General features: G+C 64.8%; 59 protein-coding genes and 1 tRNA gene (1 of these 60 cut by a window edge). 34 read left to right on the top strand and 26 right to left on the bottom strand.

Annotated elements, in window-relative coordinates; genetic code table 11:
* Together E4K64_RS22660 and E4K64_RS22655 are read right to left on the bottom strand one after the other, a co-directional pair.
* Positions 1-363 carry the beginning of a twin-arginine translocation signal domain-containing protein gene (locus tag E4K64_RS22660; protein WP_209311981.1) on the bottom strand. The gene continues 1,020 nt to the left of window position 1, outside the view, so the window shows 363 of its 1,383 coding nt (coding positions 1-363); the start codon lies at positions 361-363; its stop codon lies off the left edge, out of view.
* A 204-nt stretch (positions 364-567) separates the two neighbouring features.
* Complete coding sequence (locus tag E4K64_RS22655) at positions 568-1,683, bottom strand: ATP-dependent DNA helicase (protein ID WP_126258858.1); 1,116 nt, start codon at positions 1,681-1,683, stop codon at positions 568-570.
* 399 nt (positions 1,684-2,082) lie between these two features.
* On the opposite strand from E4K64_RS22655, the gene E4K64_RS22650 reads away from it, so the two are divergent.
* The 9 genes from E4K64_RS22650 to E4K64_RS22610 all read left to right on the top strand — a co-directional run bounded on the left by E4K64_RS22650 (position 2,083) and on the right by E4K64_RS22610 (position 10,061).
* The gene (locus E4K64_RS22650) at positions 2,083-2,430 is read left to right on the top strand and encodes a 4Fe-4S dicluster domain-containing protein (RefSeq protein WP_167772197.1); all 348 of its coding nucleotides are present in this window, start codon (positions 2,083-2,085) and stop codon (positions 2,428-2,430) included.
* Positions 2,423-2,758: a chaperone NapD gene (locus E4K64_RS22645; RefSeq protein WP_167772196.1), complete on the top strand. Its 336-nt coding sequence runs from the start codon at positions 2,423-2,425 to the stop codon at positions 2,756-2,758. Before E4K64_RS22650 ends, E4K64_RS22645 begins: the two co-directional genes overlap by 8 nt.
* Before the next feature lie 26 nt (positions 2,759-2,784).
* Positions 2,785-5,334 (top strand): nitrate reductase catalytic subunit NapA, encoded by a 2,550-nt coding sequence (gene napA, locus E4K64_RS22640; RefSeq protein WP_135165501.1) that lies wholly within the window; start codon positions 2,785-2,787, stop codon positions 5,332-5,334.
* Between the two features lie 19 nt (positions 5,335-5,353).
* Positions 5,354-6,118, top strand: a complete 765-nt coding sequence (gene napG, locus E4K64_RS22635) for a ferredoxin-type protein NapG (RefSeq protein WP_135165500.1) — start codon at positions 5,354-5,356, stop codon at positions 6,116-6,118.
* Positions 6,115-7,059, top strand: a complete 945-nt coding sequence (napH, locus tag E4K64_RS22630) for a quinol dehydrogenase ferredoxin subunit NapH (RefSeq protein WP_135165499.1) — start codon at positions 6,115-6,117, stop codon at positions 7,057-7,059. Before napG ends, napH begins: the two co-directional genes overlap by 4 nt.
* Positions 7,056-7,523: a nitrate reductase cytochrome c-type subunit gene (locus E4K64_RS22625; RefSeq protein WP_135165498.1), complete on the top strand. Its 468-nt coding sequence runs from the start codon at positions 7,056-7,058 to the stop codon at positions 7,521-7,523. The genes napH and E4K64_RS22625 overlap by 4 nt, the downstream gene beginning before the upstream one ends.
* A 7-nt stretch (positions 7,524-7,530) precedes the next feature.
* Positions 7,531-8,247 (top strand): NapC/NirT family cytochrome c, encoded by a 717-nt coding sequence (locus E4K64_RS22620; RefSeq protein ID WP_135165497.1) that lies wholly within the window; start codon positions 7,531-7,533, stop codon positions 8,245-8,247.
* A 5-nt stretch (positions 8,248-8,252) separates the two neighbouring features.
* Positions 8,253-8,849 carry a DUF2478 domain-containing protein gene (locus E4K64_RS22615; protein ID WP_167772195.1) on the top strand — a complete coding sequence of 199 codons (597 nt, stop codon included), beginning with the start codon at positions 8,253-8,255 and terminating at the stop codon, positions 8,847-8,849.
* Positions 8,850-9,287: 438 nt separating this feature from the next.
* Positions 9,288-10,061, top strand: coding sequence for a helix-turn-helix transcriptional regulator (locus E4K64_RS22610; protein ID WP_135165495.1), 774 nt, complete (start codon positions 9,288-9,290; stop codon positions 10,059-10,061).
* A 97-nt stretch (positions 10,062-10,158) separates the two neighbouring features.
* Here the strand turns inward: E4K64_RS22610 and E4K64_RS22605 are convergent, their stop codons facing one another.
* Both E4K64_RS22605 and E4K64_RS22600 read right to left on the bottom strand, forming a co-directional pair.
* Positions 10,159-11,520, bottom strand: coding sequence for an amidase (locus E4K64_RS22605; RefSeq protein WP_167772194.1), 1,362 nt, complete (start codon positions 11,518-11,520; stop codon positions 10,159-10,161).
* Entirely contained in the window at positions 11,507-12,703 is a 1,197-nt protein-coding gene (locus E4K64_RS22600) for an MFS transporter (protein WP_135165493.1), read from the bottom strand. The genes E4K64_RS22605 and E4K64_RS22600 overlap by 14 nt, the downstream gene beginning before the upstream one ends.
* 26 nt (positions 12,704-12,729) lie before the next feature.
* Between E4K64_RS22600 and E4K64_RS22595 the strand changes: the two genes are divergently transcribed.
* The gene (locus E4K64_RS22595) at positions 12,730-13,065 is read left to right on the top strand and encodes a hydroxyisourate hydrolase (protein WP_167772193.1); all 336 of its coding nucleotides are present in this window, start codon (positions 12,730-12,732) and stop codon (positions 13,063-13,065) included.
* On the opposite strand, the gene E4K64_RS22590 is transcribed toward E4K64_RS22595, so the two are convergent.
* The 4 genes from E4K64_RS22590 to E4K64_RS22575 are packed head-to-tail and all read right to left on the bottom strand — an operon-like array spanning position 13,066 to position 16,929.
* Positions 13,066-13,881 (bottom strand): ABC transporter permease, encoded by an 816-nt coding sequence (locus E4K64_RS22590; protein WP_164718759.1) that lies wholly within the window; start codon positions 13,879-13,881, stop codon positions 13,066-13,068.
* Positions 13,881-14,744: an ABC transporter permease gene (locus E4K64_RS22585; protein ID WP_135165492.1), complete on the bottom strand. Its 864-nt coding sequence runs from the start codon at positions 14,742-14,744 to the stop codon at positions 13,881-13,883. Before E4K64_RS22585 ends, E4K64_RS22590 begins: the two co-directional genes overlap by 1 nt.
* 19 nt (positions 14,745-14,763) lie before the next feature.
* On the bottom strand, positions 14,764-15,810 hold the full coding sequence (locus tag E4K64_RS22580; protein ID WP_135165491.1) for an ABC transporter substrate-binding protein: 1,047 nt from the start codon (positions 15,808-15,810) through the stop codon (positions 14,764-14,766).
* A gap of 24 nt (positions 15,811-15,834) precedes the next feature.
* Entirely contained in the window at positions 15,835-16,929 is a 1,095-nt protein-coding gene (locus E4K64_RS22575) for an ABC transporter ATP-binding protein (protein WP_126258874.1), read from the bottom strand.
* Positions 16,930-17,017: 88 nt separating this feature from the next.
* On the opposite strand from E4K64_RS22575, the gene E4K64_RS22570 reads away from it, so the two are divergent.
* Complete coding sequence (locus E4K64_RS22570; RefSeq protein WP_135165490.1) at positions 17,018-18,409, top strand: amidase; 1,392 nt, start codon at positions 17,018-17,020, stop codon at positions 18,407-18,409.
* Here the strand turns inward: E4K64_RS22570 and E4K64_RS22565 are convergent.
* Together E4K64_RS22565 and E4K64_RS22560 are read right to left on the bottom strand one after the other, a co-directional pair.
* A complete protein-coding gene (locus E4K64_RS22565) occupies positions 18,406-19,155 on the bottom strand; it encodes an aspartate/glutamate racemase family protein (protein ID WP_167772209.1) in 750 nt (249 codons plus the stop codon). The genes E4K64_RS22570 and E4K64_RS22565 overlap by 4 nt on opposite strands.
* Positions 19,156-19,157: 2 nt before the next feature.
* Positions 19,158-19,868: a GntR family transcriptional regulator gene (locus E4K64_RS22560; protein ID WP_135165488.1), complete on the bottom strand. Its 711-nt coding sequence runs from the start codon at positions 19,866-19,868 to the stop codon at positions 19,158-19,160.
* 199 nt (positions 19,869-20,067) lie between these two features.
* Between E4K64_RS22560 and E4K64_RS22555 the strand changes: the two genes are divergently transcribed.
* Genes E4K64_RS22555 through hydA form a run of 5 tightly spaced genes read left to right on the top strand, consistent with a single transcriptional unit; the run spans position 20,068 to position 24,845 of the window.
* Positions 20,068-21,072: an ABC transporter substrate-binding protein gene (locus E4K64_RS22555; protein ID WP_135165487.1), complete on the top strand. Its 1,005-nt coding sequence runs from the start codon at positions 20,068-20,070 to the stop codon at positions 21,070-21,072.
* Positions 21,056-21,907, top strand: coding sequence for an ABC transporter permease (locus E4K64_RS22550; protein WP_135165486.1), 852 nt, complete (start codon positions 21,056-21,058; stop codon positions 21,905-21,907). The genes E4K64_RS22555 and E4K64_RS22550 overlap by 17 nt, the downstream gene beginning before the upstream one ends.
* Complete coding sequence (locus E4K64_RS22545) at positions 21,907-22,683, top strand: ABC transporter ATP-binding protein (RefSeq protein WP_135165485.1); 777 nt, start codon at positions 21,907-21,909, stop codon at positions 22,681-22,683. The genes E4K64_RS22550 and E4K64_RS22545 overlap by 1 nt, the downstream gene beginning before the upstream one ends.
* 9 nt (positions 22,684-22,692) lie before the next feature.
* Entirely contained in the window at positions 22,693-23,424 is a 732-nt protein-coding gene (locus E4K64_RS22540; RefSeq protein ID WP_135165484.1) for a maleate cis-trans isomerase family protein, read from the top strand.
* Positions 23,424-24,845, top strand: a complete 1,422-nt coding sequence (hydA, locus tag E4K64_RS22535; RefSeq protein ID WP_209311984.1) for a dihydropyrimidinase — start codon at positions 23,424-23,426, stop codon at positions 24,843-24,845. The genes E4K64_RS22540 and hydA overlap by 1 nt, the downstream gene beginning before the upstream one ends.
* Positions 24,846-25,244: 399 nt before the next feature.
* Here hydA and E4K64_RS22530 read toward each other — a convergent pair whose 3' ends face one another.
* Positions 25,245-25,475 (bottom strand): hypothetical protein, encoded by a 231-nt coding sequence (locus tag E4K64_RS22530; RefSeq protein WP_126258883.1) that lies wholly within the window; start codon positions 25,473-25,475, stop codon positions 25,245-25,247.
* Between the two features lie 33 nt (positions 25,476-25,508).
* Positions 25,509-25,790: a hypothetical protein gene (locus E4K64_RS22525; RefSeq protein WP_135165482.1), complete on the bottom strand. Its 282-nt coding sequence runs from the start codon at positions 25,788-25,790 to the stop codon at positions 25,509-25,511.
* 709 nt (positions 25,791-26,499) lie between these two features.
* Between E4K64_RS22525 and E4K64_RS22520 the strand changes: the two genes are divergently transcribed.
* Together E4K64_RS22520 and E4K64_RS22515 are read left to right on the top strand one after the other, a co-directional pair.
* Positions 26,500-26,919, top strand: a complete 420-nt coding sequence (locus E4K64_RS22520; RefSeq protein ID WP_135165481.1) for a CopG family transcriptional regulator — start codon at positions 26,500-26,502, stop codon at positions 26,917-26,919.
* A 3-nt stretch (positions 26,920-26,922) separates the two neighbouring features.
* Complete coding sequence (locus E4K64_RS22515; protein WP_135165480.1) at positions 26,923-28,104, top strand: extracellular catalytic domain type 1 short-chain-length polyhydroxyalkanoate depolymerase; 1,182 nt, start codon at positions 26,923-26,925, stop codon at positions 28,102-28,104.
* A gap of 7 nt (positions 28,105-28,111) precedes the next feature.
* Here E4K64_RS22515 and E4K64_RS22510 read toward each other — a convergent pair whose 3' ends face one another.
* Positions 28,112-28,303, bottom strand: coding sequence for a response regulator (locus E4K64_RS22510; protein WP_135165479.1), 192 nt, complete (start codon positions 28,301-28,303; stop codon positions 28,112-28,114).
* Positions 28,304-28,634: 331 nt separating this feature from the next.
* Between E4K64_RS22510 and E4K64_RS22505 the strand changes: the two genes are divergently transcribed.
* Positions 28,635-29,147 (top strand): Phasin protein, encoded by a 513-nt coding sequence (locus E4K64_RS22505; protein ID WP_167772191.1) that lies wholly within the window; start codon positions 28,635-28,637, stop codon positions 29,145-29,147.
* Between the two features lie 641 nt (positions 29,148-29,788).
* Here E4K64_RS22505 and E4K64_RS22500 read toward each other — a convergent pair.
* Together E4K64_RS22500 and E4K64_RS22495 are read right to left on the bottom strand one after the other, a co-directional pair.
* Complete coding sequence (locus E4K64_RS22500; protein WP_135165477.1) at positions 29,789-30,400, bottom strand: cadherin-like domain-containing protein; 612 nt, start codon at positions 30,398-30,400, stop codon at positions 29,789-29,791.
* Positions 30,401-30,701: 301 nt separating this feature from the next.
* On the bottom strand, positions 30,702-30,944 hold the full coding sequence (locus tag E4K64_RS22495) for a PilZ domain-containing protein (RefSeq protein ID WP_126259021.1): 243 nt from the start codon (positions 30,942-30,944) through the stop codon (positions 30,702-30,704).
* A gap of 209 nt (positions 30,945-31,153) precedes the next feature.
* Between E4K64_RS22495 and E4K64_RS22485 the strand changes: the two genes are divergently transcribed.
* Complete coding sequence (locus tag E4K64_RS22485; RefSeq protein WP_167772189.1) at positions 31,154-31,774, top strand: hypothetical protein; 621 nt, start codon at positions 31,154-31,156, stop codon at positions 31,772-31,774.
* Between the two features lie 41 nt (positions 31,775-31,815).
* Here the strand turns inward: E4K64_RS22485 and E4K64_RS40495 are convergent, their stop codons facing one another.
* Complete coding sequence (locus E4K64_RS40495; protein WP_167772190.1) at positions 31,816-32,163, bottom strand: site-specific integrase; 348 nt, start codon at positions 32,161-32,163, stop codon at positions 31,816-31,818.
* 414 nt (positions 32,164-32,577) lie between these two features.
* On the opposite strand from E4K64_RS40495, the gene dusA reads away from it, so the two are divergent.
* From dusA to E4K64_RS40490, 9 genes are all read left to right on the top strand, one after another.
* Positions 32,578-33,561, top strand: coding sequence for a tRNA dihydrouridine(20/20a) synthase DusA (gene dusA / locus E4K64_RS22475; protein WP_135165474.1), 984 nt, complete (start codon positions 32,578-32,580; stop codon positions 33,559-33,561).
* 134 nt (positions 33,562-33,695) lie between these two features.
* Entirely contained in the window at positions 33,696-34,862 is a 1,167-nt protein-coding gene (locus tag E4K64_RS22470) for a cytochrome P450 (RefSeq protein WP_135165473.1), read from the top strand.
* A gap of 415 nt (positions 34,863-35,277) precedes the next feature.
* The gene (locus tag E4K64_RS22465; protein WP_135165472.1) at positions 35,278-36,228 is read left to right on the top strand and encodes a sulfonate ABC transporter substrate-binding protein; all 951 of its coding nucleotides are present in this window, start codon (positions 35,278-35,280) and stop codon (positions 36,226-36,228) included.
* Positions 36,229-36,266: 38 nt separating this feature from the next.
* Positions 36,267-37,220 carry a sulfonate ABC transporter substrate-binding protein gene (locus E4K64_RS22460; protein ID WP_135165471.1) on the top strand — a complete coding sequence of 318 codons (954 nt, stop codon included), beginning with the start codon at positions 36,267-36,269 and terminating at the stop codon, positions 37,218-37,220.
* A gap of 8 nt (positions 37,221-37,228) precedes the next feature.
* On the top strand, positions 37,229-38,395 hold the full coding sequence (ssuD, locus tag E4K64_RS22455) for an FMNH2-dependent alkanesulfonate monooxygenase (protein WP_135165470.1): 1,167 nt from the start codon (positions 37,229-37,231) through the stop codon (positions 38,393-38,395).
* Positions 38,392-39,198 (top strand): aliphatic sulfonate ABC transporter permease SsuC, encoded by an 807-nt coding sequence (ssuC, locus tag E4K64_RS22450; protein WP_135165469.1) that lies wholly within the window; start codon positions 38,392-38,394, stop codon positions 39,196-39,198. Before ssuD ends, ssuC begins: the two co-directional genes overlap by 4 nt.
* Positions 39,199-39,218: 20 nt before the next feature.
* Complete coding sequence (locus E4K64_RS22445; RefSeq protein ID WP_135165468.1) at positions 39,219-40,070, top strand: ATP-binding cassette domain-containing protein; 852 nt, start codon at positions 39,219-39,221, stop codon at positions 40,068-40,070.
* A 32-nt stretch (positions 40,071-40,102) separates the two neighbouring features.
* The gene (locus E4K64_RS22440; RefSeq protein WP_135165467.1) at positions 40,103-40,684 is read left to right on the top strand and encodes a flavin reductase family protein; all 582 of its coding nucleotides are present in this window, start codon (positions 40,103-40,105) and stop codon (positions 40,682-40,684) included.
* A 94-nt stretch (positions 40,685-40,778) separates the two neighbouring features.
* Positions 40,779-40,937 carry a hypothetical protein gene (locus E4K64_RS40490; RefSeq protein ID WP_164718287.1) on the top strand — a complete coding sequence of 53 codons (159 nt, stop codon included), beginning with the start codon at positions 40,779-40,781 and terminating at the stop codon, positions 40,935-40,937.
* Positions 40,938-41,137: 200 nt separating this feature from the next.
* Here E4K64_RS40490 and E4K64_RS22435 read toward each other — a convergent pair whose 3' ends face one another.
* The 9 genes from E4K64_RS22435 to E4K64_RS22395 all read right to left on the bottom strand — a co-directional run bounded on the left by E4K64_RS22435 (position 41,138) and on the right by E4K64_RS22395 (position 50,889).
* Positions 41,138-42,286, bottom strand: coding sequence for a M20 family metallopeptidase (locus E4K64_RS22435; RefSeq protein ID WP_135165466.1), 1,149 nt, complete (start codon positions 42,284-42,286; stop codon positions 41,138-41,140).
* 286 nt (positions 42,287-42,572) lie between these two features.
* Positions 42,573-43,958, bottom strand: a complete 1,386-nt coding sequence (flbD, locus tag E4K64_RS22430; RefSeq protein ID WP_135165465.1) for a sigma-54-dependent transcriptional regulator FlbD — start codon at positions 43,956-43,958, stop codon at positions 42,573-42,575.
* 50 nt (positions 43,959-44,008) lie between these two features.
* Entirely contained in the window at positions 44,009-44,359 is a 351-nt protein-coding gene (gene fliN, locus E4K64_RS22425; protein ID WP_018318401.1) for a flagellar motor switch protein FliN, read from the bottom strand.
* 3 nt (positions 44,360-44,362) lie between these two features.
* The gene (locus E4K64_RS22420) at positions 44,363-44,986 is read right to left on the bottom strand and encodes a FliH/SctL family protein (protein ID WP_063201378.1); all 624 of its coding nucleotides are present in this window, start codon (positions 44,984-44,986) and stop codon (positions 44,363-44,365) included.
* A complete protein-coding gene (fliG, locus tag E4K64_RS22415) occupies positions 44,986-46,083 on the bottom strand; it encodes a flagellar motor switch protein FliG (protein WP_135165464.1) in 1,098 nt (365 codons plus the stop codon). The genes E4K64_RS22420 and fliG overlap by 1 nt, the downstream gene beginning before the upstream one ends.
* A gap of 18 nt (positions 46,084-46,101) precedes the next feature.
* Positions 46,102-47,709 (bottom strand): flagellar basal-body MS-ring/collar protein FliF, encoded by a 1,608-nt coding sequence (fliF, locus tag E4K64_RS22410; RefSeq protein ID WP_135165463.1) that lies wholly within the window; start codon positions 47,707-47,709, stop codon positions 46,102-46,104.
* Between the two features lie 193 nt (positions 47,710-47,902).
* On the bottom strand, positions 47,903-48,178 hold the full coding sequence (gene sciP / locus E4K64_RS22405; protein WP_002714638.1) for a CtrA inhibitor SciP: 276 nt from the start codon (positions 48,176-48,178) through the stop codon (positions 47,903-47,905).
* 383 nt (positions 48,179-48,561) lie between these two features.
* Positions 48,562-49,266 carry a flagellar hook assembly protein FlgD gene (locus E4K64_RS22400; protein ID WP_135165462.1) on the bottom strand — a complete coding sequence of 235 codons (705 nt, stop codon included), beginning with the start codon at positions 49,264-49,266 and terminating at the stop codon, positions 48,562-48,564.
* Positions 49,267-49,278: 12 nt separating this feature from the next.
* Positions 49,279-50,889, bottom strand: coding sequence for a flagellar hook-length control protein FliK (locus E4K64_RS22395; RefSeq protein WP_135165627.1), 1,611 nt, complete (start codon positions 50,887-50,889; stop codon positions 49,279-49,281).
* 350 nt (positions 50,890-51,239) lie between these two features.
* On the opposite strand from E4K64_RS22395, the gene mnmA reads away from it, so the two are divergent.
* The 4 genes from mnmA to E4K64_RS22375 all read left to right on the top strand — a co-directional run bounded on the left by mnmA (position 51,240) and on the right by E4K64_RS22375 (position 54,012).
* A complete protein-coding gene (gene mnmA / locus E4K64_RS22390; RefSeq protein WP_135165461.1) occupies positions 51,240-52,421 on the top strand; it encodes a tRNA 2-thiouridine(34) synthase MnmA in 1,182 nt (393 codons plus the stop codon).
* Positions 52,422-52,661: 240 nt separating this feature from the next.
* Positions 52,662-53,300 (top strand): class I SAM-dependent methyltransferase, encoded by a 639-nt coding sequence (locus E4K64_RS22385; protein ID WP_135165460.1) that lies wholly within the window; start codon positions 52,662-52,664, stop codon positions 53,298-53,300.
* A 46-nt stretch (positions 53,301-53,346) separates the two neighbouring features.
* Positions 53,347-53,703, top strand: coding sequence for a hypothetical protein (locus E4K64_RS22380; protein WP_135165459.1), 357 nt, complete (start codon positions 53,347-53,349; stop codon positions 53,701-53,703).
* Positions 53,704-53,935: 232 nt separating this feature from the next.
* Positions 53,936-54,012: transfer RNA gene (locus E4K64_RS22375), tRNA-Met, on the top strand.
* A 134-nt stretch (positions 54,013-54,146) separates the two neighbouring features.
* Here the strand turns inward: E4K64_RS22375 and E4K64_RS22370 are convergent.
* Positions 54,147-54,722 carry a hypothetical protein gene (locus E4K64_RS22370; protein ID WP_135165458.1) on the bottom strand — a complete coding sequence of 192 codons (576 nt, stop codon included), beginning with the start codon at positions 54,720-54,722 and terminating at the stop codon, positions 54,147-54,149.
* 276 nt (positions 54,723-54,998) lie between these two features.
* Here E4K64_RS22370 and E4K64_RS22365 point away from each other — a divergent pair.
* On the top strand, positions 54,999-55,207 hold a 209-nt coding region (locus E4K64_RS22365; RefSeq protein ID WP_135162981.1), incomplete at its 3' end, for a transposase.

Genomic DNA, 55,207 nt, shown 5'->3' with positions numbered 1-55,207 from the left:
GCTGACCTTCACGCGCTCTCCCGTCTCGGGCACGCGCGTCATGGTGGTGATACGCCGCAGCTCGACGTCGTAGCGCGCTTCATGCTTCCCGGAGAAGTCTTTGGGCAGGACGTCGTGCTCGTTGAACACGGCATAGAACTGCGCCGCCAGCGCGTTGAGGCGTTGCTTCGAGACCCGCACCGGCTTGTCCGGCCGCGCATGCGCGGCACGCAGCGGAGCGGAGTGCGCAAGTCTCGGCGCAGCGATCGATGCGGCGAGCGTGCCGGCCGCGATGCCTGCCGACTTCAGAAACCCGCGACGGCTCGCGCCGAAGGTATCATCGCGCGGATCGAGGTAATCGGGTCTTCCCAAACGTTCAGCCATGCGTGTCCTCCTGCCGACAGCGTGGTGATACATCTCAAAGCCTAGCGCTTGGTGAATGCATCCGGGCAGTGCGGACTAAAGCCTCACACCACGATGCTCAGTGCCGTAGGGTGGGCAAAGCGAAGCGTGCCCACGATCTTTGCTTGCAGAGAGACAGCGCGGGCACGGCGCGTTGCGCCTTTGCCCGCGCTACGGGAGCGAACTCTAAACAACGATACTCAGCCGCTTCGCCGCGCGCGTGATCCCGGTGTACAGCCACCTGGCGCGGCTCTCCTGAAACGCAAAGCTCTCGTCGAACAGCACGACGTCGTCCCATTGCGAGCCCTGCGACTTGTGCACGGTGAGCACATAGCCGTAGTCGAACTCGTCGTAGGGCTTGCGCTGCTCCCAGGCGATCTGCTCGACGCCGCCCTCGAAGCAATCGGCGCGCACCGAGACCTTCGTCACCTTGTGGCCGAAATCCTCGTCCGGCGACAGCCGCATCGAGAGAATGCGCGACTTCGAGCGCGAGGTGTTGCGCGACTTCACCCGCCACAGGCCGCCGTTGAACAGGCCCTTCTTGCGGTTGTTGCGCAGGCACACCAGCTTGTCGCCGGCGACCGGAAAGACGTCCTCGATGTTCTGGCGCTGCCGCACCCGCATGTTGTAGGCGCGGCGGGTGTTGTTGCGGCCGACCAGGACCTGGTCGGCGCCCATGACCCTGTCGGGGTCGAGCTCCTTGCGCGAGACCACCTCGCTCTCGCCATAGCGGCCGATGTCGAGCTCGCGGCCTTCGCGCACGTCCATCGACATCCGCACGATGGGATCGTCCTGCGCCTGGCGGTGCACCTCGGTCAGCATTGCATCCGGTGAGGTGTTGGTGAAGAAGCCGCCGCCCTGGATCGGCGGCAGCTGCGCGGGATCGCCCAGCACCAGCAGCGGGCAGTCGAACGACATCAGGTCGCGCCCCAATTCGGCGTCGACCATCGAGCATTCGTCGATCACGATCAGCTTCGCCTTCGAGGCGGGCGCGTCGTCCCACAATTCGAAGCTCGGCTGCTCCTCGCCGGACTCGCGGGCGCGGTAGATCAGCGAGTGGATGGTGGAAGCGTCGTCGCAACCCTTGTTGCGCATGACGAGGGCGGCCTTGCCGGTGAAGGCGGCGAACTTCACATCGCCGTCGACGCCGTCGGCGATGTGCCGGGCCAGCGTCGTCTTGCCGGTCCCGGCGAAGCCGAACAGGCGGAATACCTGCGGGGTGCCGCTACGGCCGGGTTTTGCTTTGAGCCAGTCGCCGACGGCTTTGAGCGCGGCGTCCTGATGCGGAGTGAAAGTTGGCATTGCTGTCTTGAGAAAGGGCGACGCGCGGCGATTCGCCGCCCTCCAAAGTAACCATTCGACCCGTCCATTCAAGGCGGATGCGGCACCGGAGATCGAGGCCGCCAACCCCTCTCGGCTGATTTCTCACCCGCGTGAGCCGGCTTCGTCGGCTCAAACATGAAGGCCGGGTAGACGCCTTGGTCGATTGGCGCAATTTCACGCCACGACGGCCGCGGGTTAATCGTCGCTTGCGGGTGACCACCTGGCTGCTTGATCTAGCGCAATGCGATCTGGACCGCCGGAACCTATGGTCCGCAGCGGTGACAACGGCGTCGACCGAGATGTGCCCGATGGGGCGCATTCTCCTGGACAATTCCTGAACACGGGTCTGCCCGCGGGGATTCGGATATGCCGAGGCCAATGTCACGACGCTCACTATTTTCCGCCGTTCTGCCTTTCGCATCCGGCCGCGACGCGCATGCGCCGCGTCTGGAAGAGACGCGTCCCGAACAGGTGGCGACCGTCTCCAGCGCCACCGCCTGCGTCGAACGGCATGGCGTCGTCTGTCGCCGTTGCGTCGAAGCCTGTGAGCATTCCGCCATCCGCATTCTCGCGCGCGAGAAGCTAGGCGCCGTGATCGATGCCGCGGCCTGCACCGGCTGCGGCGATTGCATCCCGGTCTGCCCGGTCGAAGCCATCGCACTCGCGCCGCGGGACCGCATCGCGCTCGTATCCGAACTTGCAAACCTGGTCGTGCACAATGGCTGAAGCCACCAACATCTGCGGCGTTGCCGTCTATCTCGCACCCGGTGCGGAGCGCGATCTCATCGACCGGATTCTGGCGCTGCCCGGCGTCGAGCTGGAGGCCGCCTCCGGCGACAACAGGCTTGCGCTGACCGTCATCGATACGCAGGCCTCGCTGGCGATCGACCAGATCGCCGCCATGCATCGCCTGCCCGGCGTCGTCAGCGCCTCGCTGATCTTTCATGCATTCGATACGCACGACGACGAGAGCGCCGTCGAGGCCGAGCCGGCCGCGTGCTGCGGCGGCGTCTGCCAGAATTCCGGCGCGCATGCGCGCGCCTCCGCAATCTGAGATTCGTTGAGCCGGAGAGACCGACGATGGTGACGAAACTGACGAACGGGAATGAAGCCACGGCGACGCGCCGCGATGCGCTGAAGGCGGCTGCAGCGGTTGCTGCCGCCTCGACCATCGGCGTGACGCTGCCGGAAGCGGCGAGCGCGCAGGCGGGCAAGACCGACGGCATCCGCTGGGACAAGGGCGTGTGCCGCTTCTGCGGCACCGGCTGCGGCGTGATCGTCGGCACCAAGAACGGCAAGGTCGTGGCGACGCAGGGCGACCCCGATGCGCCGGTCAATCGCGGTCTCAATTGCATCAAGGGCTACTTCCTGTCCAAGATCATGTACGGCGAGGACCGGCTGACCCAGCCGATGCTGCGCATGAAGAACGGCAAGTTCGACAAGAACGGCGAGTTCGCGCCGATCTCCTGGGACGATGCCTTCAAGCTCATGGCCGAGAAATGGAAGGCGGCGCTGAAGGCGGGCGGACCGTCGACCGTCGGCATGTTCGGCTCGGGCCAGTGGACCATCTGGGAAGGCTACGCCGCCGCCAAGCTCTACAAGGCGGGTTTCCGTTCCAACAACCTCGACCCGAACGCGCGCCACTGCATGGCCTCGGCCGTCACCGGTTTCATGCGGACCTTCGGGATCGACGAGCCGATGGGCTGCTACGACGACATCGAGCAAGCCGATGCGTTCGTGCTGTGGGGCTCCAACATGGCGGAGATGCACCCGATTCTCTGGTCGCGCCTCACCGATCGCCGGCTGACGCATGAAGGCTGCGAGGTCCACGTGCTCTCCACCTTCGAGCATCGTTCGTTCGAGCTCGCCGACAATCCGATGGTGTTCACGCCGCAGAGCGACATGGCGATCCTCAACTACATCCAGAACCACATCGTCAATTCCGGCGCGATGAACAAGGACTTCGTCGAGAAGCACGTCGAGTTCGCATCGACCGTCACCGACATCGGCTACGGACTGCGCCCGACCCACGCCCTTGAAATCAAGGCGGTCAACGCCTCGCACAAGGCTGGCAAGGACGGCGCGCTCGATCCGGCCGGCTTCAAGGACAAGATCGGCTTCGATGAGTACAAGAAGCTGCTGGAGCCCTATACGCTCGACTACGCCCACAAGATGTCGGGCGTGCCGAAGGAGAATCTCGAGCGGCTCGCAAAACTCTATGCGGATCCCAAGAAGAAGGTCGTCTCCTACTGGACGATGGGCTTCAACCAGCACGCACGCGGCACGTGGGTCAACAACATGATCTACAACGTGCACCTCTTGACGGGTAAGATCTCGGAGCCGGGCAACGGCCCGTTCTCGCTGACCGGCCAGCCCTCGGCCTGCGGCACCGCCCGCGAGGTCGGCACCTTCGCGCACCGCCTGCCGGCCGACCTGCTCGTCACCAATCCGAAGCATCGCGAGACGGCCGAGAAAGTGTGGCAGCTGCCCGAAGGCACCATCCCGGGCAACATCGGCTACCACGCCGTGCTGCAGAACCGCATGCTGAAGGACGGCAAGCTGAACGCCTATTGGGTCCAGTGCAACAACAACATGCAGACGGCCCCGAACATGAACGAGGAGGGCTATCCCGGTTATCGCAATCCGGCTGCCTTCGTCGTCGTCTCCGATCCCTATCCGACCGTGACGACGCTGGCCGCGGACCTCATCCTGCCGACGGCGATGTGGATGGAGAAGGAGGGCGCCTATGGCAATGCCGAGCGGCGTACCCAGTTCTGGCGCCAGCAGGTCAAGGCGCCTGGCGAGGCGCGCTCGGACCTCTGGCAGCTGATGGAGTTCGCCAAGCACTTCAAGATCGAGGAGGTCTGGCCGGAGGAGTTGATTGCCAAGAAGCCGGAGCTGCGCGGCAAGACCCTGTTCGACGTGCTCTATGCCAACGGCGAGGTGAACAAGTTTGCGATCACCGAATGCCAGAAGGGCTTCGACAATTCCGAGAGCGCGGCGTTCGGCTTCTACGTGCAGAAGGGCCTGTTCGAGGAGTATGCGAAGTTCGGCCGCGGCCACGGCCACGATTTGGCGGACTTCGAGCAATATCACCAGGCGCGCGGCCTGCGCTGGCCGGTCGTCAACAACAAGGAGACGCTCTGGCGCTTCCGCGAGGGCTATGATCCCTACGTCAAGCCGGGCGAAGGCGTGTCGTTCTACGGCAAGCCGGACAAGAAGGCGCGCATCATCTTCTGTCCGTTCGAGCCGGCGGCCGAAACGCCCGACAAGGAGTTCGATCTGTGGCTGTGCACCGGCCGCGTGCTGGAGCACTGGCATTCCGGCTCGATGACGCGCCGCGTGCCCGAACTGCACCGCGCCGTGCCGGCCGCGACGCTGTTCATGCATCCGGATGACGCCGCCGAGCGCAAGCTGCTGCGCGGACAGCCGGTGAAGATCCAGACCCGCCGCGGCGAGGTGGTGACGCGGGTCGAGACCAAGGGCCGCAACAAGCCGCCGCGCGGCCTCGTCTACTTCCCGTTCTTCGACGAAAGCCAGCTCGCCAACCAGCTCACGCTCGATGCGACCTGTCCGATCTCGAAGGAGACCGACTTCAAGAAGTGCGCCTGCCGCGTGACGTCGGCCTAAACCCCTCGATGGACGAGCCATGTCGGATTCCAGTTCAGGCATCCCGCGCGATCCGCGCCGCCGCAAGGCGCTGCAGGATATGACGCGTTTCGGCGGCGGCGCAGCCGTCGCCGCAACAATGCTGACTGCGTTCGGCGTGTCCTCGCGGGCCAAGCCCGCGCAGGCGCTGCGGCCTCCGGGCGCGCTGCCCGAGAAGGATTTCCTGGCGGCCTGCGTCCGTTGCGGCCTTTGCGTCCGCGACTGCCCCTACGACACATTGAAGCTTGCGGACTGGGCCGACGGCCCCGCTCTGGGCACGCCGTTCTTTCAGGCGCGCAATGTTCCCTGCGAGATGTGCGACACCATTCCCTGCGTCAAGGCCTGCCCGACCGGCGCCCTCCAGCATGCGCTGACCGACATCGCCAAGGCCAAGATGGGCGTCGCGGTGATCACCAGCCGCGAGACCTGCCTCAATCTGCAGGGGCTGCGCTGCGACGTCTGCTATCGGGTCTGTCCGGCCATCGACAAGGCGATCACGCTCGAGGTCTCGCACAATGCGCGCACGACCAAGCATGCGATCTTCGAGCCCGTCGTTCACGCCGAGTACTGCACCGGCTGCGGCAAGTGCGAGAAATCCTGCGTGCTCACCGAGTCCGCGATCAAAGTGCTGCCGATCGAGGTCGCCGCGCTGAAGCAGGACGATCATTACAAGCGCGGCTGGGAAGAGAAGAGCAAGGCCGGCGGAGCCCTGGTCGATGCACCGCTCAAGCTGCCGGTGCGCAGACCCGAGGGAGGCTCGCCATGACGGCGAACGCCAGGCCCTATGTCGAAGCGCGGGCGCAGAAGGGGCTTTGGGCCGCCTCGCGGTTTCTGGTGCTGCGCCGGACCAGCCAACTGCTCTTCCTCGCGCTGTTCCTGTCAGGGCCGCTTCTGGGCGTCTGGATCGCCAAGGGCACGCTGGCTTCGTCCATGACCCTCGGCACGCTGCCGCTGACCGATCCTTTCGTCCTGCTGCAGTCGCTCGCGGCGCGTCATTGGCCCGAGGGTCTGTCGGTGATCGGCGCGTCCATCGTGCTCGCCGCCTATCTCCTGTTCGGCGGCCGGACCTATTGCTCGTGGGTCTGCCCCCTCAATCCGGCGGCCGATCTCGCCGCCTGGCTGCGGCGCCGGCTTAACATCACCTTCACCGCCAAGATCCGCCCGGAGCTCAGGCTCTATTTCGTCGGGGCGGTGCTCGCGGCATCAGTGCTGTCAGGGTCGATCGCCTGGGAGCTGATCAACCCGGTGACGGCGCTGCATCGTGCGCTGGTGTTCGGCCTCTGGTTCGGCGCCGGCGGCACCGCGGCGATCTTCGTGTTCGACCTCCTGGTCGCCAGGCACGGCTGGTGCGGTCATCTCTGTCCGGTCGGCGCGTTCTATGGCCAGATCGGCAAGGTCGCACTGCTTCGCGTCACCGCCGACAACCGGGCCGCCTGCAACGACTGCATGGATTGCTTCGCCGTCTGTCCGGAGCCGCACGTCATCAGCCCCGCGCTGAGGGGGGAGCGGAGCGGCGCCACGCCTGTGATCACCGCGGGCGACTGCACGGTTTGCGGCGCCTGTATCGACGTCTGCTCCAAGCAGGTCTTCCATCTCGGTCTGCGCGGCCGCAATGCGGTGCGTCCTGCCCCCTCCATGACCGCGCCATCGCCAGTGGCACGTGTCGTCTCTTCCCAGCCGACCGTCCTTGAAAGGGACCTCTCATGACGTTTGTTCGACTGATTCCGTTGATTGCGGCGGCGGCCGTGACCGTCGCGCTTGTCATTCCGTTCGCGGCGTCCGGGCCGCTCGCGCAGGAGGCCAGGCAGCCCAAGGCGCTGCGCGAAGCTCCGTTGACCGAGATGTCGCCGCCGCCCGAGGTGACCAAGCAGTCGGTGCCGGCGAGCGGCTTCGAGCGCGCCTATCGCCAGCAGCCGCCGCTGATCCCTCACAAGGTCGACGGCTACCAGATCACCACGGAGAACAATGCGTGCATGGGCTGCCACGACTGGCCCGGCAACACCCGCGTGAACGCGCCGAAGATCTCCGAGACGCACTACGTCGACCGCCAGGGCGTGCGGCTCGATAAGGTCGCCGGCACGCGCTATTTCTGCCAGCAATGCCACGTACCGCAGGCCGATGCGAAGCCGCTGGTCGGCAACATCTTCAAGAACGCGACGCAGGCGAAGTGAGGCTGACATGCAGGACACCAGCACTTCTGCCGCCGTCGCAGCCGCGCGGCCGGGCCTCCTGAAACGATTGTGGCGGTGGTTCTTCTCGCCGACCGCGCGCTATGCCTGGGGGCTGATCGTCATCGTCGCATTCGCCGCCGGCGTCCTGTTCTGGGGCGGCTTCAACTGGGCGATGGAGATGACGAACAACGAGCAGTTCTGCATCTCCTGCCACGAGATGAAGGAGAACGTGTATCTCGAATACCGCAACACCGTACACTATTCGAACCGCACCGGCGTCCGCGCCAGCTGTCCGGATTGCCACGTGCCGAAGGAATGGGGACACAAGGTGGTCCGCAAGATCCAGGCCTCGAACGAGGTGCTGCACAAGATCCTCGGCACCATCGACACGCCCGAGAAGTTCAACGCGCATCGCATTGACCTTGCCAAGAGCGTGTGGCGCGGCATGAAGACGACGGATTCGCGCGAATGCCGCAACTGCCACAAGTTCGACCACATGGAATATGCGGTGCAGGAGCCGCGCGCCTCCAAGCTGCACCAGACCGCGTTCGCGCAAGGCAAGACCTGCATCGATTGCCACCAGGGCATCGCGCATAAGCTGCCGCCCAAGGCCCAGGAGGGATATCGCGACATGCTCGACCATATCGACGAGGTCGGCCCCATGCAGCGGATGATCGACTTCCTGCAGGATGCCGATGTTGCCAAGGCAAAGGCGGCGAGGTGATGGACATGCTTCAGCAATCCCGCGACACCGCGGACGGCGCGGCAAGGCCTTCCGCCGCGCTCAGCGTTGCCCTGGTCTATGACTCGGGCCCTGCCGTGAACCGTTGGTTCACAGGTCTCGTCGCCGAGCTTCGCCGCTCGGGCAAGAGCCTGGCCGGCCTGATCCAGGAGGACGTGCCCCAGCCGGGACGCACACGCTGCGACATGGTTCTGCACGAGCTCGCCACCGACCGGTCGATCTCGATCTCGGAGGATCTCGGCGCGGGCGCGACCTCCTGCCGTCTCTCCATGCCGCGCCTGCTCGAAGCGGCGCAATTGGTCGAAGCCCAGCTCGCCGACGCCGAGATCGTCTTTCTCAACAAGTTCGGCAAGGCCGAGGCGGAAGGCGGCGGCTTGCGCGACCTGATTGCCCATTGCATCGAGTCCGGCAAGAGCCTCGTGATCGGCGTTCCCGGCAGCAATATCGAGGCCTGGACCGATTTCTGCGGCGAATACTTCAGGACGGTCGAGGCAACGCCGGAGCCAAACCAGGATGCGATCGCGACGCTTGCGGCTCTGCTCGGTCAGCCCAAGATCGGCAGCGAGCATCTGCACGTGATCTGAGGTCGCGCTCCGGCGCGCGATCCCTGTTCTTCCACGCCGTGGAATTGACGGCGTGGTGGACAGGATCGCCTCGCCCTACACCGTCAACATGTGGGACGAGTACAACAGGTGGAAGCGCGACAATCCCGAGGCGCAGGATCGACACCCAAGCCTTCACCGACCGCTACGGCAAGCTCGCCATCAATGTGGCCCCGGTGAAGGCCGCGGCGGGATAGGCGGTCTGGATCCGGCATGGGCCCCGGCTCAGCAGCGCATCACTAAAGTGCTGCGCTGCGTCCGGGGCACGATCCATAGTGAGCCACGTGTCCCGGACGCCCTGCAACGCGTAGCGTTGCTGTAGAGCCGGGATCCATGGCGCGGCATACGCCAATCTCGCCGACTTTCCGCCAACTCACCTTGCTGATATCCTCCGCTAAAAGAGACTTGCGGAGGATACCCATGCGGCCCCACGCGGCATCAACTCCAGTGGCGGGCGATGTTACGGCCGCAGTGCTCGCCATCGGTCGCCCCGACTTCCCGGACATCCTGATCGACACGCTGCGCCGCCACGCCGGTGTCGGCCATTGCATGGTGTTCGCGCTGAATCGCGCCGGTGCCGCACACTGCCTGCTCGACGCCGGCAACATCCCGATCGGCGGCGATCTCGGCGCCGCCTATGCCGGCCAGTTCCACGAATCCGACCCCAATCGCGATGCGCTGTTCGAAGGCGAGGGCGGTGGGCCGATCATGTTGCCCGCGTTCGCGCCGCGCATGTACGGGACGCGCTACCGAAAGATCTTCTTCCACGATTCCGGCATCGTCGACAAATGCGCCACCGCGATCTGGGCTGGCGACAGCTGCTACTACGTCAACTTCTATCGCATCGCAGCCCAGGGCCGCTTCGCTGCTGCGCAGCGCGAACGCCTTCAGGCGATCGCACCGGCGATCGGCGCGAGCGTCGCCCGCCATTTTCAGGAGAAGGCGGCGCCCGAGCAGTTGCTTGCCGCATTGTTTGCGACCCGCGCGCCGCTCGCCGGCCTCACGCCGCGCGAGCAGGAGGTCTGCCGGCGCATCCTCGCCGGCTTCAGCTCGGAAGCGATCTCGCAGGCCCTCGGCATCAGCCTGCATTCGACGCTGACCTATCGCAAGCGCGCCTATCAGCGGCTCGGCATCTCCTCGCAGAGCGAACTGTTTGCGATCGTGCTGCAGCTGCTGACGCGCAGCCTGAACTGAGGCCAATGCGTGTCGCGGGACGAGCTATTGAAATTGACGATACGCGGATAACCGCTAATCTGAGCAGACTTGCTGCAGAAGCATCCGGCCACAGGATCTATGTTCGCAGCAGGGCCTCAATCTGTTGCGCTGCTCCAAGCAGGGTGCGGTCCTGTCCGCGCGCGGCAATGATCTGGAGGCCGAACGGACATCCGTTCCGATCCGACCCGCACGGAATCGCAATCGCCGGCAGGCGAGCGTGATTGACGAAGGGCGTGAACACCGCGTGCGACCGCGGGCTCGCTGGCTTCCCGCCAATCATGTCCGGGCCGAGCCGTGTCAGTGGCCACGCGACGCATGGAACGGTTGGCGCCAGCAACAGATCGACCTCGCCGAAGAATGCCGCAAACGCGCTGGCGATCGCGGCGCTCGCGCCGAGCGCGATGGCGATTTCGGCGCCCGACCAGGACAGGCCGCGCTCGATCTGCTTGGCGATATCAGGATCGAAGACAGTTGGGTCCCTGCGGAAGGCGTCGCCATAAAGGGCGGCAAGGCCCGCATGCTGGAGCGGCATGATGGTCTCTTCCGTCGCACCCGCCGGCCAGGCCGGGTCGCGTTGCATGATCTGCGAGCCTCCGGCGGAGATGCGTTCGACAGCGGAAACCAGTCCGTTCGCGACGACAGCGTCGACCGCGACATCGAGTCCGAGGCGCGGCGAGAACGCGATGCGCAAGCCGGCGATATCATCGGCATCCTGCGCGATGTGCGCGGAGTCCGGATCGCGCGGATCGGCCCCGGCCATGGCCTCGAATGCCAGCGCGATATCGGCAACGTCAGTGGCGATCGGCGCGATCACGGAGAGGCCGAAGAACGGTTCGGCGAAGCCGGGCCCATAGGGGATCGCGCCATAAGACGGCTTGAAGCCGGCGACGCCGACATGGGCGGGCGGCCTGCGGCTGGAGCCGCCCGCATCGGTGCCGATCGCGAGCGGTACGAGCCCGGCTGCGACGGCGACGGCCGGACCGCCGGATGAGCCGCCGGGCGTCAGCGTTGGATCGCGCGGATGGCGTGTGGGCCCGTAAAGCTGCGAGGTCGTGACGCCTTTGCAGGCGAACTCGGATGTTGCGCCGATGCCGACGACGACCGCTCCGGCCTTGCGCAGGCGCTCGATTGCGATGGCGTCGCGCGGTGCGATGAAATCGGCGAACAGGCGCGAGCCCTGGGTCACGCGCCAGCCGCCGACCCAGATGTTGTCCTTGACGACGATGGGCACGCCGGCCAGCGGCATCGTCTCGCCGGCGTGCAGGCGCGCGTCGACCGCCGCCGCGTCGGCCAATGTGCGCGGGGGATCGATCGTGACCACTGCGTTCAACGCCTTGGCTGCCTCGATGCGGGCGACCGCGGCCTGTGCGGCTTCGACGGCGCTGGTCCGCCCGGCTGCGACATCGGCCGCGATCTCGCGGGCATTATACGCCGGCATTGTCACGGCCTCCCCAGAACAGCGCCACCGTGCCGCAGAGGGCAAGGCACGCCAAGGCAAAGAAGGCCGCGCCGAGGCCGGCCACACCATCAAGGATCGACACCAGCGCCGGCGCGGCCAATAGGCCGGCATACGACGCCGTCAGCACCGCGCCGGTGGTTTCGCCGATCCGGTCTTGCGGAGCGAGGCGGGCGATCTCGGCAATGAAGACTCCGTTCCAGCCCGAGGCGGTCAAGCCGAACAGTGCCGCAATCGCGAACTGCCAGGTGCGACTGAACGATCCGCCGTCGAGGCCGAGCAGCGCGGCGCAGAAGGCCATGCCGAGACCGATGACGATGAGCACCATCCGCGAGGCATCGAGCCGCATCGCCACAAATCCCCAGCCGAGCCGGCCGACGAGGCCGCCGGCTTGCGCGCAGGCGAGCGCCATCCCGGCCTCGATATGGCTGAGGCCGAGCTCACGGGTGCCAAGCGTGACGAACACCGTGTTGAGCGACACCTGCATCGCGCTGAACGGCATCGAAGCCAGCGCCAGCATCGCGATGCGCCGGTCCGCCGTCATCAGCGCCAGCCGCGCGCGGAGATCGAGCTTCGGGGGCGGGACGAGCTTGACGGCGTAGGCTGGCCGCAACCATTCAAACAGAACGATCGCCAGCAGCGCGCAGAGGCCCACCACCGCATAGCACCAGGCCGGCCCGAACGCGATGGCGATCGCGGGCAGAGCCAGCGAGCCGCAGACTGCGCCAATCTGGTTGCCGGTCTGGCGCACCGAGAACACAAAGGTGCGCCGCTCGGCGGTCACGAGCCGCGCCAGCAGCGCCGCGCTCGCCGGTGTCTCGGGCCCCATCGCAAGGCCGAGGCAGATGCCCGCGGCCAGCAGAGCGGCGGTCGATCCGAGCGCGGCCAGCGCCATGCCGACGACGATGGCCGCCGCGCACAGGCTCGCGATCCGCAGCGAGCCGGCCCGCGCGATGAAGCCGCCGCCCCAGAACGAGGCCGGGATGCCGACGGCGAACACAGCGCAGGAGAACATCGAGAGCTGCCAGACTTCGATATGGGCGCGCGGCGCGACCACGCCAGGCGCGAACAAGGCAAGCGCAACGAGGGCCTGCAGCAAGGTCATCGCGCCAAGGGCCGGCAGCAATGCGGGTGCTGGCCGAACGGCCGCGTTTCCGTCTACCATGGCGGCTTGCTCATGGGAGGAACAACGTGGCAGGCGGCATTTCCATTCACGCGGTCGATGTGGCGAGCGGGCGCCCGGCAAAGGGGCTGCGCGTCGAGATCTGGCGGATCGATCCGGACTCCGCGCGCATCGCCGACGGGAGACTCGGCGCCAACGGTGTGCTCGATCATGCCATCGCGCAAGGCGCGGGCGTGACGGCAGGCGAGTTCGAGGTGAGGTTTCATCTCGGCGAGTTCTTTGGCGACAGCGACGGCTTCCTGACCGTGACGCCGTTCCGCTTTCGCATCGAGAACGTTGACGAGCATTTTCATCTGCCGCTGAAATTCACGCGCTGGGGTTATTCGCTGTTCCGCGGCGCCTGATCAATTGGTCAGCCGCCGCGACAGGCCCGTGACGCGTTCCATGACCGCAACCAGCGCGACCGTCGCGATGATCAGCACGCCTGACAACGCTGCGATTGTGACGTCGAGCTTGCCTTCGAGGTCCTGCCACATCCGGATCGGCAGCATGTCGGTCGCGGCATCGCGCAGAAACAGCGAGACCGGCACATTGTCGAAGGACGACATGAAGGCGATGAAGGCGCCGGCGATGATGCCTGGCCGGATCAGCGGCAGCACGATGCGCCGGAAGGTGTAGAGGCGGCTGGCGCCAAGCACCGCCGAGCTCTCCAGCAGGGTCGGCTCCAACTGGGCGAGCGCGGCGACCGTGTTGCGCACGACATAGGGCACGCAGACCACCGTGTGGCCGATCACGAGCGTCAGCGGCGAGACCGGCAGGCCGACCAGCGAGAACAGCATCAGCGCGGCCAAACCAAAAGCCAGCGCCGGCAGCACCAGCGGCGACATGAACAAGGAATCGAGCAGCCGCGCCGACAGCGTCGGCGAGCGCGAGATCGCCAGCGCGGCGGCCACGCCGAGCACGACGGACAGGCCGGTTGCCCACAGCGCGACGATGAGGCTGTTTTTCGCCGCGAAATGCAACTGCCAGGCATCCCAGAGCTCGGCGTACCAGCGCAGCGAATAGCCGGGCGGCGGGAAGCGCAGCGAGAAGCCGCTGGTGAAGGAGACGATCAGGACCACGAGCGAGGGCGAAATGATGATGACCAGAGCGATCAGCGCGATCACCGTCATCACCAGTTCGAAACTGAACGATTCCAGCGTGCGCTTGCGGCCAGCCATCACGCGCCTCCATAGCCGCGCGACAGGCGGCCGAGCGTGGTGAAGACGGAGACGACCGCGAGCACGGCGAGCAGGAAAATGATCGAGATCGCCGATGCAAACGGCCAGTTTTGCAGTGTGGAGGCCTGTTGATAGAGATACATCGGCATGAACAGCATCTGCCCGCCGCCGATCAGCGATTGGGTGATGAAGGCCGTGATCGCGGCGGCATAGGTCAGCGTGCAGCCGGCAATGACGCCGGGCAGCGACAGCGGCAGCACGATCCGGAAGAAGGTGCGCCAGCTTCCGGCACCGAGCGAGCAGGAGGCATCGTCGAGATTTGGGTCGATCCTGCCGAGCGCGGTGATCAGCGGCAATGTCATCAGCGGCATCTGCACCTGCGCCAGCGCGATCACGACGCCGAACTGGGTGTACAGCAGTTTCAAGGGCGTATCGATGATCCCAAGGGATTGCAGTGTCGCGTTGATGATGCCCTGCCGGCCCAGGATGACGATCCAGGCGAAGGTACGCACCACGACGCTGGTGAGCAGCGGCAGCAGCACGATCAGGATGATGATGGTCTGGAGTTTTGGTCCGACCCGCTGGTAGAGCCAAGCGATGGGAAAGCCGAGCGCGAGGCAGACGGCCGTCACCTCGGCCCCCAGCAGCAGCGTCGAGCCGAGCACGCTGAGGCTGAAGGGATCGGTGAGAAAGTGCAGGTATTGGCCGAGCCCCCAATGGAGCCCGGCCGTGTCGTTGTGCAGCGAGAGCCAGAGCAGCTGAAGCAGCGGCGCCACGAAGAAGATCAGGAAGAACAGCGCCAGAGGCGCCGCCAATCCCATCCCGTAAGACGTCACGTCGCGTGATGCAGGCGCCGCGCCCATCGCTCAAACCTTCGTGGCTTTAGATCTTGATCTCGCGATTAAAACGTTCGATCCAGGCCGAGCGCTGCTCGTTGATCTTCTTCCAGTCTTGGAATACGAATTTCTGCTTCAGCTCGGCGGTGTCCTTGGCGAGCACGCGCGCGATCTCGCCGCTCATCGCGACCTTGGAATTGGTCGGCACGATCAGGTAGGGCGGCTTCATCAGCGTGGTCTGCACCTCAGCCGTCAGCGCGGCTTCGATCAGCTTGAAGGCGAGCTCGCGGTTCGGCGAGTTCTTGACGATGTGGATCGTGGTCTTGAAGGCGATGGCGCCTTCCTTCGGCGCCACGAACTCGACCGGCACGCCGCGCGCTTTCAGGATCTGGATGGCGTTGAAATTGCCGGGCGAGATGTCGATCTGGCCTTGCTGGAACAGGGTCGCGAGCGCGCCGGGATTGGCGGCGACCGCGGCTAGATTGGGCTTCAGCTCTTCCAGCGCCTTGAAAGCGGGGTCGACATTGGCCTCCGAGCCGCCGCGCATCTTGGCGATCTCGACCAGCCAGCCGGTGCCGAGCGTCGAGTTCAGGTTGGTGATGCCGACGCGGCCCTTGAACTCGGGCTTCCAGAGGTCGGCCCAGGAGGTCGGCGGGGTCTTGATCGCTTCGGGATTGTAGGTGAGACCGACGACCTGGAAGAACGGGGCTGGGCCCGTCGGCTCCTGCGCCTCGCTGATCAGGTCCTTGTAATAGGCGCTCTTCTCGACCGGGTAGGGCTCGACCAGATCCTGGCCGATCGCGACGAGCGCAGGACCGGGATCATGCAGCATGACGTCGATCGGCGGGTTGGCCTTGGCGGCATTGACCTTCGCGATCTGGTCGACCGAGAGCATGGGGTCGAGCACGATCGCCGCATCGGCGTTCGCTTTCCGGAAGGCCGGCACCAGCACGGCCTTGTGCGCTTCCTCCCAGCTTCCGGTGAAGGTCGCAAACACCAGCGGGCGAGCCTGGGCAAAACTCAATCCCGGAAACGCCTTCATGGCGCCGAGTGTCAGTGCGGTGGTCATCAGGCTTCGGCGGTTCATGATCATGGTCGAACTCCCTATGGACTGGATCTAAAGCGTTGCGGGAAAGGCGTTGGCGAGCGATGGGGCGAGCGGGGCGAGGCGCACCGCAGCGCCGCTCTCCAGTGCGTGCGTTGCACCGATGCGCGCCTGGGAAATCTTGACGCCGGAGCCGTCGGCGGTCGTGATCTCGTGCACGACGGTGGCCCCCAGTGGCAGCGACATGCCGACGACGCCGGCGAAGCCGGTCTCGTCGGCGACGAATTGCAGATGCTCGGGCCGGATGCAGACGGTGACGCGGCCGCCCTCCGCGAGGCTGGCCGCCGCCGGCCGTGCGATGATCTCGGCGCCGGCATCGAGCCGCACTTTTGCAGCGGTGCGATCGGCCGAGACCACGACACCGGGCATGCGGTTGGTCGAGCCGACGAAGGTGTTCACGAACAGCGTCTGCGGTCGGTCATAGATGTCGGACGGCGTCCCGAATTGCTCGAGCTTGCCGTGGCTGAGCACGGCGACGCGGTCGGCCATCGACAGCGCCTCCTCTTGGTCGTGGGTCACGATCAGCGTGGTGATGCCGGAGACGCGTTGCAGCCGCTTGATCTCGATCTGCATGTCGAGCCGCAGATTCTTGTCCAGCGCCGCAAAGGGCTCGTCGAGCAGCAGGATCGAGGGCTTGATCGCGAGCGCGCGGGCGAGCGCGACGCGCTGCTGCTGGCCGCCGGAGAGCTGGCGCGGCAGCCGCTCGGCCATCGCCGGCAATTGCACCAGCTCGAGCAGGCGCTGCGCCTCGCGCTGGCGCGTCGCCTTGTCGATGCCGCGGGCGGCGAGGCCGTATCCGACGTTCTCGCTGATCGACAGGTGCGGAAACAGCGCATAGTTCTGGAACACGATGCCGACGGCGCGCCTGTTCGGCGGCAGCGCATCGACGATGTCGTCGCCGATGATGATGCGTCCCTGGCTTTGCGCGATGAAGCCGGCGATGATGCGCAAGAGCGTTGTCTTGCCGCAGCCGGAGGGTCCAAGCAGCGCGATGATCTCGCCACCCTTGATGTCGAGATTGATGTTCTCGACTGCGAGCGCGCCACTCGGGTACCGGTGGGTGACCGCGTCGACGACGAGCGAACGTCCGCCTTGCGCTTCAACCATGGTGTTGCCTCCCGTTGCCCCAGAGGAGAAAGCAAGTCTCGTGCCCGCCGCGCTCGCCTTTCGATGCGAGGTTTGGCATGGTGGTGCGATGACACCCAAGCCATCGATCTGCGACCTCACCGCTGCAAACCTTGCGCACGCTATTGCGAAGGGCGACCTCTCCTCGTGTGAGGTGGTCGAGGCGCATCTCGGGCGGATCGAGGAACAAGAGCCGCACTTGACTGCGTTCGTGACCGTGGATGCCGAGGGCGCCCGCCGCGCCGCGCAAATCTGCGATGCCGCACCCGCGCCGATCGGGCCGCTGCATGGCGTGCCCGTAGCGATCAAGGATCTCACCGACACCGCGGGGCTTGCGACAACTTACGGATCGGTGCTGTTTCGCGACCACGTCCCGGCCGAGGACGATCTCGTGGTGGCGCGGCTGCGGCGCGCCGGCGCGATCATTCTGGGCAAGACCAACACGCCGGAATTCGGCTTCGGTGCGGTCTGCACCAACAGATTGCGCGGGCCGACGCGCAATCCGTTCGATCCCGCGCTGACCTCCGGCGGATCGTCCGGCGGCTCCGCCGTCGCGGTCGCGGCCGGCATGGTGCCGCTGGCCCATGGCACCGATTTCGGCGGCTCGGTGCGCACGCCCGCGAGCTTTTGCGACGTGGCCTCCATCCGGCCCACGCCCGGCCGCATCCCGTCGCCGCGCCGGCCGCTCGGCTGGGACATGCTGGCCAGCCATGGCTTTCTCGCCCGCGGCGTCGACGATCTCGAGCTCGCGTTGTCGGTCTGTGCGGGACCTGATGCTTACGATCCGCTCTCTGCTGGCGTCGTCAATGACGATCGGCCGCTTGCGGGCCGTCCGCGGATCGCGGTCACGCCCGATTTCGGTGTCGCGCGGGTTGCGCGCGATGTTCGTGCGCGCTTCGGCGGAGCTTGCAAGGCGCTCGCGCGGGTTGCCGATGTGGCGGAGGCCTCGCCCGATTGCGGCGGGGCGATCGAGACCTTCCGCGCGTTGCGTGCCGCGCATATCGCGAGCAGCTATGGCGAGTTGCTGAGGACCCGGCGTGCCGAGCTCACGCCGACGGTGATCTGGAATATCGAGGCCGGCGCAAACCTGTCCGCGGAGGGCTATCTCCACGCAGAGCGCCGCCGCACGGCCATCTATCGCAGCTTTCGCGCATTGTTCGGCCGTGCCGATTTCCTGGTCGCGCCGGCCGCTTCCGTCTTCCCCTGGCCGAACGAGATCAGTGACGTCATGTCCATCGACGGCATGCAGTTGGAGACGCCGATCGACTATCTCGCCGTCACCTTCATCGTGTCGCTGGTCGGTTTCCCGGTCCTGACTTTGCCGGTGCTGCGAGGAGTGAATGAGCTGCCGTTCGGTATCCAGATCATCGCGCCACCGGGAAGCGAAGCCCGCTTGCTTGCCTTTGGCCGTATCCTCGAGAACGAACTGGGTTTTTCGCATCGCCGGCCGAAGCTCCCCTAGCAATCGCGATGCTCGAGCCGGGCGGCGAGCGCGTCGGCAAGACCAATGGTGGGCTTGGCGGCGGGCCGTCGGAACGTGCCCGCGGTTGCCTTGCGCAGCCGTAGTGCCACCAGCGCTTCGGCCTGTTTCACGGCGGCGATGACCTGATCGACGACCGGGACAGGGATCCTGTCGGCGACGCGCTCGGCGAGACCCGAAAGCGGTGCGCCCGCAAAGATCAGGACATCGGCCCCGTCCTCGATGACGGCACGTTGGGCGAGCTCAACGAGCAGATCCTCCTTCTCGGTGCCGACATCGGAGATCGCCTTGAATGGCGTATCGAGCATCCGGATGCCGGCGCAGCGCTCGCGCAGCCCGTGGTCGCGGACGCACTCTTCGTACCAGGGGCCAAGCGCCTGGGCGAAGGTGACGATGGCGAAGCGGCGTCCGGCCATGCAGGCGGTCAGCATTGCTGCCTCGGCCATGCCGACCATGGGAATATCGAACGTCTCGCGCGCGGCGAACAGGCCGGGATCGCCGAAGGCTGCGATGATCGCCGCATCGACCTTCCCGTGCTGCTCGGCCAGCATCTCCAGCGCGATGGCGCCACCGATCTGCGCCTCGGTGCGCGTGGAGATATAGGGCACGCCGCGCGAGGCGGTGCAGGGGACCAGCTCGGTGCCGGACGCGGCGGCGCGCTGGCCGACTTCCGTCATCAACTGGGTGACGGCGGTGCTGGTGTTCGGGTTGAGCAGCAGCAGCTTCATGGTCATGCCGCGGTCAGCTTGGGTTTCGAGAGGGCGAGCGTCTCGAGCAGCGCGGTGCCGGTCTGGCGGACATGGGCGCCGAGCAGGCGTCCCGCGGCCTCGCTGTCGCGCGCCTCGAGGGCGGCGAGGATGCCGGCGTGCTCGTCGACCGAATTGCTCCAGCGCCGGTCGGCGCCGAGCGCGAGGTAACGCGCGCGTTCGGCGCGGGAGATCAGCGTCTCGTGCGCCTCGCGCAGCGGCGTGTTGCGGGCCATGCGGACGATGGCGTTGTGGATCTCGCCATTGATGGCAAAATACTCGTCGAGCTTGCCGTTGCGGTGATGGCCCTCCATGCGGGTCTGAAGCGTGCGCAGGCGTGCGAGATCGCGCTCGGTGGCGCGCTCCGCGGCAAGCTCCGCGGCCAGCCGCTCGATGCCGGCGAGGGCCTCGAACAATTCCGAGATGCCCTCGATCGCGATGTCGGCGATGCGCGGACTGCGGTTGGGGCGGAGCTCGATCAATCCTTCGGCGGCGAGAACCTTCATCGCCTCGCGCAGCGGCGTGCGCGATACGCCAAGCTCCTTCGACAGCTTTGTCTCCTGGGTCTGCGATCCCGGCGGCAGCTCGCCGCGAATGATCATCGTCCGCATCCGCGCGGCGGCGCGCTCGTGCAGGCCCATCCTTTTGAGTTTGGGCGACTTTCGGCCCTTCGGGGTTTCCGACTTCTGCTGCACGCGCGCCTCGTTGCTTCAGTTCATCCTAGCCGTTTTTGGCCCTTTGACTTGCTCAAAATATCGACGCATCTCGCTGAAAACAATGGCATACCGCGCAAATTGTATGCAGCATGCAAAAACCGGATTGCGCTGCGGCGAAGGCCGACCGATGATCTCAGCAAGACGCGCGGGATCTCGCGCCTTCGAAACGGAGTAAGCGATGCGGACGAGTTTGCGACTGGGCCTCGTGGTGATGGCGGCGATGTTCGGCGGAGGCGATTTCGCCATCGCGCAAGCCCCGAAGATCAAGCTCGGCTATGCCAAATGCGCGCACTGCCTGCCGATGTCGCTTATTCCAGGCATGGCGAAGGGCGTCGAGGTCGAGGCCACCGGGTTCAACTCGGGCAATGACGTGCTGACGGCGCTGATCTCGAAGAGCATCGATGTCGCGCAGGTCACCTACCTTCACTACATCACCGCGCTCGACAAAGGTTTTGATGTCGTCGCCGTGTCCGGCCAGATCAATGGCGGCTCGGAATGCCTCTCCTCGGCGAAGCTGAGTCTTCCGCCCGACGATTGGGCCACGTTCAAAGCGACGGTTGCCAAGGCGAAGAGCGACAGCCAGCCGCTGAAGGTCGCGGCGTCCCGTGGCAACGCGCAGGACATCCACATGCGCGGCGCGTTCCTGAAGCAGGGCGTCGATCCCAACAAGGACATCCAGTTCATCAACATCCCCAACCCGTCCGATCATCTCGCCGCCTTGCAGCGCGGCGAGGTCGACATGATCTGCTCGGTCGAGCCGTTCGCCTCGCAGATCCGTCTTGCCGGTGCCGGCAAGCATTTTGTGCTGCCCTACGACCAGGCTGCCGGCAACCTGACCAATCTGATCGTGACACGCTCGGATGTGATCGCGAGCCAGCGCGCCGGCGTGCAGGGCGTCGTCACCGCCGTGGTCGAGCTCGACAACAAGCTAATCGCCGACAAGGCGCCGTGGATCGAGGTCATCAACAAGCTCACCGGCCTCGACAAGAATGTGGCGACCGAAGCGCTGAAGAACGCCTCGCCAGATCCCGCGATCCATCGTTCACAGACGCTCGCGATCGCTGCGATGATGCGTGATCTCAAGTACATCTCGAAGGACGTCGCCGCGGAAGCGGAGAAGAACATGGACTATTCGTTTCTGGAAAAGGCCACGGGAAAGGCCAAGAATGACCTCGGTTACTGACGTCTCGCCCGCGAGGCCAGCGTTCCGGCCGACGCGGGCGTTCCAGGGGCTCGAACGCCTGGTCGTCCCCGCGTTGCTGATTGCGGGCTGGGAGGCGTTTGCCCGGAGTGGCATGCTTCCGCCCGCGCTGCTACCGGCGCCGAGTGCGGTGCTGCATGCGCTCGGCGACTGGGTGTTCGGCTTCGACGAGACGACGCAGACCTATTCCGGCCACTGGCTGCGCGACGCGCTTGCCAGCGCTCTTCGTGTCTTCGGCGGCTTTGCGCTGGCAAGCCTGCTCGGAATCCTCGCCGGCGTCGCGATCGGCTGGTCGCGCCTGTTCGAGAAGACGCTGGAGCCGACGCTGCAGATGCTGCGTCCGATTCCGCCGGTGTCCTGGATTCCGCTCGCCATCATCTGGTTCGGCATTGCCGACAAGCCGGCGATCTTCCTGGTCTTTCTCGGCGCCTTCTTTCCGGTGCTGATGAACAGCATTCACGGGGTGAAGACCGTGGACCATAATCTCGTCCGCGCAGGCGCGATGATGGGCGCCAACGGACGGCAGATGCTGACCGACATCGTGCTGCCGGCCGCGCTGCCTTCGATCTTCGCAGGGCTACGCATCGCGGTCGGGTCGGCCTGGATGCTGACGGTCACCGCGGAGATGGTCGCGGTGAAGAGCGGCCTCGGCTACGTCTTGTGGGATTCCTATTACTTCCTGCGCTACGACATCGTGTTGGCTGCCATGATCTCGATCGGGCTGCTCGGCTATCTCTCCGACCTCGGCCTCAAGGCCATCATGGCGCGCACGCTGCGCTGGCAGCAGACAACTACGGTCCAGGGCAGGGCGGGCTGATGGCGGCAATCGAGCTTCGCAACATCGTCAAGGTGTTCTCCGACAAGCGGCGCGGCCGCGACCTGCTGACGCTGGACAACATCAATCTCGACATCGAAACCAATGATTTCGTCTGCCTGCTCGGCCCCTCCGGCTGCGGCAAGTCGACCCTCCTGAACATCATCGCCGGCTTCGAGCAGGCGACGTCGGGGCGGACACTGGTCGGCGGCAGGCAAGTGGAGCGACCCGGCTCGGACCGCGGCGTCGTATTCCAGCAACCGACCCTGATGCCGTGGCTGACGGCGATCGACAACATCGCCTTCCATCTCAAGCTCAAGGGCGTCGCCAAGGCCGAACGGCACCACCGTGCGATGGAGTTCATCGATCTCGTCGGCCTCCGCGGTTTCGAGCACCATCATCCCTCCGAGATGTCGGGCGGCATGAACCAGCGCGTCGGCATCGCCCGCGCCCTGCTGATGAACCCGAGCGTCATCCTGATGGACGAGCCGTTCGCGGCGCTGGACGCCCAGACCAAGCTGGAGATGCAGGAAGAGCTGGTGGCGATCTGGCAGAAGCGTCGCTGCACCATCGTCTTCGTCACCCACAGCGTCGACGAGGCGCTGGTGCTCGGCAACAAGATCGTGGTGATGACGAAGCGTCCGGGCCGGATTCGCGAGGCTGTGAACTTCGACCTGCCGCGCCCGCGCGATATCACCAGCCCCGAGTTCAACGACGCCAAGCGCCACATCCTGTCGCTGATCCGCGAGGAGTCGACGCGCCTGGCGCAGGCGTCGTAAGATCTCGGCATGCGCAAGCGTCTCGGCATGATCACGCCGTCCTCCAATTCGGTGCTCGAGCCCGTCACCAGCGCGATGCTGGCCGGCGCTCCGGACGTTACTGCGCATTTTTCGCGCTTCCGCGTGACGGAGATTGCGCTCGACGCGGCCGCGTTGAGTCAGTTCGACGCCTCGGTGATGCTGCCCGCGGCGGATCTACTGGCGGACGCCAAGGTCGATGCCATCGCCTGGAACGGCACCTCCGCGAGCTGGCTTGGCATCGGCCGGGACAGGAGCCTTTGCGAGGCGATTACGGAACGCACTGGCGTGCCCGCGACGACCTCGACGCTCGCCTGCATCGACGCCGGCCGCGCGCTCGGCGCCAGGCGCGTTGGTCTCGTCTCGCCCTATACGGATGATGTGCAGCGGCGGATCGGCGATGTCTGGGCGGAGGAGGGCATCCCCCCGCATGCCGAGCGGCATCTCGGCCTGCGCGACAATTTTTCCTTCGGCGAGGTCGCGCCTGCGACGATCGCCGGCATGATCCGCGCCGTGGCGGCGGAGGGGGCCGACGCGATCGTCATCCTCTGCACCAATCTCGACGGCGCGGCGCTGGCGGCCACGCTGGAGCGGGAGCTGGACATCGCCGTGCTCGACTCGGTCGCGGTGACGCTGTGGCGGACCCTCGAGCTTGCCGGCGGCGACATCAGGGCTCTTGCAGGGTGGGGCCGAATATTCAAGACATCAGCGGTCATCAAGTGATGGAGACTCCTGTGACGCAGCTCGACCTCGCCATTCGCGGCGGCACCATCGTGACCGCCAGCGACGAGTTTGGCGCCGATATCGGCATTCGTGACGGCCGTATCGTCAGCATTGCCGACAGCATCGAGGGCGCGGCCCGCGAGATCGACGCGACCGGGCTGCTCGCGCTGCCGGGCGGGATCGACAGCCACGTTCACATCTCGCAACCCTCGGGCCCCGATGTGGTGATGGCCGACGATTTTGCCTCGGCAACGCGGGCGGCCGCCGCTGGCGGCAACACCATGGTGCTACCCTTCGCGCTCCAGGAGAAGGGGACTTCGCTCCGCACCTGCGTCGAGAGCTACCGCAAGCTTGCCGAGGGCGAGTGCTACATCGACACGGCTTTTCATCTCATCATCTCCGACCCGACCGCGGTCGTGCTCGGGCAGGAACTGCCGGCCCTGGTCAAGGACGGCTACACCTCGTTCAAGGTGTTCATGACCTATGACGACCTCGTGCTCAGCGACAAGCAGCTGCTCGAGGTGTTCGAGGTGGCGCGCCGTGAGGAGGCGCTGGTCATGGTCCATTGTGAGGGCTACGACGCGATCCGCTTCCTTACCAACAGACTGGAGCGCGAAGGCCACATCGCGCCCTATTATCACGGCACCTCGCGACCGCAGGCGGTCGAGCGCGAGGCGACGCACCGCGCCATCAGCCATGCCGAGGTGATCGGCGTTCCCATCATGATCGTCCACGTCTCGGGCCGAGAGGCGATGGAGCAGGTGCGTTGGGCGCAGCAGCGCGGACTGCCGGTGCATGCGGAGACCTGTCCGCAATACATCACGCTGACGGCCGACGACATGAAGGGCCTCAACATGGACATCACGGGCGCGAAATATGTCTGCTCGCCGCCGCCGCGCGATGCCGAGAGCCAGCAGGCAATCTGGGAGGGCATCACGACGGGCGTGTTCCAGACTTTCTCATCCGATCATTGCCCGTTCCGCTATGACGATCCCAAGGGCAAGCTGACGCCGAATGCACGCACTTCGTTCCGCTGGGTGCCGAACGGCATCCCCGGCGTCGAGACGCGGCTGCCGATCCTGTTCTCGGAGGGCGTCTCGAAAGGACGGATCAGCCTGCAAAAATTCGTCGAGCTGACTGCGACCAACCATGCACGAATCTACGGCCTCTATCCACGCAAGGGCTCGATCGGCGTCGGCTTTGACGCGGATGTCGTGCTGTGGGATCCGAAGCTGACCAAGAAGATTCAACAAGCCGACCTGCACCACGGGGCGGACTATACGCCGTGGGAGGGGTTTGACGTTACCGGCTGGCCCGTCACGACGATCGCGCGGGGGCGGGTGGTGTATGAGCAGGGCAAGATCGTCGGCGACAAGGGCGCGGGCGAGGTGCTGAGCCGGGGCAAGTCAAGCCTGGTGTGACGTGACAACTCGTGGAGCGGCCGCGCGTCCTTCAGCAAACGCGAGCCCTAGTCGAAGCAAGCCGCGCCCTTGTGGAGCGAAGCCGACGTTTCCTTGCGACCCCAGCCTCCTTGCCGCCGCGAGCCCGTAGGGTTCTCCAGGAGCACATCGACGACCAACGAGCGCTCGCCGAGAAGCTCCGTCGTGAGCACTAAAGGGGCCGCGCTGGTGAAGTGCCAGTGTGGCGAACAGTGCTCGACCGAGGACGAGGAGTAAGGCCGCCTCGAACGCCGCTTCACGGCCCGACCATAGCTCAGAGCGCCGGGTCGTCGCTTCCGGTAGGTGAGCCGACCACGGTGATGCGAGCTCCCAGGGGCAGCCTTTGACCTAACTCCGACTCCAACGCACGATTGCGTTGATCTATGCGGCGCGATCCTTGTCGGACTGCTTCTCGACCGCGGTGGCGGTTTCTTCGAACCCCTTTTCGTAATTGCCCGCAAACCTTTCGATGCTGTCGGCCCACATCCTCAGCATTGAGACCTGAAAGTGCATAATTGGCTTCAAGGCAATCATGCCGATTTCTGTCGCTGCGGTTGTGCGCTTTTGGGCGTCGCGCGCGAGACGGTCTGAGTTAGTGGTGTTGTCTGCCATGGCTTGCTCCTTCTCCGGTGATTAACCCCAAAGCTAGGTACCAGGTAGTGCACCACGTGATGCTAACCGTTCGGCCAAAGCCTGATCTGCCGCGAGTCTAGCGCGTCGGTCGTCATGCAGTTCGTCCAGCTTTTGCAGGTAAGCGACCGCTGCTATTTGCAAGAGGTCGAAATCATATTCGCCGGTATCGCGAAGATTGGTGACGTAGCGAAAGAGGGCGGAACGCCTGTTATCGTCTTCACTGATGCCACTATTGAGCAGCAAGTAGTTCCGCCAAGCGAACGCACATGCGCCTTCTATGGCCTGAGAAGTCATGGGCACCTCCCGAGGTCAGAGAAAGACTGATAAGTCGATTCGTTCCGCGATTTTCCCAGATGTAATGTTGTTCCGTAAGTGCACCGCGAGATGTTTCGCGAAGTGTCAGTGCTGCAATCGGCGCGCACGCGAGGACTCCGCGCTGTCGGCAGAAGAAACACGGTCCACTAAGGATCGAACCTGCATCTTAGTCATTCCGTGGCGGTGTGCACTTCATCGTGCACTCTGATACGCCTAAGCGGTGATCTCCTTCTTCACCGCGAATGATAACTTCAAAGGACCGTCGCTCCCGCCGAACATACCCGCCTGCAGGGAAAGGATTAGGCCGCGTAACCGACCAAAGGCGCACCGCTGTCCTAATTTGAAATTCTTGGCCGCGTGCAGGGAGCCTGCCATGGAGGCTTCATTCACGTGAGAATATCCGCCTAGACCGGCGACTTCTTGAGAAGGACATAAAGAGGACAAGCGGGCCCCATTCGAAAGCTCCTTGCCGCAAGAAGAAGCCAAAGACGGTGCCCGCAACGCCGCGTGGAGCTAGTTTCGCCAGGAATTTGTCTGGCCTTCACGGCAACCGCTCTCGACGTGAGACGGCCCACCCACGCGAGATGCTCGTCCAGGATCATTTGAATGGCTCCCCTTGAAAAGTGCTCGCGAGTATCCAGATAACATCCAGACATCATCCAACCGGATGGTGAATGGATGTTCCGCTATGCCCGCTAACGTTCACGAACTGCGACCCAAGGTCCCCGACACAGAAAAGATCACGATCAACCTTGGCTATGTCGACCTCGGTCATGTCGATCTCATGGTGCAGGAAGGGTTCTATTCGAACCGGACTGATTTCATCCGGACAGCAATCCGCAACCAGCTCGAGCGACACATAGAGGTGGTCAGACAGTCCACGGCCCGGAAGAACCTGGACCTCGGGCTCCGCAACTACACTCGCGAGGATCTCGAAGCGGCGCGGCGCGCCGGCGAGATGCTGCAGATCAATGTTTTGGGCTTGGCCACCATCGCCCAGGACGTCACTCCGGAGTTGGCTCGCGCCACAATCGCGTCGGTCTCGGTGCTGGGGGCGCTTCACGCCACTCCCGCGGTCAAGGCCGCTCTCGCCGACAGAATGAGGTGAATGATGCTGAATCAAGACATAGTTCGCGAAGCAACCCGCCTCACGCGTGCCGGCCAACTGGTTGAGGCCACCGCGCTGTTGCAGCGCATGCTCCAGGGCGGTAGGTCTCCAAGACCGGAGTCCCGCAGCGCCCCTCAGGATCAGCTCCCGCGGTGCGATCCGCTTACCATCGACGCCACCGCCGACATTGTCGGGGAGCGGAAAGCTCCGCAGATTGCGCCGGCCCGCTCTGGTCAGGGACGCAGACGCTCCTTGCTCGACGGCATGCGGGATGTTTCCGGGCTCCGCCTGCGAAGTCCGATCACACGCGCTCCTCCGTCCCCATCGGACATCGTGCCCGAGGGCACACGGTTCATCGCCGGTAAGTTCAGTAACGCCGCGGGAAGCCGGACCTACAAGCTGTTCATCCCAAGCCGCTATCAGGGACAACGGCTTCCCCTGATCGTCATGCTTCACGGCTGTACCCAGTCGCCGGACGATTTCGCGGCCGGCACCCGGATGAACTTCCTGGCGGAAGAGCAGAACTGCTTCGTGGTCTATCCTGAGCAGCCGAGCGGAGCCAACCAGTCGAAGTGCTGGAACTGGTTTCGCACGAGCGACCAGCGCCGCGGCGGGGGCGAGCCCTCGATAATCGCCGGCATTACCCGCCAGATCATGCGCGACCATGTGATCGATCCGAAGCGCGTATACGTCGCGGGGCTGTCGGCCGGCGGGGCCGCCGCCGCCATCATGGGCGCAACGTATAGCGACCTGTATGCGGCCGTCGGTATTCATTCAGGCCTCGCGTGCGGAGCCGCGAGCGATCTTCCCTCCGCGTTCGTCGCCATGCGGCAAGGGGGCGGCTCCAAGGCAATTGCGGACACTTCGGTGCCGACCATCGTTTTCCATGGCGATCGCGACACAACGGTGAATCCAAAGAATGGCGATCAGATTATCGAGCAGTCCGCCAGGGAAACGAGCCCGACGACGAAGGTGCTTCGCGGACGCGTCCCCCACGGCCATGCCTATACTCGCACCGTCCTGATCGACGGGGCCGGTCGGGCGATTTCCGAACATTGGAACATCAATGGCGCCGGACACGCGTGGTCAGGCGGCAGCCCCGCCGGATCCTACACTGATCCGCAAGGGCCAGATGCGAGCAGGGAAATGCTGCGCTTCTTCCTCGAACATCCGCTCGGTGGGTAGTCTGGCTTCACAGGGCGCTCACGTCGTCCTCGAGCACATCGCCGAGTTTCCGGATCAATTTGGCGTCGCCGAAGCCGGTCTCTATCCGCCAGCGCGGGCGCGACGGCGAGAAACAGATCGCACAGATCACCGGACGTTTGGAGTTATCCTCCCGGAAACGTTCGGCAATCTGCCATCCGTCGATGCCTTCGGGCAGCATGACGTCCGTGATGAGAATGTCGGCGACCCGCCGTTCCGTACCCGCCTACGGCTCTGCGCCGTCAGCCACATGGATGACCTCGTACTCTCTTCTCCTCCCACCACCAACTGCTAGTACTGGTGCTAGAGCTAGAGCATTCAAGGAGGGGCGCCCAGTTAAGCGTTTGTTGGTTGGAGTTGCTGCCTAAAATCATGGTCGAACTCGTAGAACGTGCGATTGATCTCAGTTCATGCGGGACCAACAGCACCGACTTGGAACCCCACGTCACCAGGCCTGTTGTCCTTTCAGGAATGACCGTTGTGGTCGCACCCCCATTTTCTTGGAGCGTCAGATGAGCAAACGCAAACCAGCGGCAGCGCCCAAACGCGCCCGCAATCCGAAAATGGCAGCGCGGGCCCAACGGAACAAGCAGGCCATTGTTAAAAGCCCGAAAGAGAATTTACCTCACTCTGCTGCGGCAGATTCGATCGAACCGCCTCCTGAGCTTCATGATGATCCTAAACACGAGGTTTCTATCATTGAGCCTCGGGCCGATGCCTTAGTAGATGACCTCAGTCAGAGAATGACGGATAGCGATCCAACGAAAGGCTTTGCTCCAGCGACGGCAGACATGCAGGCGTATCAAACGAAGCTTCTTGAGATAGCCGGGGCCAACGCGCAATTTGCTTTTGAATTCGGCCTGAGACTTGCGACGATCAGGTCACCAACTGAATTTTTCGGCGTCATTACGGAGTTTACAAGCAGACGGGTCGATATGTTCGCCGAGCATTCGAAAGAACTGGCGGCATATTCGTTCTGGAGCATCAACCCGCCTCGAGAGCTCACGGCTCTCCTGGGACGATAACTGCAAGCCGTCAGGATGGACGCAAATGCGCATCACGCCCGCGCAGCGACTGTCTGGCGCGCGCGCATTTGGACGGGTTGTTGGCTCTCCGGCCCAGGCAGTTGAGGGCGGCCGCTGAGGAAAGCGCTTCTTATTCCAGGGGCAGCGCAGTTGCAGCTTCAGTATCAGGGCCTCCTGTATCCCGTTAGAATCCGGCATGAAGGTTTATCCGGTCATCGACCGATCAGTCGCGGCGCGGTACGTGGCGTTTGCCCGGCTCCATCTGGTCGAGGATGTCGGTCACATGGTGCCTATGCAGATACGACGGGAATAGCGGAAGTCGTGGCCGCGCTTGCGCTCACCTCACCGGTGAGGAAGCATAGGTTTTCTTGTTGCAATGCCGGGTGTCCTTAGGGGGCCAGCGCAACCGTCCAGGTGGTGCGAGGCCATGTCCGAAGTTGAGGGTAGACCGGACCTGACTACCCACGGCCGAAACCGGCCCTATTGACCCAAATGAGACAAAATGCGCGTAACGGGAATGGAATATCGGCGGGCGTGGAACGTCGGCGGATACAACGGGCTTAATGGGCTTGGATGGCCCCGACGTGTAATACGTCGGGCCCATCCTTCTGGTTGGGTTGTCGAACGGACCCGCCGCGCCGTCACACGAAGAAGAAGTCATTCGCGTGCAGCTGAGACGGAACGACGCCGGTCAATGTGATCGTGTTGTTCGCGTCATAAGTAATCAGCGTGTTGCCTTGCCCGTCGCCGGCTGCATGAGTCTTCACGGCAGCGAAGTTTGCAAAGAGCGTGTCATCGATCTGGATGTGATCCGCATTTGGCTTGAAGTCGGTGATCACGTCCTTGCCAAAATTTGGGTTGAACACGAACGTGTCGGCGTCCTTCCGTGTGTCGTTGCCGTTCCCTCCATCAAGTACGGTTCCCTTCGTGCCTGCCGACAGCGTATCATTGCTGTCCGTCCCCTTCACATAAGTCTGGCCGTTGCCAATGACCGAGACGGTCAATGTGGCTGTACTGGTGCCGCCGTGCCCGTCATCAACCGTGTCCGTAAAGTTGTCCTGCGGCAGTCCTTGAGATGCGCTGCCGCCCTTCGCGGTGGAATAGCTGTAGCTGCCGTTAGCATTCAGTGTCAGCGTCCCGAATGCGCCAGTCAGCGCATTGCCGACTACGCCATTGACGGCGCTGACGTGCAAGGCGTCGGTGTCCGGGTCGGTATCGTTGGCGAGCACGCCTTGAGCCGCATTGGCGGTGATGACATTCCCCTTTGCGCGGGAACATTACAAATACCTATTCCTGGTCACAAGTGAACACAGCGATATCGCCGACCGGGACTAGTCTCGAACTGCATGGCGCCTCCTTACGCGTCAGCCGTCGGACCGCTTGGCCCCGCACTGTCCCTCCAGCCCCGCAAGAGGGGTCAGGCTGGCCCGATGGGCTTTGCACAGACTGGACGCGTAGCCGAACAACCCGTTGTCAGGCTGCTTGGGTATGAGGCCCGGGCTCCTAACTTTTCCCACAGTCTTGGAAAGGCAGGTCGAGCTGAAGCCAGCCCTACTAGAATTCGAACTTCACCCCGATAAGATTGTCGCTCGACCAGACCAGTCGGCAACTTCGAACGCTGCGATCCTTGTCGAGCATCAGCTTGAACGTGGGGTTCACGTAAGACCTCGACGGAAGTTCAATTGCTGCGCCTTGATCCGACATGTTGATCACGCGGCAGCGTAAGCTCGCACCGTCGCCGAAGATGTAAGCGACCTCGTCAACTTCAATGCGCTCAAGCTTTCGACGTTCTATCATTTCCTATCGTTTCATCCTGCTCACAACGAACGAGCCTCATTCGTCGCTGCGCTACCGAGTCTGTGCTGCGAAAACGTTTCGCCTCACTGATCCTGCGTGACGCCCCAGCTCGGCAACGTCTAATAAACGCACTGTCGGACCCAGTAGCCACCGCTCACGCGGATCCACTGGCATGGGCTGGGTGGGGGCTCCTTGATGATCGGCCATCCATGAATGTCGATGTTCGTTGGCGCGGTGATGCCGCGCCAATAGACGGCATTCGCTTCAGAGGAATGGAAAACGAGGGCTCCAGTGAAGCAGGTAACGGCTATGCAGCACAGCAGGGAACGGCTCATTTGTTTGATCCCAGTGAGACGCCTTTGACGATGCTAGGCGAGGTCGGGGGTAAAGCCAAGGCACCGAATTTCAGTTCGATGTCTACCTTGGCGCTCGGCATGACGCCGCCGCGCTTTCATGTCCGGATTAGGTACCGGCGGGCTCCGGCCGCCCTGCGAAGCCCGGGTGTCCAAAGCACTTTCATCCGAAGTCGGGTCCTTCGAAACACTTCATTAGCTTTCTTCTGGCTTGCTGGCAGCGTGCCGATTACCGCTGATTGCGGCACATGGAATGGGAATGTCGGCCCCGGCTGTTTCTCCCAACCTGCGGCTGGGGCCGTTTTTGAACTTTCGCTGCATCGTTCAACCCGGTCCACAACCATGTTTAGAGGCATCGCAATCGCGCTGTTTGGGCTGACCATTCTTTCGCAGGTCGATCAGGCGCTGTTTTACGGCCGAAATACTGACGCCGCGCTGAGGCTTGTGCGGGAGATTGGCCGAGGCTTTGGGCTGTAGGACAGCCGCGCTGCGCTCAAGATCGCTCGGCGACTACTTCTTCAACAGTAGTCCCAGAGAGTTGAGAGTAACGAGTTGTCAGAATGATCTGACTTCTGCTCTTGGGACCCATTGCTGACTCTAGAGAGAAGCTGAGCAAAGGCGTTGTACGGAAATACACGACCCCAACCTCTCGTGATGATGCGCTGTTGGAGCAAGATCTCCCACGCATCGAAGCCCGTCAGGTTGAGAAGCGGCACCTTCTGATCGTTGCCGTCCTTCGCTCGCGGATCCTTGCGGTCGCGGATGACGAGTACCCGCGTCTTCATGTCTTCGTCCGGCCAATCCGGACGACAAATTTCTTCCTGTCGCATCGTTGTCGCGACCGCATACCGAACGATCCGCCCCATCGGAATGACCTGTCGAGGATTAGTTTCAAATACTCGATTAGTTCGCCGAGCTCATCTTCAGTTGGGCCTCGGTCCCGCTCCTCCGATTTTGCTACAAGGCCCAAATGCTTCATCGCATATCGCGCTAATCGAACCTCTTCGGCCGAGACTTCAATAGCTTGAACGGCTGCAGCGTGCGTAGCGACGTAGTGCCTCTAATACCGCGGCCTTGGAGAGGCGGTGAGGGCGGCCGACCTCGCGTACGTCCTCGATATGTAGATCGATGATGTCGCCGAAGTCTTGGCTTGGACAGCGGCGCGGGGTGGGCGCTATGTGTGCACTGAGAGGTCAAAACGGGGACAAACGCGTGCAATTTCGACTAGATTAGGCTGCACATGTTCCGGGTTCGTCCCATTGAGAACATAAGGTAAATCATTGAAATCGCAAGACTATCGATTTTCTGTGGCACCCATGATGGATTGGACTGACCGGCACTGCCGGGTGTTCCACCGCCATCTGACGCGGCGGGCGCTGCTCTATACCGAGATGCTGACGACCGGGGCCATCATTCACGGCGACCGCGAGCGGCTGCTTGGGTTCGACGCAGTCGAGCATCCGGTCGCGCTTCAGCTTGGCGGGTCGGATCCGCGCGAACTGGCGCAGGCTGCGCGGATCGGCGAGGTGTTCGGCTACGACGAGATCAATCTCAACGTCGGCTGCCCGTCGGACCGCGTGAAGGACGGCCGCTTCGGCGCCTGCCTGATGGCGGAGCCGGAGCTGGTGGCGAGATGCGTCGAGGCGATGAAGCGTGCGGTCGCAATTCCCATCACGGTGAAATGCCGCATCGGCATCGACGACCAGGATCCTGAAATGGCGCTCGATGCGCTTGCGCGCGCGGTGGTCGCCTCCGGCTGCGATGCGCTGATCGTGCACGCCCGCAAGGCCTGGCTCAACGGTCTGTCGCCGAAGGAGAATCGCGACATCCCGCCGCTCGATTATGACCGCGTCTATCGGCTCAAGCGGGCGATGCCCGACGTGCCTGTCATTATCAACGGCGGCATCCCCGGCGTAGACGAAGCGAAAGCACATCTCGAACATGTCGATGGCGCGATGCTCGGCCGCGCCGCCTATCAGGAACCATGGCGGCTGCTCTCCGTCGATCGGGAGATCTTTGGCGAAGCGGCCCCGCATGGGTCCATGCAGGCTGCGCTCGAGGCCATGATGCCCTATATCGAGCAGCAGCTCGCACGCGGCACGCGGCTGCATGCGATCACCCGGCATTTCGTCGGCGCATTTCATGCCGTGCCCGGCGCACGGGCCTTCCGTCGCCATCTCGCCGAGCAGGGCACGCGGCCGGGGGCCGGCTTCGATGTGCTGAGCGATGCGATCGCCAAGGTCGCACTTGGACAGGCTGCCTAGCAGATGCAGCCAGTGACGCTACCCTGTCCCAATCGCTGGGGACAGACGGCGGCGCCTGAACACGCTAAAAGCTGATCCGGACCCGAACGGCCGCGTGAGCGCAAAGCGTCGGGGATACAGCAAGGGAGCGACGCTTGAGCACGGCGCCACGCATCGACATCGATCCTGCCGCATTCTGGGCCGATCCCTATCCAATGCTGGCAAAGATGCGCAAGGAGGCGCCGATCGCCTTCGTGCCGCAGCTCGGCTCGACGCTGCTGACCAGCCGCGACGACATCTCGATCTCCGAGAAGCAGATTGACGTGTTCTCCTCGCACCAGCCCGCCGGCCTGATGAACCGGCTGATGGGCCACAACATGATGCGCAAGGACGGCGAGGCGCATCAGGTCGAGCGCCGCGCGATGTTCCCGACGGTGTCGCCGAAGACGGTGAAGGCGCACTGGACTGCGCAGTTCCAGGCCCATGCCGACCGCATCCTCGCTTCGATCGAGCCCGGGCGGGTCGACTTGATGCGCGATTTCGCCTTGCCGTTCTCCGGCGAATGCCTGAAGTCGATCACCGGCCTCACCAATATCGGCTATGAGGATATGGACGCCTGGTCGCAAGGCATGATTGAGGGCATCGCCAATTACGCCGGCGATCCCGCCGTCGAGGCGCGCTGCCATGCCGCGACGTCCGGTATCGACGCTGCCATCGACGACATCCTGCCGGTGATGCGCATGCATCCCGACCAGAGCATTCTCGGGGTTCTCCTTTCCTCGGGCATGCCGATGGAGAGCGTGCGCGCCAACGTCAAGCTCGCGATCTCAGGCGGGCAGAACGAACCGCGCAAGGCGATTGCCGGCACGGTATGGGCGCTCTTGACCCATCCCGAGCAGCTCGATCTGGTTCTGCGCGGTGAAGTGACCTGGCTGCAGGCGTTCGAGGAATACGCCCGCTGGATCTCGCCGATCGGCATGTCGCCGCGCCGTATCGCAAAGCCCTGGAGCATCCGCGACGTCGCCTTCGAAACCGACGAGCGCGTGTTCCTGATGTTCGGCTCCGCCAACCGCGACGAGAAGCATTTCGACCGCGCCGATGAGTTCGACGTGCGCCGCGACGTGACCAAGAGCGTCGCGTTCGGCGCCGGCCCGCATTTCTGCGCCGGCGCCTTCGCGTCCCGCGCCATGATCGCCGATGTCGCGCTGCCGACATTGTTCGCGCGGGCGAAGAAGCTCGAGCTCGCCGACGACGAGCCGGTGCGCATCGGCGGCTGGGCGTTCCGGGGCTTGCAGAACTTGCCGGTGAGATGGCTGCATTAGGCCAGCAGGCGCTCGCGCGCGCCACGACGCCGTTCACTCCGCGATCACGCCATCATGCGCCTGTTTTGCCCGACGGAGCAAACCTTTTGCCTGCCGCGCAAGTCGGCTGCCGCTTAAGTCGGCTGCCGCGTAAGCCATTGATCCCGTTAACGCCGGCTACTGTGCATGGGGTTGTTTTCGACATTCTGAGTTCGGCACTTCGCAAGCGCAGGGCCGGATCCGCGCGGCGCTCACATTCGCGTGCGAAAATAATCGCTCTGCATCGTCGCGGCCGCTTGAAAGATTAATCATGCTCACTGCCGCACGCGCAGTGCGCGCATCGCTATTTTCCTGAACGTCTCGACACCTCCGACAACCCGCACCATCATCCTCCACACGTGAACGAACAACGGCCGCACGCGGCCTGGAGTGTGGAATGCAGCGTCGTGACTTTCTCAAACTATCGATCGGAACTGCGGCCGCTGCGGCGATTGCCTCGCCTGCAATGGCGCAAGGGGTGCTGAAGGAAATTCGTATCGGCTACCAGAAGACCGGCGTGCTGGTGATCGCGCGCCAAAGGGCAGCCCTGGAAAAACATTTCGCCCCGCAAGGCATCGACGTGAAATGGATCGAGTTCTCGTCGGGGCCGCCGATGATGGAAGCAATGAACGTCGGCAGCGTCGATTTCGGTGCGGTCGGCGATTCGCCGCCGGTGTTCGCGCAGGCGGCAGGAGCGGCGATCGTCTATGCCGCCGGCCAGCCCATCACCAACGGGCAGGGCATCCTGGTGCCGAAGGACTCGGCGATCCGCGACATCGCCGACCTCAAGGGCAAGCGCGTCGGCTTCACCAAGGGATCCAGCGCCCACAACGTCGTGGTGCAGACGCTGGAGAAGGCCGGCCTCACCTATGCCGACATCACGCCGGTCTATCTGACGCCGCCGGATGCCGGCCCGGCCTTTGCCAATGGCAGCATCGAGGCCTGGGCGATCTGGGATCCGTACTTCGCGATCGGCGAGACCAAGCAGAACGGCCGCATCCTGATCAATGCGCGCGAGGTCACCAAGACCAACTCCTTCTACATCGCCAACCGCGATTTCGCGAAGAATCACGGAACGATCCTGCAGCAGATCGTCGAGGTGACGGCCGCGGCGGGCACATGGGCAGAGCAGCATCGCGACGAGGTCGCCAGATCGCTCGCCGCGATCACCGGCGTGGCGCTGGACATCCAGACCGTGGCGGCCAATCGCGCCAACTTCGTGGTCGGTCCCGTCACCGACGACATCGTCGCGACCCAGCAGGGCGTCGCCGACCGCTTCTACAAGCTCGGTCTGATTCCGAAGCCGATCGTCATCCGCGACATCGTCTGGCGCAACCCGGCAGCCTGACCGTGCCGACCACTCTTCCCACGCATAAGGGTTTGAACATGAGGCGTATCATCCAGCGCCTGATCGCAGCCGTCATGCTGTCGATCGGCATCGTCGCCGCCGCGGTCGGCACCTCCTATGGCGAGGACAAGGTCGTCCGCATCGGTTACCAGAAATACGGCAAGCTGGTGCTGCTCAAGAGCAAGGGCACGCTCGAGCCGAAGCTCGCCGCCGCCGGCTTCAAGGTGGTGTGGACGGAATTCCCCTCCGGCCCGCCGCTGCTCGAAGCGCTCAATGTCGGCGCGATCGATTTCGGCAACACCGGCGAAGCCCCCCCGATCTTCGCGCAGGCCGCCGGCGCGCCGATCCAATATGTCGCCTATGAGCCGCCGGCCCCGAAGGGCGAGGCGATCCTGGTGCCGAAGCACAGCCCGCTCAAATCCGTCGCCGACCTCAAGGGCAAGAAGGTCGCGCTGAACAAGGGCTCGAACGTCCACTATCTCCTGGTCAAGGCGCTGGAGCAGGCCGGCGTGAAGTATTCGGAGATCGAGCCGGTGTTCCTGGCGCCGGCCGATGCCCGCGCCGCCTTCGAGCGCGGCGCCGTCGACGCCTGGGTCATCTGGGATCCGTTCCAGGCCGCCGCGGAAGCGGCCACCGGCGCGCGCACGCTCACTGATGGCACTGGCATCGTTGCCAACTACCAGTTCTATTTCTCCTCGAGGAAATTCCTCAATGCCAATCCCAGCATCGTCGAAGCCGTGCTCGCTGAACTGAGCGCGATCGACGACTGGGCCCGGGGCGATATCCACGCGGTCGCCGAGCAGCTGGCGCCGTCGATCGGCCTGTCCGTCCCGGTGGTCGAGGTGGCGTTGAAGCGACAGTCCTACGGCATCAGGCCGATCACTGATGCCGTCATTGCCGACCAGCAGCAGGTGGCCGATGCGTTCTTCGCGCTGGGCCTGATCCCCAAATCCATCAAGATTTCCGACGTCGCTCGGAAGCCCGGTACGTGAGCACAATCATGAGCAAGCCATCCAACGCCAACATCCTCTGGTTCCTGCCGACCCACGGCGACGGCCGCTATCTCGGCACCGGCATCGGCGGCCGCGAGGTCAACTTCAACTATCTGCGCCAGATCGCGCAGGCCGCCGATCAGCTCGGCTATTTCGGCGTGCTGCTGCCGACCGGGCGGTCGTGCGAAGATTCCTGGATCGTCGCCTCGTCAGTCGCGCCGTTCACCGAGCGGCTGCGCTACCTCGTGGCCGTGAGGCCCGGCCTGCAATCGCCGAGCGTGGCCGCGCGCATGACGGCGACGCTCGATCGCATCAGCAATGGCCGGCTGCTCGTCAACGTCGTCACCGGCGGCGATCCCGTCGAGAACAAGGGGGACGGCGTCTTCCTCGGTCATGACGAGCGCTACGAGGTCACCCGCGAGTTCCTGAACGTCTACAGTGACCTGCTCGCCGGCAAGACGGTCAACGTCGAGGGCAGGCACATCCGTGTCGAAGGCGGCAAGCTGCTGTTCCCGCCGGTGCAGTCGCCGCGGCCGCCGCTGTATTTCGGCGGCTCCTCGGAGGCCGGCATCGACGTCGCCGTCGACACCGGCGACAAATATCTCACCTGGGGCGAGCCGCCCGCGCTCGTCGCCGAGAAGATCGCGAAGGTGAGGGAGGTGGCCGCGGCGCGCGGCCGGAAGCTCTCCTTCGGCATCCGCCTTCATGTCATTGTCCGCGAGACCAATGAGGAGGCCTGGCGCGCCGCCAACGATCTGATCAGGCATGTCAGCGACGACACCATCGCGCTGGCGCAAAAGAACTTTGCCCGCATGGATTCCGTGGGACAGCAGCGCATGGCGCAGCTCCATGGCGGCAAGCGCGACAAGCTCGAGATCGCCCCGAACCTGTGGGCCGGCGTCGGCTTGGTGCGCGGCGGTGCCGGCACCGCACTGGTCGGCGACGCCCAGACGGTGGCGACCCGCATCAGGGAGTATCAGGATCTCGGCATCGATACCTTCATCATGTCGGGCTACCCGCATCTGGAGGAAGCCTATCGCTTCGCCGAGCTGGTGTTCCCGCTGCTCTCGCTGGAGCAGCCGAGCAACGTGACCCGGCTGCATTTCAACGGCGGTCCGTTCGGCGAGACGGTCGGCAGCGATTTCCGTCCGCAGCACCGGGTGTCCCAGTCATGAGCCTGATCGACAGCATCTCGTTCCCGCGCGGCGTTCGCCTGCCGCGCGTCGACGGCCTGGTCCAGTGGATCGTGCCGCTCGCCATCATCGCGATCTGGCAGCTCGCGAGCGTCACGGGTTTCGTGCCGACGCGGGTGCTGCCGGCGCCGAGCGACGTCGTGCTCGCCGGCTGGAAGCTGCTGCTCTCCGGCGAGCTCGTCCGCAACATCTGGGTGTCGTTCTGGCGCGCCTCGATCGGCTTCCTGATCGGCGGCAGCATCGGCTTCGCCTTCGGCCTCGCCAACGGACTGTCGCAGCTTTCGGCCAAGCTGACCGACACGACGCTGCAGATGGTGCGCAACGTGCCGCATCTGGCGCTGATCCCGCTGGTCATCCTGTGGTTCGGCATCGATGAAAGCGCAAAACTGTTCCTGGTGGCGCTCGGCGTGTTCTTCCCGATCTACCTCAACACGCTGCACGGCATCCGCACCGTCGATCCGCAGCTGATCGAGATGGGCCGGATCTACGGCATGACCGACGGCGAGCTGTTCCGCCGCGTGATTTTCCCGGGCGCGTTGCCCTCGATCTTCGTCGGTATCCGCTTCGCGCTCGGCATCATGTGGCTGACGCTGATCGTCGCCGAGACCATCGCCGCGTCCTCAGGGCTAGGCTACATGGCGATGCAGGCGCGCGAGTTCATGCTGATCGACGTCGTCGTGCTCTCGATCCTGATCTACGCCCTGCTCGGCAAGCTCGCCGACAGCGCCTCCCGCGTGCTCGAGCGTTTGACGCTCTCCTGGCACCCCGCCTTCCAGAAACGTTGAGCAGAAATACGGGAAATCACATGCAGACAGCGCTTCGTACCTCCCTTCCCGAAACCGAGCTCGCCGGCTCCGCCAACTTCGCGCCTCATGCCCGCGTGGTGCGCGAGGAGCGGCCGGTAAAGACCGGCGGTCTGCCGCTCAGCATCCACGGCTTGCGCAAGTCGTTCGGCAGCAACGAGGTGCTGCGCGGCATCGACCTGCACATCCCTGCCGGCCAGTTCGTCGCCATCGTCGGCAAGAGCGGTTGCGGCAAGAGCACGCTGCTGCGCCTGATCGCCGGTCTCGATAGGATCGACGCCGGCAGCCTCAGCTTCGGCCAGGATTCGCAGCCAAAAGACATCCAGCCCGAGGACATCCGCGTGATGTTCCAGGAGCCACGTCTCTTGCCTTGGGCCCGCGTGCTCGCCAATGTCGAGGTCGGCCTCGGTCGCGATCGCGCCTCGCAGGACGCACATGTCCGCGCGGAGAAAGCGTTGACGGAGGTTGGCCTCGCCGACAAGCGCGAGCATTGGCCTTCGGTGCTGTCGGGCGGCCAGAAGCAGCGCGTCGCGCTGGCTCGCGCGCTGGTCTCCCGTCCGCGCGTGCTTGCCTTCGACGAGCCGCTCGGCGCACTGGATGCGCTGACCCGCATCTCGATGCAGCGCCTCTTGGAGCGCGTCTGGCGCGACCAGGGCTTTACCGCGATCCTGGTCACCCATGACGTCTCCGAAGCGGTCGCGCTGGCGGATCGCGTGCTCGTGATCGAGGAGGGCCGCATCGCCCATGACGTCGTGGTTAACGCAGCCAGGCCGCGCCGGCGCGGCTCGGTCGAACTCGCAGACCTCGAAGGCTCGATCCTGCGCCACCTGTTGTCGGCGGATGATCGTACCTAAATAAAGGGAACCCCGCTTCGGGGAGCAATGCCATGAATGTAGTGCCTCGCGATCTCATGACTGAAATCCCCGTCTCGTCCGCCGATTTCCGGGGCGCCATGCGCCATCTCACCGGCGGCGTCAGCGTCATCACCGCCGGCAGGGGCAAGGACATCACCGGCATGACGGTGACCTCGGTGACCTCGTTGTCGGTCGAGCCGCCGACGCTGCTGGTCAGCATCAACCGCGACGCCTCGTCCTTCCCCTTGATCCGGCGCCACGGCGCCTTCGGCGTGAACATCCTCAACGCCGACCAGCTCGACGTGGCCGAGCGCTTTTCCGGCAAGGGCGGGCTGAAGGGCGCCGATCGTTTCAAGGGCGCCACATGGGTGACGGCGGTCTCGGGCGTGCCGCTCCTGGCCGGCGCGCTGTCGGCCTTCGATTGCGAGGTCGAGGAGATCGTGGAGCGCCACTCGCACGGCATCGTCATCGGCCGTGTCAGGGACATCAAGAGCTCGATGCGTACCGCGGCGCTGGCCTATTGGCACGGCCGCTACGTGGCGGTCGACCAGGACGAAGACGCCGCAAGGCTCGCCGATGTCAGCCTTCCCGCGCACGGCCGGCGCGGCGTTTGATCGCCGCGGGCGGCCGCGCAGGCTGGCCTTTTCCGCCTCATCGCTCTAGAAGCGCCCAGAGCCTCCCGTTTCGGGCCGGCCATGGAGCGGATCGATGAAGCGCATCGCGACCTTCGCCTTCTACGCCGTCGGCGCGCTCGCGATCGCCTATCTCGCGCTGTACGCCTACGCGATGTTCTCGGGCCAGCCCGTGATCATCCCCGGCGATCCCATCCACATCTTCCGCAAGCCGGATGCACCGAGTTATTCGTGACGGCACGGGCGGTCTCGTAGGGTGGGCAAAGCGAAGCGTGCCCACGACTTCTATCCGACGAGTCTCGTAGGGTGGGCAAAGGCGCATTTGCGCCGTGCCCACCATCTCTCCACGACGCTAACAGGTGGTGGGCACGCTTCCGCCTTTGCTCTTCGAGCTACGGCGGACAAGCCGCTTTGCCCACCCCACGGCACCGTCGTTCATCCCCGCAAAATCGCCAGCGCCAGCGCCTGCGCGCGTGGCACGATGCTGTCGACCTCGAGATATTCCTCCGGCGTATGCGCGAGCCCGCCGACCGGGCCGAGGCCGCAGATGGTCGGCGTGCCGACCGCGGCGGTGAAGCCGGAATCGGCGCAGCCGCCGGAGAACTCGCCCTGCAGCGTGGTGAGGCCGACCTGCCGGGCGGCCGCCTGATAGTTCTCGAACAGCGTCTTGGACTCCGCACTCTGCACCACCGGCACGAACTCGCCCTTGATCGTCAGCGTTGCGCTCGTGCCCGGCACGTAGGAGGTCGCGGCGATCTTTTCGATCGCGGCCATGATCCGCGCACGATCGGCCGGATCGACATAGCGCAGGTCGATCTGCCCCTCGGCGTAGGGCGCCGTGGTGTTGACGGACTGCCCGCCCGCGACGAGACCGACATTCAGCGTGATGCCCTTGTCGAGATCGGTCAGCGCGTGGATCTGCACGATCTTGTGCGCGAGCTCGCCGATTGCGCTGATGCCCGCGGCGAAGTTGGCGCCGGAATGCGCGGCCTTGCCGGTGATGGCGAGATGCATGAAGATGCCGCCCTTGCGCCCCGTGACGACGTTGCCGGTGGGGCGGCCCGGCTCGGAATTGAACACGGCGCGGGCGGAGCGGCCTTCGCGCTCGATCACGGGCCGGGACGAGGGCGAGCCGATCTCCTCGTCCGAGGTGATCAGCAGCTTGATCGGATGCGGGTTGCCGCCGAATTTGTGGAAGGCGGTTGCGACGAACACGTTCATGACGAGACCGGACTTCATGTCGGCGACACCGGGCCCGTAGGCGCGGCCATCCGTGATGGTGAAGGGACGGCGCCCGGCCTCGCCCTTGCCGAACACGGTGTCGCGATGCCCCATCAACAGCACCGGCTTTTCGTTGCTGCCGGGCTTGGCCACCTCGGCGTGGATCGCGTCGCCGAAGGTGGCGTTGGCCTCGCGGCGGCTCGGAATGCCGTGCTCGGCAAAATGCCGCTCGAACCGCGCACCGACCGCATCGACGCCCTCCTTGTCATAGGAGCCGGAATCGATGTTCACGACATCGCGGAGCAGATCAATCATCGCCTGCTTCTGCGATGCCAGCCAGTCCGTGATTTGAGCTTCAGACATGTTTACCCTCGCGTGGTTGTCGCGAGCGGTTATAGGGCGTTGTGCCGGCGCGACCTAGTCGGTGAACGCGGTGCGGCTCTGCACCAGGCATTGAGTTAGCCGTCACCCTGAGGCCTCGAAGGGCGACGGCCCGGCTGTGGCCGTGCATCCTTCGAGGTTTTCCACACGATGCGTTCGCATCGCGTGCTTCGCGCCTCAGGATGACGGGGCAGGCGATGCAGCTGGCAAAAAGAAAAGCCCGGGCTGAGCCCGGGCATTCGCCTTGTCTCAATCGTCGTGGCGCCGCTTACGCCCCGATCACCGGTATCCGCGGATATTCGCCGGGGGTGCCCGCCGGCGGGATCGGGATGCCGCCGTCGGAATATTCGTTCAGCTTGTTGCGCAGCGTGCGGATCGAGATGCCGAGGATGTTGGCGGCATGGGTCCGGTTGCCGAGGCAGTGCTTCAGCGTCTCCAGGATCAGGTCGCGCTCGACATCCGCCACGGTGCGCCCCACCAGCGCGCGCGTCACCTGCTCGGCGGCCATCGTGGCGTGGGCCACGGCGGGGGGCGTCTTGGCGAGGTCGAGGCGGTCGCCGTCCGGCGTGATGATGGCGTCGGCACCGATCTCGTCGCCCTGCGCCATCAGCACCGCGCGGTGCATGGTGTTTTCGAGCTCGCGGACGTTGCCCTGCCAGCGGTTGGCCGAAAGCACGCGGCGTGCTTCCGCCGAGATCGGGCGCAGAGGCACGCCGTTGGCCTCGGCGTATTTCTTCACGAAATGCTGGGCGAGCTCCAGGATGTCGGCGGGGCGCTCGCGCAGCGGCGGGATCTTCAGGTTCACGACGTTGAGGCGGAACAGCAGGTCTTCGCGGAACGTGCCCTCGCGCACCGCTTCCGCGAGGTTGCGGTTCGAGGTCGCGATGATGCGGATGTCGACGGGGACAGGCTTGGTGCCGCCGACGCGGTCGATCACGCGTTCCTGGATGGCGCGCAGCAGCTTGGATTGCAGGCGGACGTCCATCTCCGAGATTTCGTCGAGCAGCAGCGTGCCGCCGGTTGCCTCCTCGAACTTGCCGATGCGGCGGGCAATCGCGCCGGTGAAGGCGCCCTTCTCGTGGCCGAACAGCTCAGATTCCAGGAGATGCTCGGGGATAGCGGCGCAGTTGATCGAGATGAAGGGACGCTTGGCGCGCGTCGAGCGGGTGTGGACGTAGCGGGCCAGCACCTCCTTGCCGGTGCCGGACTCGCCGGTGATCATCACCGAGGCGTCCGAGCCCGCGATCTGCTGCGCCAGCTTGATCACCTTCGCCATCGCCTCGTCGCGATAGACCAGCTCGCGGGAATCGTTGGCGACGGCGGCCAGCACCGCGGCGATCAGCTCGGGGTCGGGCGGCAGCGGGATGTATTCCTTGGCGCCGGCATGGATCGCGGCGACCGCGGCGCGGGCGTCGTTGGTGATGCCGCAGGCGACGATCGGGGCGTGGATGTGCTCGGCCTCGAGCCGCAGCACGAGGTCGCGGATGTCGAGGGCGACGTCGACCAGCAGGAGGTCGGCGCCCTTGCCGCCGCGCAGCACCCGCATCGCCTGCTCGTGATCCTCGGCATGGGTCACGGTGGCGCCGTTCTCCATCGCGATCTTGGTGGCGGTGGTGAGCTGGCCCTTCAATGTGCCAACGATGAGAAGCCGCATGTCAGTCTCCTGTCCGTCTGGTCGCGCTGCCGCGCGTCATTCCCTGCGTATTAGCTGCGTTCGGTCTTGATGATTTCGGTCATGGTCACGCCGAGCTTGTCCTCGACCAGGACGACTTCGCCGCGGGCGACCAGCTTGTTGTTGACGTAGATGTCGATGGCTTCGCCGACGCGGCGGTCGAGCTCAAGCACGGTGCCGGGCCCGAGCTTCAACAGCTCGCTGACGTCCATCTTGGAGCGGCCGAGCACGGCCGAAACCTGTACCGGCACGTCGAACACCGCCTCGAGGTCGGCGGCGGCGCGCGCCGCATATTCGTCCTCGTTGTAGCCGACGTCCGTGCCGGTGGGCGGCATCGGGCCGTTGAGATCGGGCAGCGGGACCTGTCCGTCAGTGTCGCTCATGGGTTAACTCCCCCTGCGGGACGCGACATAGCGTCCGACCATTTCGTCGATCTTGGCCGCGATGGCGCCGCGCTCCAGCACGACGCCGCCATCGGCCCATTCGATCCGGCAGTCGCCGGTGGCAATCTCCGGCTCGGCCAGGATCACCAGCCGGCCCTCGAAGCCGCTCTGCTTGGCGAGCCGCTCGATCTTCTCGCGGGCGGCGTCGTAGAGCGCATCGTTGATGCGGACGACGAGATGCGGCGTCGCGACCAGATGCGAGAAGCAGTCCTTGACCAGCGCCACGATCTCGCCGAGCGGCTCCGCGGCGACGAGGTCGGCGCAGAGCTTGCGCGCGACCGCCACCGCGACGTCGACCGCCTCGGTTTCCATCTTCGATTCGATGTTGCCGATGCCGGCCGCGATGCCGCGGATGCCGATGTTGATCTCCTCCATGGCGAGCGCGACGCGGCGGTCGCTCTCGGCTTTGGCTTCGCGCTGGCCGGCGGCAAAGCCTTCCTGATAGGCGCGCGCTTCGGCTTCCGCGACCTTCTGGGCGATCTCGGCCGCGGTCGCGGCCTTCTCGCGCGTGGCCCGCTCGGGCGCCGCGAAGTCGGTATCGAACAGGAATTTCGCCGGAGCGGCCATCAATACACCAGCTCGTCGTCGGCGCGGTTCTTGGTCAGCATGATCTCGCCCTTGGCGGCGAGGTCCTTGGCGAGGTTGACCAGAAGCGCCTGGGCCTCGTCGACGTCGCGCAGGCGGACCGGGCCCATCGCCGCCATGTCGTCCTGGAGCATCTTGGCCGCGCGCGAGGACATGTTGCCGAAGAAGAAGTTGCGGACGTCCTCGTTGGCGCTCTTGAGCGCGACGCCGAGCTTGTCCTTGTCGACGTTGCGCATCAAGGTCTGGGCCGATCCGGAATCGAGCTTGACGAGGTCGTCGAAGGTGAACATCAGCGCCTTGATGCGCTCGGCGGATTCCCGGTTGTCCTCCTCCAGCGAGGTGATGAAGCGGGTTTCGGTCTGGCGGTCGAAATTGTTGAAGATTTCGGCCATCACCTCGTGGGCGTCGCGGCGGCGGGTCTGGGACAGGTTGGACATGAATTCGGTGCGCAGCGTCTTCTCCACGCTCTCGATCACCTCCTTCTGAACCGCCTCCATCTTCAGCATGCGGTTGACGACGTCGAGCGCGAGGTCCTCGGGGAAGATGCCGAGCACGCGCGCGGCGTGCTCCGGCTTCAGCTTGGACAGCACCACCGCGATGGTCTGCGGATATTCGTTCTTGAGGTAGTTGGCGAGGACTTCTTCCTGCACGTTGGAGAGCTTCTCCCACATGTTGCGCCCGGCGGGGCCGCGGATCTCGTCCATTATGCCGTTGACGCGCTCCGGCGGCAGATATTGCTGCAGCAGGCGCTCAGTGGCGTCGAAATTGCCCATCAGCGCGCCCGAGGCCGACATGCGCGAGACGAATTCGAGCAGCATGTCCTCGACGGTGTCGACCTCGACGGTGCCGAGCGTCGACATTTCCAGCGAGAGCTGGCGCACCTCGTCGTCGTCGAGCAGGCCCCAGATCTTGCCGCCATATTGCTCGCCGAGCGCAAGCATCAGGATCGCGGCGCGCTTCGGCCCGGACAATTGTCCGGCCGGCTTGCCGTCCTTTGCCCGGGTGTTGGCGCGCTGACCGAGCGTGGAGATCACGCTGGTGATGTCGTTGCTGTTGGCGTTTTGCAATGCGGCGGCCATGTCAGATCACTTCTCGTACTATTTTGCGGATTCGCTCAGCCATTGGCGGACGATGGCGACGGTTTCGTTGGGGTTGCGCTCGGCGAGCTCGCCGACGCGATGAACGGACTGGGCGTGGACCTGGCCCTGGATGGTGGCGACGTCGATCGCGCTGGCGGCGCCGCTCGGCAGGAGCGGCTGGGCGGACGGCGCGGATTCCTCGGCCGCCGGACCGCTGAGGACGCCGGAGATGGCAGCGGCGACCTCGTCGGAGGCGAGGATGCGCTTGACCAGCGGGCGGATCACCAGGAACAGCACGACCAGGCCAAGCAGCATCATCACGCCGAGCTCGACGAAGTACATGACGTCGTCCTTGGTGAACTGCAGCATGCCGAGAAGGCCGCCAGGCTCGCCGATCGGAGCGGTGGAGGGCGCATCGGCAAAGCGCAGATTGACGACCTCGACCTGGTCGCCGCGCTTCTGGTCGAAGCCGATGGCCGAGCGCACCAGCGCGGCGATACGGTCGAGCTGCTCCTTGGTGCGGTCCTGATAGGCCAGCTCGCCCTTGTCGTTCTTGGAATAGATGCCGTCGACCAGCACCGCGACCGAGATGCGGTTGACCCGGCCGGCTTCCGTCACCTCGGTCTTGGTGGTGCGGGAGATCTCGTAATTGTTGGTCTCTTCGGTCTTCTTGCTCTGGTCCTTGGCCGTGGCGCCGTTGTTCTGCTGGTTGCCGGGCAGCTCGTTGTTGACGGTGACCTGGCCGTTGTTGTCGGCGGTCATGCTCTGTTCTTCGCGGGTCTGGCTGGAGCGCAGCACCCGGCCTTCGGGATCGTACTTGTCCGAGGTCTGCGTGACCTTGTTGAAGTCGAAATCGGCGGAGAGCTGCACGCGGGCGCGGCCCGAGCCGACCACGGAGGAGACGATGTCCTCGACCTGCTTGCGCATCCGCTTCTCGAAGGAGATGCGGCGCTCGTCGCCGACGGCCTGCTCCGGATCGGCCGCTGCGCCGTCGGCGAGCAGCTGGCCGGCCTCGTCGACGATCGAGACCCGCTGCGGCTTCAGGCCGTTGACGGCGGAGGCGACGAGGTGGCGGATGGCGCGGATCTGCTGGGCTTCCAGCGAGCCGCGGACGCGCACCACGATCGAGGCCGACGGCTCCGGCGCCTCGCGCGCAAACAGCGGGCGCTCCGGCAGCACCAGGTGGACGCGCGCGGCCTGGATGCGGTCGATGGCGCGGATGGTGCGGGCGAGCTCGCCTTCCAGCGCGCGAAGGTGATTGATGTTCTGGACGAAAGAGGTGGTGCCGAGCGCGTCGGACTTGTCGAACACCTCGTAGCCGACGCCGCCGCCCTTGGGCAGGCCGCCCTCGGCGAGCTTCATCCGCAGCCGCGTGACCTTGTCCTTGGGCACCATGATGATGGAACCCTCATTGCGGATCTCGAACTGGATGCCCTGGCGTTCCAGGTCCTTGATGATGCCGGAGGAATCCTCGACGCTGAGGTCGGTGAACAGCGTCGTCATCTGCGGCGTGGTGACGCGCATGATGACGAACGCGAAAAAGCCGATGAGCGCGGCGGTGACCGCGATCATCGCCCCGAACCGGGCGGCGCCGATACTCTTCAGAAAGTCCGCAAGACCTTGCAAGCAACCGCCCCAACAGATTCGGCCGCTTTCACCGGAAAGGCCGACTGGGCAATTATTGCCTAGGGGATGGTTTCGATATGGTTAACGAAGGTTAAGAGGTCGGACAAAAGTCGCGCCAAAGTGCGATATGAAAAAAATCGGCCCCGCAGGGCGAGGCCGATTTTCGTCAAAAGCCGCAGATTTCCGGGATCGCCTACTGGCGATATTGCTGGATGCGGGTGGTGCGAAGACCCGCCAGACCATGCTGGTCGATGGAAAACTGCCAGGAGAGGAATTCGTCGACCGTCAGGGTATAACGGCTGCAGGCCTCCTCGAGCGAGAGAAGTCCACCACGGACAGCGGCGACGACTTCGGCCTTGCGGCGGATGACCCAGCGTTTGGTGCCGGGTGCAGGCAGATCCGCGATCGTCAACGGACTGCCGTCCGGCCCGATGACGTATTTTACCCTCGGGCGATGGGGTTCTGTCATGGCGTACTCACAAACTCTCAACCACTGAACTCACATCCGTAACCCTACGCCCGGCGGCTTAAAAATCCGCTAAGCCTAAGGCTTCAATACAATTCTCGTTGAAAATGCTGAGACGAGGCCGTGTCGGCCGGCGGGACGGTGGCATCCGGGCCGGTCGAGGGGGTCTTCGTAAATACTTTACTAACGAACGAGGCCCTCAAGGGGCTCTCTCAGCTGTCGTCCCGGCGAACGCCGGGACCCATACCGCGTGATCTATCGATGAGACGCAGGTAGCAGTACCAAGAATGACTTTCTAACCACCAGTCTTCGCCAAACTGCTCCCTGTGGTTATGGATCCCGGCGTTCGCCGGGACGACACCGAGCGTGTGGAATCATCCACTCCCTCAATTGCTTGTCGCGATGATGCTCTTGACCTGGCTGAGCGTATAGCTGGCGCCGTCGATGGTGAGCAGCGGCGGCGACTGGGTCAGGTCGACGGACGACACGGTGCCCTGCACCTGCGCGGAGATGCCGACATTGTTGTTCGCCACGTCCTTGCCCGTGGCCGAGATCGTGTACTTGCCGTCGGGCCATTGCGTGCCGTCATTGCCCTGGCCGTTCCAGGTGAAGGGGATGTCGGTGCCGGCGGCGGCAGTATATTTGCCGGTGAACACGGTCTGGCCGCTGGCATTGGCGACGGTGATGTCGACGGTGGAATCGGAGGGCACGTTGAGATGCCAGGTGGCCAACGAGTTCTTCATGGTCGCGGTCGTGCCGTCGACCAGGGCGGTCTTGCCGACGAAGCCCAGCGCCTGGGTCGCCTGCGTGGTCTGCTGCAAGGTGACGAGCTGGGCCAGCGCATCGTTGGTCTTGAGCTGCTGCTCGACGCCGGCGAACTGCACCAGCTGCTGGGTGAACTGGTTGGTGTCGAGCGGATCCAGCGGGTTCTGGTTCTGCAGCTGCGTGGTCAGCAGCGTCAGGAAGGTCTGGAAGTTGCCGGCGAGCGTCGATCCCGTGGTCGAGCTCAGCGTGTTCGACGAAGAGGATTTCGGCAGCTCGGTCGTCCCGGAGACGACGGTAGGGGCCGTGGCGCCAGTCGTGGTGGTCATGTCGAATACTCCTTACACTCTGATGTCGACGCCGCTGCTCGGCCCATACATGCGGCCATAGCTGCGGCCGACGGGTGCGGCGGCGACGGTCTCGTCCTCGCTGATGATCAGCCGGCGGGCATTGCCGCCATTGTCGTTGTTCTGGCCGGAGTTCTGGCCTGACGAATTCTGGTCGCGCAGGCTGAAGGACAGCCCGTTGCTGCCGGTCTTGAGGCCGGCATCGTCGAGCGCACGCTGCAATTGCGGCGCGTCCTGGCGCAGCATCTGCAGCGTTTCCGGCTTCTCCACGGTGAGATGCGAGGTCACGTTGCCGGCGCGGTCGACATTGATGCGCACGTCGATGCGGCCGAGCTCGGCCGGATCGAGGCTGATGTCGAACCGGGACCTGCCGGAGCGGATCGCGGCCGCGATCTCGACCGGCACGCCGTTGATCGGCACCGCCGTCGCGCTGGCCGCGGTCGCGGTCAGCGTCGCGGTCGATGCGGACGCGGTCGAGGTCGTGTTGGTCAGCGGCGCCTGCACGGCGGAGGCGGCTTGCGCGCTCGCATCGGCGGTGTTGAAAGCGGCCTGCGCATTGGCATGGGCCTGGGCGGCCGGTGCGGCCGGGATCGCGTCGGGCGTCCGGTCCGCGGCGCCGGGCTTGGTCTCGGTTGCTGCGCCATCTGCCTGCGGCTTGGGGCCTAGCGCGTGCGCGGCGGCGTTGACGGCCGTCGGGCCTGGTGCTTGCGTCGGGGCGGCATTCGCCTTGGCGGTGTCCTGGCCGATATTGGAGACGTCGGACTGTCCTTGCGCGGTGGCGGCGGCCTGGAACGAGGTCTTCGGCGTGCCCTGATGGACGGGGATCAGTCCGCCGTTCGGCTTGGCCTCGGCCGTAACCTCGTCGGTTGCGCCGGTCGCGGCATCGGCCAGCGTCGCCGAGGTGTCGGCATCGACCTTGGCGCCGGCGATCTTGGCGCTCTTGTCGCCCGACGTGGCGGTGTCGGTCTTGGTGCCCGCGATCTGCGCCGCGGTTGAAGCGCTGGCGGCAAGGCCGGCAGCGGCGATCGTCAGCGGCGAGGAGGTGGCGGCCTGGTTCGCCGCGGAGTTCGGATCGGTTGGGACCACCGGAGCGGCAACCACGATCGCGTTGGGATCCGGCATGGCCGCCTGCGCCGCGTCGGCCGGCGCGGCATCGACGGCAGCCGCGAGCCCATCGGCGGCCTCGGTCTTGTCGCCCTTGGTCTGCTCGGATGTATCGGCCGATTTGGCGTCGGATGTCTCGGACTTGTCCTTGACCTTGCCGGTGTCCTTGCCGGCATCGGTGGTGGCATCGCTCGCCTCGTCGGCCCTGGTGGGCGCCGATGCGTCGGTCTCGTCGCTTGCCTTGCTTTGCGAGGCTTGATCCGTCGACGAGGCGTCGCGCGGGCCCTTGTCCGCGGAGGACGCGGATGACTCGCTCCGCCGCGGCGCGCTGTCCTGGGCCTGCGCGGCCGCATTGGTGTTGATCGCCTGGGTGTTGCTGTCGACCAGCGACCCGAAGGAGTCGCTTGCGGACGCCTCTTTGGCGCTCTGCGACCGGGCAGGCTTTTGCTGCGCGCTCGAAACTTGCACGCTCGCCGCGACATCTGACGTACGACCGACCACAGGCGACCCCTTGGCAACAAACTTCGACATCAAGGGGAGCAAGGAGCGGGCCAGCGTTGCCACGTCCATCTTTATACAATGAAATCAATATCTTAAGAACTTGCAGGCACGGCTGCCGGGCCCGCCGCAACCCCGCCATTTCTGCCTCCCCGGCAAGAATTGCCCTAAGCCGGCCGCCCGCGTGATTGCTTCACCGGAATGCCGCCTATATTAAAGAGGTTACTCTCAGCCGCTTTCGACCGGGCAATCGTGCCTTTCGGGAACTCGAGTTCCCGGGGATCGCCGATGTCCCGCGAGAAGCAAGAAATCGCGGGATCGCCGCGCGCCGCCGTCACAACCCTTAAAGGCCCATGCTCAACAGTCTGGATCTCGAAGGCCGTCCTGAGGACACCAGGGTCGTCGTCGCCATGTCGGGCGGCGTCGATTCCTCGACGACGGCTGCGCTCCTGAAGGCGGAAGGCTACGACGTCGTCGGCATCACGCTGCAGCTCTACGACCATGGCGCGGCGACCCATCGCAAGGGCGCCTGCTGCGCCGGCCAGGACATCCACGACGCCCGCGACGTCGCCGCCAAGCTCGGCATTCCCCATTACGTGCTCGATTACGAGGACCGCTTCCGCGAATCCGTCATCGACAATTTCGCCGATAGCTACGCGCTCGGCGAGACCCCGGTGCCGTGCATCGAGTGCAACCGCAGCGTCAAGTTCCGCGACCTCCTGAAGACCGCGCGCGAACTCGGGGCACAGGCGCTCGCCACCGGCCATTACGTCGCCTCGCGCCGCCGCGAGGACGGCTCGCGCGCGCTGGTCTGCGCGGCCGACGCCGACCGCGACCAGAGCTACTTCCTGTTCGCGACCACGCAGGAGCAGCTCGACTTCTTGCGCTTCCCGCTCGGCGACATGACCAAGCCGGAGACGCGCGAGCTCGCGCGCCGCTTTGGCCTTTCCGTCGCCGACAAGCACGACAGCCAGGACATCTGCTTCGTGCCGACCGGGCGCTACACCGACATCATCACCCGCCTGCGGCCGAACGCGATGGACCCCGGCGAGATCGTCGATCTCGACGGACGCGTGCTCGGCCGCCACCACGGCATCGCCAATTTCACCGTCGGCCAGCGCCGCGGCCTCGGCATCGCGGCATCCGCGCCGCTGTATGTGGTGCGGCTGGAGGCTGCGACCCGCCGCGTCGTTGTCGGCCCGCGCGATGCGCTCAAGATGCACCGCATCGCCTTGCGCGACGTCAACTGGATTGGCGACGGCGACATCGACCGCGCCATCGGCGGCGGCCTCGAACTGTTCGTGCGCGTGCGCTCGACCCGCAGCCCCCAGCCGGCCTGGCTGCGCGGCGGCAACGGCCATTACGAGGTCGAGCTCGTCGCCGGCGAGGAGGGCGTTTCGCCCGGCCAGGCCTGCGTATTCTACGACGCAGCCAGCGGGCAGGCGCGCGTGCTCGGCGGCGGCTTCATCCAGAGCGCCGCCGCGAAGGTCGCAAGCGACACGGCAAGGCCGCTCGCAGAGGCGGTTCGCGGCTAATCTTCATGAGATCGAATTGCACTCTCGCGACACCGGAAGTGCGCCCCCTCTCCCGCCTGCGGGAGAGGGTTGGGGAGAGGGCTCGCTCCACTACCGATATCTCGCGAGCGGCTAAAGCCCTCACCCGGCGCTACGCGCCGACCTCTCCCGCAAGCGGGAGAGGCGCTAGACCACGCTCGGGGCGGCCATTGATTTCACCAACAGTCATCACACTCTCGAGTTTCGCGTAAGGGCAGGGGCATGGCAGCAGACATCTCGCGGGCCGGGGTCGAGAAGGCCTATGGCCGCTGGGCGCCGGTCTATGATCTCGTGTTCGGCAAGGTGTTCGACGCCGGCCGGCAGTCGACCATCGCCGAGGCCGACCGCATCGGCGGCCGCATCCTCGATGTCGGCGTCGGCACCGGGCTCTCGCTGTCCGATTATTCACGCACCACCAAGATCTGCGGCGTCGACATTTCCGAGCCGATGCTGCGCAAGGCGCAGGCGCGCGTGCGCGCGCTTCGGCTCTCCAATGTCGAAGTGCTCTCGGTGATGGATGCGAAGAACCTCGCCTTCCCCGAAAACTTCTTCGACGCGGTGGTGGCGCAATATGTCATCACCGCCGTGCCCGATCCCGAAGGCACGCTCGACGAGTTCGTGCGCGTGCTCAAGCCTGGCGGCGAGCTGATCCTGGTCAATCACATCGGCGCCGAGAGCGGTCCGCGCAAGCTGTTCGAGCTCGCCTTCGCGCCGATCGCCCGCCGCCTCGGCTGGCGCCCGGAATTCCCGTGGGCCCGCCTCGAGGGCTGGGCGGCGAGGCACGGCGGCATCACGCTGGCCGAGCGGCGCCCGATGCCGCCGATGGGGCACTTTTCGCTGATCCGCTACGTCAAATCGTGATCAGGCGGGCAGGGAACAGGGTGCATCGCGCGGGCGTTTCCCTCCCATGCGCACGACATCAAACATCATTCTGGCCAGCCTCCTGATCGCCGCCGCCGGCAGTGCGATCGCGCAGGCCCCGCCCGCCCCGGCGACGCCGCCGCAAGCGACCGCGCCGCCTTCCCCGCAACATGCCGCCAACTGCACCCCGCAGGACCGGCCGGGCCGCTCCTCGGATGGCACCACCACCGGCCAGTCCCGGGAACCGCTCGGCGACAGATTGGCCAAGTCCGACGGCGTGCTCTGCCCGCCCGCCGGCGTCGACCCCGAGATGCACGCCCCGGCCCCCGACACCGGCGGCAACACCCCGGTCATCCCGCCTCCGGGCAGCCCGGGCGGCGACCCGAACGTGCGGCCGAAATAGGCCTCGCTCCGCATCCCCAGATGCCGTCATGCCCGGGCTTGTCCCGGGCATCCACGTTCTCAGGGCAGGGAAGAACTCATTGAAAAGAGGCCATACTCTGCGAAAGGCGGCTTGTCTCGACAAGCCTTGCCGAGTGCCGAAAAAGCCGGCCGCTTTGCTTGACTTCCCGCCGCCCCCTTCTTTATATGCCGCGCGTTCGCGAGATCGGCCTATTCGCCGCCGCGATCCCTGTGGCGGGGTAGCTCAGCTGGTTAGAGCACGGGAATCATAATCCTGGGGTCGGGGGTTCGAGTCCCTCCCCCGCTACCAAGATTCGTCTAAACATCTGATTTGACTACGAAAATTTTTGAATTGCGCCGCTATCGGTAGCGGGCATCATCCTCTTTTGGCGCAACTCTCATCGTCACGCTGTTCCTGCGGTGAGACCCGACGAGCTCTCGTTATCAACCCGGGCAATATCTCTGCTTTGTCGAGCCAACGACAGCATAGGTTTGTCCGAGAATCGCATCCCAGCGAGCGCGATTGTCCGGATCCACTTTTGCTATGACGCTTCGACAATACCAATCTCTCGCCTGTGGATCGTCAGGACTACGTTTCCATTTCTGGAAGTTCGTCCGTGTTTCGGGATCATCGGTTGGCGTGAACTTGTAAGCAATCCGCACGCCGCCCAACTGCGTTGCCGCATTCGATAGATCGACCAGATTTGGAAGTTTAATGGTGAGAAGATTGGGCTCGTCGCTGCTGAGCTCAACTGCGGGAATTTCGTTCAGCGTCACAATCGTCTTCGTTTCTTGAGTTTTCTCGTTAACGGCACGAACTTCCATGCCGCCGCTGATGCCGAACCCACATGCTTGCCCCCAAGTGTCTATGACCCAGTCTGATTGCGATATCCGAAGGTGGGGCGAGTCAGCAAATTTCTCAAAGGCGCAGGCGTTCGCGCTGGACGCCGAAAACGTCTGAACTCCTATAAGAATCAGGACATGACGAATCGAAGCGGATAGATGCAGTTGGCTTCTCATGGCGGCGACGAATCTCAAAGCTGGTACAATTCAGGGTTCTTCGATTTTGGCCAGACGCCTGATAGCCGAAGCAGGATCAAAGCCGATAGCTTTCGCGATGTCGAGGAATTCCAGAACCCCAATCCTCAGTTACCCGCCCTCAATCATCGCGACACAAGACTAATAACGGCCGAGCCGCTTCGCGAGTTGTGAGCTGGTCCCGCAAATCTGAACAGCGCGATAAGTGGAGTTTCTGCCTGACGGCGGGCAAGATTGACCCGCGAATCAGGAGAGACGATGAGCAGACGAGCACGGCGGAACCACACTCCGGCTTTCAAGGCGAAGGTGGCACTTGCCGCCGTCAAGGGTGACCGCACGCTGGCGCAACTGGCGGAGCAGTTCGACGTTCACCCCAATCAGATCACATCGTGGAAGGCCCAGCTCGAAGGCAGCGCTGCCGATGTTTTCGGTCCGGGCGGCGGGAGTCGGATCGCCGAACCCACCGT

The sequence above is a fragment of the Bradyrhizobium frederickii genome (assembly GCF_004570865.1).
Lineage (GTDB): Bacteria > Pseudomonadota > Alphaproteobacteria > Rhizobiales > Xanthobacteraceae > Bradyrhizobium > Bradyrhizobium frederickii.
Note: the sequence above shows the minus strand (reverse complement) of the source record. Positions and strands in the feature narration are given on the sequence as shown.

Coding starts and splice junctions, on each gene's coding strand:
- E4K64_RS22655 (WP_126258858.1), bottom strand. CDS start 1,683: ATGCCAACTTTCACTCCGCATCAGGACGCCGCGCTCAAAGCCGTCGGC.
- E4K64_RS22650 (WP_167772197.1), top strand. CDS start 2,083: ATGTCACGACGCTCACTATTTTCCGCCGTTCTGCCTTTCGCATCCGGC.
- E4K64_RS22645 (WP_167772196.1), top strand. CDS start 2,423: ATGGCTGAAGCCACCAACATCTGCGGCGTTGCCGTCTATCTCGCACCC.
- napA (WP_135165501.1), top strand. CDS start 2,785: ATGGTGACGAAACTGACGAACGGGAATGAAGCCACGGCGACGCGCCGC.
- napG (WP_135165500.1), top strand. CDS start 5,354: ATGTCGGATTCCAGTTCAGGCATCCCGCGCGATCCGCGCCGCCGCAAG.
- napH (WP_135165499.1), top strand. CDS start 6,115: ATGACGGCGAACGCCAGGCCCTATGTCGAAGCGCGGGCGCAGAAGGGG.
- E4K64_RS22625 (WP_135165498.1), top strand. CDS start 7,056: ATGACGTTTGTTCGACTGATTCCGTTGATTGCGGCGGCGGCCGTGACC.
- E4K64_RS22620 (WP_135165497.1), top strand. CDS start 7,531: ATGCAGGACACCAGCACTTCTGCCGCCGTCGCAGCCGCGCGGCCGGGC.
- E4K64_RS22615 (WP_167772195.1), top strand. CDS start 8,253: ATGCTTCAGCAATCCCGCGACACCGCGGACGGCGCGGCAAGGCCTTCC.
- E4K64_RS22610 (WP_135165495.1), top strand. CDS start 9,288: ATGCGGCCCCACGCGGCATCAACTCCAGTGGCGGGCGATGTTACGGCC.
- E4K64_RS22605 (WP_167772194.1), bottom strand. CDS start 11,520: ATGCCGGCGTATAATGCCCGCGAGATCGCGGCCGATGTCGCAGCCGGG.
- E4K64_RS22600 (WP_135165493.1), bottom strand. CDS start 12,703: ATGGTAGACGGAAACGCGGCCGTTCGGCCAGCACCCGCATTGCTGCCG.
- E4K64_RS22590 (WP_164718759.1), bottom strand. CDS start 13,881: ATGGCTGGCCGCAAGCGCACGCTGGAATCGTTCAGTTTCGAACTGGTG.
- E4K64_RS22585 (WP_135165492.1), bottom strand. CDS start 14,744: ATGGGCGCGGCGCCTGCATCACGCGACGTGACGTCTTACGGGATGGGA.
- E4K64_RS22580 (WP_135165491.1), bottom strand. CDS start 15,810: ATGATCATGAACCGCCGAAGCCTGATGACCACCGCACTGACACTCGGC.
- E4K64_RS22575 (WP_126258874.1), bottom strand. CDS start 16,929: ATGGTTGAAGCGCAAGGCGGACGTTCGCTCGTCGTCGACGCGGTCACC.
- E4K64_RS22570 (WP_135165490.1), top strand. CDS start 17,018: ATGACACCCAAGCCATCGATCTGCGACCTCACCGCTGCAAACCTTGCG.
- E4K64_RS22565 (WP_167772209.1), bottom strand. CDS start 19,155: ATGAAGCTGCTGCTGCTCAACCCGAACACCAGCACCGCCGTCACCCAG.
- E4K64_RS22555 (WP_135165487.1), top strand. CDS start 20,068: ATGCGGACGAGTTTGCGACTGGGCCTCGTGGTGATGGCGGCGATGTTC.
- E4K64_RS22550 (WP_135165486.1), top strand. CDS start 21,056: ATGACCTCGGTTACTGACGTCTCGCCCGCGAGGCCAGCGTTCCGGCCG.
- E4K64_RS22545 (WP_135165485.1), top strand. CDS start 21,907: ATGGCGGCAATCGAGCTTCGCAACATCGTCAAGGTGTTCTCCGACAAG.
- E4K64_RS22540 (WP_135165484.1), top strand. CDS start 22,693: ATGCGCAAGCGTCTCGGCATGATCACGCCGTCCTCCAATTCGGTGCTC.
- hydA (WP_209311984.1), top strand. CDS start 23,424: ATGGAGACTCCTGTGACGCAGCTCGACCTCGCCATTCGCGGCGGCACC.
- E4K64_RS22530 (WP_126258883.1), bottom strand. CDS start 25,475: ATGGCAGACAACACCACTAACTCAGACCGTCTCGCGCGCGACGCCCAA.
- E4K64_RS22525 (WP_135165482.1), bottom strand. CDS start 25,790: ATGACTTCTCAGGCCATAGAAGGCGCATGTGCGTTCGCTTGGCGGAAC.
- E4K64_RS22520 (WP_135165481.1), top strand. CDS start 26,500: ATGCCCGCTAACGTTCACGAACTGCGACCCAAGGTCCCCGACACAGAA.
- E4K64_RS22515 (WP_135165480.1), top strand. CDS start 26,923: ATGCTGAATCAAGACATAGTTCGCGAAGCAACCCGCCTCACGCGTGCC.
- E4K64_RS22510 (WP_135165479.1), bottom strand. CDS start 28,303: ATGCTGCCCGAAGGCATCGACGGATGGCAGATTGCCGAACGTTTCCGG.
- E4K64_RS22505 (WP_167772191.1), top strand. CDS start 28,635: ATGAGCAAACGCAAACCAGCGGCAGCGCCCAAACGCGCCCGCAATCCG.
- E4K64_RS22495 (WP_126259021.1), bottom strand. CDS start 30,944: ATGATAGAACGTCGAAAGCTTGAGCGCATTGAAGTTGACGAGGTCGCT.
- E4K64_RS22485 (WP_167772189.1), top strand. CDS start 31,154: ATGAATGTCGATGTTCGTTGGCGCGGTGATGCCGCGCCAATAGACGGC.
- E4K64_RS40495 (WP_167772190.1), bottom strand. CDS start 32,163: ATGGGGCGGATCGTTCGGTATGCGGTCGCGACAACGATGCGACAGGAA.
- E4K64_RS22465 (WP_135165472.1), top strand. CDS start 35,278: ATGCAGCGTCGTGACTTTCTCAAACTATCGATCGGAACTGCGGCCGCT.
- E4K64_RS22460 (WP_135165471.1), top strand. CDS start 36,267: ATGAGGCGTATCATCCAGCGCCTGATCGCAGCCGTCATGCTGTCGATC.
- ssuD (WP_135165470.1), top strand. CDS start 37,229: ATGAGCAAGCCATCCAACGCCAACATCCTCTGGTTCCTGCCGACCCAC.
- ssuC (WP_135165469.1), top strand. CDS start 38,392: ATGAGCCTGATCGACAGCATCTCGTTCCCGCGCGGCGTTCGCCTGCCG.
- E4K64_RS22445 (WP_135165468.1), top strand. CDS start 39,219: ATGCAGACAGCGCTTCGTACCTCCCTTCCCGAAACCGAGCTCGCCGGC.
- E4K64_RS22440 (WP_135165467.1), top strand. CDS start 40,103: ATGAATGTAGTGCCTCGCGATCTCATGACTGAAATCCCCGTCTCGTCC.
- E4K64_RS40490 (WP_164718287.1), top strand. CDS start 40,779: ATGAAGCGCATCGCGACCTTCGCCTTCTACGCCGTCGGCGCGCTCGCG.
- E4K64_RS22435 (WP_135165466.1), bottom strand. CDS start 42,286: ATGTCTGAAGCTCAAATCACGGACTGGCTGGCATCGCAGAAGCAGGCG.
- flbD (WP_135165465.1), bottom strand. CDS start 43,958: ATGCGGCTTCTCATCGTTGGCACATTGAAGGGCCAGCTCACCACCGCC.
- fliN (WP_018318401.1), bottom strand. CDS start 44,359: ATGAGCGACACTGACGGACAGGTCCCGCTGCCCGATCTCAACGGCCCG.
- E4K64_RS22420 (WP_063201378.1), bottom strand. CDS start 44,986: ATGGCCGCTCCGGCGAAATTCCTGTTCGATACCGACTTCGCGGCGCCC.
- fliG (WP_135165464.1), bottom strand. CDS start 46,083: ATGGCCGCCGCATTGCAAAACGCCAACAGCAACGACATCACCAGCGTG.
- sciP (WP_002714638.1), bottom strand. CDS start 48,178: ATGACAGAACCCCATCGCCCGAGGGTAAAATACGTCATCGGGCCGGAC.
- E4K64_RS22400 (WP_135165462.1), bottom strand. CDS start 49,266: ATGACCACCACGACTGGCGCCACGGCCCCTACCGTCGTCTCCGGGACG.
- mnmA (WP_135165461.1), top strand. CDS start 51,240: ATGCTCAACAGTCTGGATCTCGAAGGCCGTCCTGAGGACACCAGGGTC.
- E4K64_RS22385 (WP_135165460.1), top strand. CDS start 52,662: ATGGCAGCAGACATCTCGCGGGCCGGGGTCGAGAAGGCCTATGGCCGC.
- E4K64_RS22380 (WP_135165459.1), top strand. CDS start 53,347: ATGCGCACGACATCAAACATCATTCTGGCCAGCCTCCTGATCGCCGCC.
- E4K64_RS22370 (WP_135165458.1), bottom strand. CDS start 54,722: ATGAGAAGCCAACTGCATCTATCCGCTTCGATTCGTCATGTCCTGATT.